We start from the raw sequence: 55966 nt of genomic DNA on the forward strand, positions 1-55966 counted from the left end.
CAGACGCAGAGGCGATTTCACCCATGATGTCCGTCACGCGGGTGACGGCATTCACGATGTCATTCATGGTCTCCCCGGCGCTTTCCACCAGCACGGAGCCGGTATCGACGCGGGAGACGGAATCTTCAATCAGCGATTTGATCTCTTTTGCCGCGTTGGCGCTGCGGCTGGCCAGGTTGCGCACTTCCCCGGCCACCACGGCAAATCCGCGTCCCTGTTCGCCTGCGCGCGCCGCTTCCACGGCGGCGTTCAGCGCCAGAATGTTGGTCTGGAAGGCAATGCCGTCGATGACGCTGATGATGTCGGCGATTTTCTTCGAGCTCTCGGCGATGTCGTGCATGGTTTTCACCACGCCATCCACCACGCGGCCGCCGCGCTGCGCCGTCTCGGAGGCGCTTTCCGCCAGCTGAGACGCCTGGCGGGCGTTATCGGCGTTCTGCTTCACGGTCGCGGTGAGCTGCTCCATGCTGGCCGCCGTCTCTTCCAGGGCGGACGCCTGCTGTTCAGTGCGCGATGAGAGGTCGTTATTGCCCATCGCAATTTCGCTGGTGCCGGTATAGATGGCATCCGTGCCGCTACGCACGTTGGCGACGGTATCGATAAGCGAACACTGCATATGGTCAACGCTGTTTGCCAGCTCGGTGATCTCATTGCGCCCGGACACGGTCAGCGTTTTGGTCAGGTCACCGCCGGCAATGTCACGAATATGGGCGATGACGCGACCGAGAGGGTTCAGCAGGATATGGCGAATGCCGTACCAGACCGCGATCAGCACAATGACCAGCGCCAGCGCCAGCACCGCCATCTGCCATTTCGCAAAGCGGTAGTCATTCTGGCTTTCAGCAAACGCGGAGTGATACAGATCGCCACTGACCTTTGCATATTCCCCCAGCGCCGCGCCGAGGGCGTTTTGCATCCCCTGCGTCGGCTGCGCGAAATAGGCGTCCATGTTGCCGCTCTCCAGGAACTGAATCAGCTCTGCCAGACCGGCATGGTAGGCGTTGTATTTTTCGTCGATATTCTGGCTCACCTGCTCCATCGCAGGCTGCGGGGTGATTTTCTTAAAGGCCTCGTAATGCTTTGCGGCATCCGCAAGTGTCGCCCGGGCATTTTTCAGCAGATCGGTTTTCGCGCTGCTCTGCTGATTGTTGGGATCCATCATCATGCGCGCGGACGAGCGGCTCAGGTTGATACGCGTTTGCAGCATCAGATCCCACGTTGAGGTGAGTTCACTCTGCTGCAGGCGGAGATCGTTCGAGGCCGCAAAGCTGTCCTGGTTCTGTTTTAATGACGAGAAAAAAAGCCCGCCGGAGATAAGCTGAAGTAGTGCGAAAATGACCAGCACCATCATAAGCATTGTGACAACGCGGATACGGTTCAACATACAACACCTTCTCATAGATTTATTAACGGTGTTATCGGCACAGCCAACAGGAACTTTACATTTGAGAAAGGGAAAAGCGCGGGGTTAGAAAGCCACGTCGACAATCAGCGTATCGGTGTAGGTTCCGGCGGGTGGCGTGGCCTGATTAGTCAGCACTTTCGCGGTGTAGTTGTAGGTACGCAGTAAACCGTCGGCACTGACCTGCGACGACGTCGCGCTGGTCCAGCGTTCGCTGCCGCTGCCGCCCCATCGGTTACCCGTGGCTTCTTTATAGATGTCATAACTGAGGTAGTTACTGCCGCTTACCATCCGGCGCACGTTATTCAGCGCGTTAGCACCGTTGTTAATGCCGATGGTATAGGTACTGCCTTTGGTACAGGTGACGGCTATCGCCTGTGAGACGGTGGGGAAACTTTGTACCAGCGGCGCGCTGTTGAAGTTGACGTCCGGCGTGGTCATGGCGCTGCAATCGTTGGTGACGGTCATATCCAACGTGATGCTGGTTCCTTTCGTTCCGGTTTGCAGTCCCGACAAACACGCGTTGAGCACGCCCACCGAGCAGACTCTGTAGGTGATATCGAAGTTTAGCGTCACCTGATAAGGACCCGCGGTCACATTTTGCCCCGGTACCGTGCGGAAATAGAGAGGGATATTGTATTGTTTGCCGCCGATCAGATTTAACAAGGTACTGCTGTCCCAGGTATAGGTTTTACTGGTCTGCACTTCGCTGTTGTTAGCGCAGCCCGACTGCCCGCACAGGCGCGTCGGGATCACATCGGTGATGGCCGCGTTGTCGGTGCGCTTCATGGTCGCACGACCATTGGCCGAAACGGTAGCTGAGACAAAATTCAGCGTGATGGTGTCCCCGGTCAGCAAGTTCACCAGCGCATCACAGGCTACGACCAGTGTTCCGGTGGTTGCCACTTCGCCAGAACCACTCAGCGCGAATGAGGTTACACTCCCAAACGCGGCGTTGACCGTACTGACTCGACAGTCAGCCCAACTGCCGCTGGCCACCAGCAGCAGAAGCATAAACAGCAGGCGCGTCATGGCGCCTCCCGACACACCAGCGGACCGTAGGTTTGCAGCTTGTGCTCCGGGTTGGCTCCCACGGTCAGGGTGACCTTGCAGCGTTTTCCGTCAGGCGCGATCACCTCCAGCGGATTCACATCGCTAAGGTTTTCCAGCCAGGCAATACCGTCATACCCCACCACCGCATTGCTGCGCGAGGCACGCCGGACCTGGCTTCCCACCGGCAGCGCCTGGCCGCGCGCATCGTGGAGGATGACGCTTGCCACTCTCTCCTGCTCCATCGGGAAATCGACCAGATAGCCGCTGTGACGCCGAATCGCAATTCGCCGCTCGGTCTCTTTCAGCCGGGTGTCCGCCGGCAGGTTCAGGGTATCAATGCGGTAGCTTGCCGGGTAATACGCCGACACCCCGCTGACCAGCAGGTAACCGTTGTTATTCGTTTTGCCAACGGGCTGGTTCTCATAGCTGACGGGCACGTCCGGATGGCCGTCGGTACTGATGACCACAAACGCATCGTTGATCTTATTCGCCGCGAACAGCTCGCCGTCCATCAGAACAATCGCGCCCATCGCCTCGCCCCACCAGGTCATCATGTCCCTTTCGCCGTAGCCGCCGCCCTGCAGTTCAATATTGTTATTACGCCAGCCCAGCGTGCCCTGCTGATAGTCACTGGATTTTGACTGGTTGGCCCAGGCCATGTTCCAGCTAAAGCCGCCGTCAGACGGCATGGAATGGTTGTAGTTAATGCGCTGGGTGTTGCCCGCATCCGGGGTGTTTTCGACGGTGAACGCGGCGCTGTCGCGTGCCCCCAGCGGCACCTGCAGCGACAGCGCGACCGTCCAGTCTCCCCGCTGCTGGTCCCGGCTCCCGGCGAGGTAAATACTGCTCGCGCCCCACAAATTACGGCTCCATGAGAGATTAAGCAGCTCGGTTTTTTGACTGTCAAAACTCTCCACGCCAATCCAGGCTGCGCCGATGTTGCCGTACTGTCCCAGGTTGAAGGTCAGAGAATACTGGTCCGTATTGCGGCTGAAGCTGGCGATGGGTTTATCGTTATCGTCATACACCGCAGGCTGGTCGTAGAGGGCCAGATTGCCAAAGCCGCGGTCCCGACGCGTGTGCTGGGTGGCCACGCTGTACTCGCTGGTGCTGTACTGGTAACCCCAGTTGATTTGCCCGCCCGCCTCCCCGCGCATGCGGCTTTGCGAGTAAGAGGTATTCACCACGCCAAACTGGCCGAGTTTAATCACCGTCCCAGCCCCGCCCAGCGCCAGCTCCTGCGCCCCTTCCGCATGCCCTTCCAGGGTCAGCCAGTCCGTCACCCCGTAGCGATACGAACCGCTGCCTGCCGCCGGGCCGTAGTCAAAATTCTTGATACCGTAATTACGCCGCAGGCTGCCCAGCGTCACGGCGCCGTCGCTCAGCCCTTTTTTAAGCAGGTCGCTGGAGACGTAAAACGGCAGCGTGGTGCTGACCTGGCGCCCTAATGCATCCGTCGTGACCAGTACCGCATCCCCGGCGCCGTTGATATAGGGCAGATTGGTCAGGGTGAAGGGGCCCGGCTGAAGCTGGGTTGAGCCGGACCGATAGCCGTTGATAAAGAGATCCACCGAGGTGGGTACCGCCGCTTCCCCCGCGAATTCGGGCAGCGGCCACGTCACCAGGTCAGGGCGCAGGGAGAAATCTCGCCCGACGCTGATCCCTCCCATCCGCACGCTGGAGCTCCAGCTCAGGGCATCGCTGATCACGTCCCCGACGCTCCAGCTCATTGCGTCATCCTCATTCGTGAACAGCAGGGTCGTGTCATAGCGGACATACCCTTCCTGCTGACCGTCGTTACCGGTGAAATTTTCCCGGGCATAGCCGGTGGAGGAAAACGAGCCGTTCTCATTGAAATAGCGGAATTCATGCCAGAGGGACGCCTGTCCGCCGATATGCTCCGTGTGGTTGGTGTAGAGATCGTAATTAAGCAGCGCTCCGCGCCCGAAGTGCGGTTTGGCCTGCGCCGTTTGCGCGCCGAACGGCGTCACGCGGGATGCAACCCAGTCCCGGGGAACGGTCAGCAGCAGACGTTGCCCGGCGCTGTCGTACTCCACCCGAACCTGAGAAAGCGATGAGAGATTCACTTCTCCGGCAGGAACATGTTCCGGGGGCAGTCCCGCGCGCAGCAGGTCAGCGCTGGAGATAAAGAAAGCGCCTTTGCGCTGCGTCACGGGCACGACCAGACCGGTATCGTAGTGGTTGAGCACGAGGGCAAGCTGGAAGACCGCTTCATCATGTATCGCCTGTGCCTAGGGCGGCGGCGGAAGGCTGTCATCGCCGGACTCAGCCCAGGTCGCGGAACTGACGCAAAGCAGTATCATCATCGCCGGCTTCAGTTGACGGGCGTCGACTGCCATTGTGCGTCCCTGGCATTAATCTGCGCGCTCATCCGCTCTGGCTGACGAACGCCTGCGGGTATCGGCCAGCTGCGGGTGCTGCCGGGAAGTACGTAACCCAGCAATCCCTCCGCGACCGTGCGTTTCTGCCCTCCCTGCTCCAGCGCCACCTGGCTCAGCCTGACATGGACATCCCCCCGATTCCGAACCTCCAGTACCGGCTGCCCATCCGCTCGCGTCACCCGCCAGCTCAGGTTCCGGGTCTCCACCAGCGCGTGATGCGCCCCCTCTTTTATTGTCGGGATCCCCTGGCCATACACAAACAGCGGAATGGAGTAACGCATCTGCAACTTGAGGCCGATGGCGGGTTCTGCTTTGGCATCAGGCTGAGGAATTTCATCCACGATAATGCGGTAGGCTTGTTCGACGCCTGCGGGAACGCGGGCCTGCTTAATAAGACGGATAAGCTGCTTGCTGCCTGTGCCAATCGTGACGATGGGCGGGCTGGCGACCACATCCTGCTGCGCGGTGTAGCGTTCGTGTCCGTCCTCCTGCTTCCAGCGCACAATTCGCACCTGCATCGTGGTGGCGCTGTTTCCCTGGTTCTGGATCCACAGCTCCGTGGCGTTGGCGTCTGCCGCAAGCCACGGGTCGATAGGCCAGAGCAGAATGGTGGCTGCCGCCTGCGCCTGACCGGTTGCCACAGCCATTCCCAACGCGCCCGCCAGACAAACAGGTCTGAAAACTGGCTTCATCAACACTCTCCCTTTATTACCATGACAAGGTCACGGTGAGCTGATCGGAATACGTTCCTGCCGGGCTAAATCCGGTCAGTAGCGCCACGCCAAAAAGCGGCAGCGCGATGTTATTGCTGTTGCTATAGGTCACCGGTATCGCCTGGTTGACGCCAATTTCGCTGTTCGCTGCCAGCGAGCTGCTGCTGTAAAGCCGGTATCCCACCACGTCGGCGCCGTTCGAGCGCTTCATGCGGCGAACGGTTGAATAATTCTGTCCGCCATTAATGCTCATGCTCAGCGCCACGCCCGGCGTGCAGGCGATAGACAACGCCCCGTTTGGCACAAAGCTGGTGCTTACCGGTGCGCTCTCGACGCCGTTATGGGTGCCAAAATCCAGCGTCCCGAGAACCCCTCCGCTGCCGGTGGCCACCGCGCATCCCGGAACAATCGTCGCGCTGACCTTAAAGGACTGCGACGTCACCGCCTCCGCCGCGGGCGCCATCAGCAATCCGACGATCAGCGCGAAAAAAGGCTGCACGTGTCCCTCTGCGCATATGCGCAGACCAGTAAGAGTTGCCTTCATGGCGGTGCAGGACTAATAGGTGACGCTGACGTTAATCGTGTCGGTGTAGGTGCCCGGGACGACCGTCACGCTGTTACCGCCGCCGGTAATACGCCCGTAGAGGGTGTAACTGTCCACCCCTCCGGCCGTAGAGGCGATCGGCAGCGCGGTGTTATTGGCAATCACGCTGTTAAACCCGCTGTCGCTGTACAGGCTGTATGCCACGCCCTGTGCCGCGTTGGCGGTGTTAACCAGATAGCGCGCAGGGGTTCCCGGGGTGCCGACAACGGTGCCGGGTGCGGTGGAGTTGGTGTTGCCGGTGATCGCCACCGTATAGCTGGCGGTCGTACATTGAATAGTGAAGGTGTTTCCGCCGCTGGCGCCGGTGAGCTGCGTGGTCAGAGTGGAAAACGTTGCGGGATGGGTGCCGAAATCCAGTGTCCCGAAGTTAATGCCGTTTTGCGTGGGCGATCCGTTTATCAGACAACCGTTCGTGAGCGTCAGCGTCGCGCCGATGGTGCCGCTACTGGTGACGGCCAGCGCCTGATGGACCGTTGTCGCAGTCAGTAAGGTGCCTGCGCAGATCAAAAGGAGTTTTCTTTTCATTTACCACCCTCCAGAAGACGTCTCCGTTCCCTTGCCACGTTTTATTTTTGTCGTTCAAGATGTTAGCCCCGCTTAATGTTCCTCTGAGGGGGGTTATTGAGAATTTAGTTTACGGATATCGCTTCGACCACCTGCCCCATAACGCATAAGCACTTTGTCTTATTGACTTCTTATTTCCTTAAATAACAGAGAGTTAAGTTATTTTTTTCAGCATTTTCATGCTATCAGGAGAGAATATATCCATTAAAGTGTGATGCAGATCACAATATATCGTCAGGGCAATAACAACAAAATTAATAAAACTTAAAAAGGAGTTGTATCCCCCTACGCTTTGCGTCAATTTATGTGCCGAATAATTTCCCGCGTCGTAATAAAAAATTTATATGTATCGGTGCGGGCTACATCTGAAGCGCATAGAGGGTCTTTTTTCGTGGCAAGTGCAAACAAACTCACACTCTTCATCGTGATATTCATGCTGGCGGGTATTCTTTCAGGGGCAGCAATTCATGAATATGCATCTGCGGATGCCATCAAAGCCTGGTCGGATAATATTACCCTTCTGACCGATATTTTCCTGCGACTGATCAAAATGGTCATTGCGCCGCTGGTCTTCAGTACGCTCACCGTCGGCATTATGAAGCTGGGCGAAACCTCCACCATTGGCCGCGTGGGCGGCAAAGCGATGGTATGGTTTATCAGCTCATCCGTGCTCTCAATTCTGGTCGGCCTGTTTATCGTCACGCTGGAGCATCCGGGCAGCGGACTGAACCTGACCGTCCCGACCGAGGCGGTGGATACCGGATTAGCCGTTGGTGGGATGACGCTGAAAGCGTTCCTGTCTCATACCATTCCGACCAGCATCGCGGGGGCGATGTCGAACAATGAGATCCTGCAGATTGTGGTGTTCTCCATGTTCTTCGGCATTGGCGGCGCGTCGCTGGGGCAGAAATTCAACGCCCCGCTGGTGGCCGCGCTGGACGTGGTTTCTCATATTATGCTGAAGGTCACAGGCTACGTAATGTACGTTGCGCCGCTGGCCATTTTCGCGGCAATCTCCTCCGTCATCGCCACGCAGGGCCTGGGCATTCTGTTGAACTATGCCTCCTTTATTGGCGGCTACTATGTTGCCATTCTTCTCACCTGCATGGTGCTGCTGGCCGTGGGTTACATGGTGCTGAAAAAAGAGGTGTTCCGCCTGGTCAGCATGCTGAAAGATCCGGTTCTGGTGGCGTTTACCACCAGCAGTTCTGAAGCGGCCTACCCTAAAACGCTGGAGCAGCTGGAGCGTTTTGGCTGCTCGCGCAACATCGCCTCTTTCGTACTGCCGATTGGCTACTCCTTCAACCTGGTGGGGTCGATGGTGTACTGCTCTTTCGCCTCGATGTTTATCGCGCAGGCGTACAACATTCATCTGAGCTTCTCTGAGGTGACGGTGCTGATGCTGACCCTGATGCTGGCCTCAAAAGGGATTGCGGGCGTACCGCGCTCCTCGCTGGTGGTGCTGGCCGCGACGATCCCAAGCTTTAACATTCCGGTCGCCGGTATTCTGCTGCTGATGGGGATCGACCACTTCCTGGATATGGGCCGTTCCGCAATTAACGTTCTGGGTAATGGTATTGCGACCGCCATGCTGTCGCAGAATGAAGGCGCGCGGGACGCGGAAGCTGAAGCTGAACTGGTAAAGCAGGAAGCGTAATGGCATGAAAAAGCCGGGTGGCGGCTTCGCCTTACCCGGCCTACAAATGGCTCGAACGCGTAGGCCGGGTAAGCGTCAGCGCCACCCGGCTTTGTTTTAGGCTACGTGACTCGCGGCGATATCCAGCAGCGCCATCTCATCGCTGTTCAGCAGCTTCTCAATGTTCACCAGAATCAGCATACGCTCGCCGAGCGCGCCCAGACCGGTCAGGTATTCGGTCGACAGCGTGACCGCAAACTCTGGCGCAGGACGAATCTGATCAGAGGTCAGGGAAAGCACGTCAGACACGCCATCCACCACGATCCCCACCACGCGCTGCCCCAGATTCAGGACGATCACCACGGTGTTGTCGTTGTAGTCAACGTCGCCCTGGCTGAACTTCACGCGCAAATCCACGATGGGCACAATGACGCCACGCAGGTTGGTGACACCTTTAATAAACGCAGGCGTGTTAGCGATGCGGGTAACCTGGTCGTAACCACGGATTTCCTGCACTTTCAGGATATCGATGCCGTACTCTTCATCGCCTAAAGTGAATACCAGAAATTCCTGTCCTGATGGCTCGCCCGCCAGTTTCGTTACATTACTCATACCGGTCATGTTATTACCTTCTACTTAATCAGGCGGCTGTGTACGCCACACGTTGTTCACGATTTAATCCCTGAAGCGCCGACACGTCGACGATCAGCGCCACGCTACCATCACCCAGAATGGTGGCGGCAGAAATACCCGGCACTTTGCGGTAGTTGCTTTCGAGGTTCTTCACCACCACCTGGTGCTGACCAATCAGCTGATCGACCAGCAATGCGTAGCGGCGGCCCGCGCTTTGCAGGATCACCACGATACCCTGCGTGGCCTCGGTCTTCGCCCCGTCCACTTCGAACACTTTCCACAGTTCCACCAGCGGCAGGTACTCACCGCGAACCTCGAGTACGCGCTCGCCGCCCGCCAGCGGATGCAGATCTTCCTCACGCGGCTGGAGGGATTCCATCACGGCGTTCAGCGGGAGGATAAAGACTTCGTCCGCCACTTTGACGGACATGCCGTCGAGGATCGCCAGCGTCAGCGGCAGCAGGATGCGAATGGTCGTGCCGGAACCCTGTTTGGACTGGATCTCAACGTGGCCGCCCATCTCCTGGATGTTACGTTTCACCACGTCCATGCCCACGCCGCGCCCGGAGACGTCGGTCACCTGCTCTGCGGTAGAGAAGCCCGGTGCGAAGATCAGCATGCCCACTTCTTCGTCGGTCATGTTTTCATTGACCGCCATTCCCTGCGAAATCGCTTTTGCCAGGATGCGCTCGCGGTTCAGACCTGCGCCGTCATCGGTCACTTCAATGCAGATGTTTCCGCCCTGATGTTCCGCAGACAGGATCAGATTCCCGACCGGGGATTTCCCTGCGGCAATGCGGTTTTCCGGCAGTTCAATACCGTGGTCGAGGCTGTTACGCACCAGGTGCGTTAACGGGTCAATGATGCGCTCGATCAGGCTTTTATCCAGTTCGGTTGAGCTGCCCATCAGGGTCAGTTCAATCTGTTTATTCAGCTTGCTGGCGAGATCGCGAACCAGACGCGGGAAGCGGCTGAAGACATATTCCATCGGCATCATACGGATGGACATGACCGATTCCTGCAGATCGCGGGCGTTACGCTGCAGCTGGCCCATGCTGGTAATCAAATCCCCGTGGGTGACCGGGTCAAGTTCGTTTGAACGTTGCGCCAGCATCGACTGGGTGATCACCAGTTCGCCCACCAGGTTAATCAGCTGATCAACCTTCTCAACGGCGACACGGATGCTGGTCGACTCGCTGGAGCGCGCGGCAGGTTTTTCACCACGGCCCGGTGCAGCAGCCTCTTTTGGCACCGCCTTGAGCGCCGGAGCCGCAGGCGCCACAGCCGGTGCGGCAGCCTGAGCGACAACAGCCGCCTCTTCCACAGCCGCAGGGGCATCAACCGCGACCGTTTCGGTTTCGAAGGCGATTTGATCGGCTTCAATCACAAAGCACAGCACCGCCACGATATCGTCCTGGCCAATACCGTCATCAAGCGTCGCGGCCAGGCTGTCTTTGCCTTTAACCACATTGCTTAATTTCGCCAGGTTACCCAGCTCTTCTTCCAGCAGGTTAACTTCATTCTCTTTAAGGCGAGACAGCACCACGCGCAGTTTGCCCGCCGGTGCGTCGGCAGGGGCAGACGCCTGTGCGGCAACCGTATCCACAACGCTCAGTTTTGCGGCAGGAACCACGGCTGCGGTAACCTCACCTTTGGCTTCCAGCGCGAGCTGGCGCAGCGCATTGCAGATGTATTCAAAGCTGGCGGCGTCAGGCTCTGCCGAACTTTTATAGGCGTCGAGCTGTTCCTGCATAATATCTTTGGTTTCCAAAAACAGGTTGATAATGTCGGTATTGAGCTGCATCTCACCGCGTCGTGCTTCATCAAGCAGGTTTTCCATTAAATGGGTCGTTTCCTGCAGGATGGTAAATCCAAACGTTCCGGCTCCGCCTTTAATGGAATGCGCCGCACGGAAGATGGCATTGAGCTGCTCGGAATCCGGTGCTTCGGGCACCAAATCGAGCAAGTGTTGCTCCATATCGGCCAACAATTCGTCGGCTTCATCAAAGAATGTCTGGTAAAAATCGCTAATATCCATGCTCACGCTATCACCTCGGATTGGCTGGTGGCGATGTTGGAACGGCAGCCGAAGGAACGGCCCCAGGCTGTTTTAAATCGTCCAGTGACTCATTCTGACTTTCGGCGTTTTCATGCAGGATGGCCTGCTCCGCCTGCTGGTTCAGCACTAAAAGACTGATACGACGGTTGATGGCATCATCCGGCCCGCGGTCGGAAACGCGCATGGTTGCGGCCATGCCGACTACGCGCAGTACCTTGCCATCATCAAGCCCACCTGCCACCAGCTCGCGGCGCGAGGCGTTGGCACGGTCGGCAGAAAGTTCCCAGTTGCTGTATCCCTTCTCCCCACTGGCGTACGGGAAATCATCCGTGTGGCCTGACAGGCTGATTCGGTTAGGAATGCCGTTCAGCACCGGTGCAATGGCACGCAGAATATCGCGCATGTACGGTTCGACTTCCGCACTCCCGGTTTTAAACATCGGGCGGTTCTGGCTGTCGATAATCTGGATACGCAGCCCTTCCTGCACCAGGTCAATCTTCAGATGCGGTCGCAGCGCGCGCAGCTTCGGATCCGCTTCAATCAGCTGATCGAGATCGCCACGCAGTTTTTTCAGCCGCGCCTGTTCCATCTTTCGTTTCAGCTCGTCGATGTTCGGCTCTTTTTTCACCTCACCCTTCTGCTGGGTGTAATCATCGCCGCCGCCCGGGATCGGGCTTTCGCTGTTAGAGATACGCGGCCCGCCGGCCACCGCCGTTGCCAGCGGCGTGCGGAAATATTCGGCAATCTGGATCAGTTCTTTTGGGCTGGAGATGGAGATCAGCCACATCACCAGAAAGAACGCCATCATTGCGGTCATAAAATCGGCGTACGCGATTTTCCACGAGCCGTGCGCGCCATGCCCACCGCCCTTGTGCTTGCGTTTTTTTACGATGACGATCGGATGGGACTGGTTTTTCATGCGTCCTCAGTTGTCGTCTGTTGGTTTGGGTTTTTCACCGCACGCACGTGTTCTTCAAGCTCGATAAACGACGGACGCTCGCTGGAGTAAAGCGTTTTACGGCCAAACTCAACCGCGATCGGTGGCGCATAACCGTTGAGGTTAGAGAGCAGCGTGATCTTCACGCATTGCATCATTTTGGTGGTTTCCGCGCTCTTCTGGCGCAGCACGCTGGCCAGCGGAGAGATAAAGCCGTACGCCAGCAAAATACCGAGGAAGGTACCCACCATCGCATGGGCAATCAGCGCGCCGAGCTCAGCTGCCGGACGGTCTGCCGAGGCCAGGGCGTGAACCACCCCCATGACCGCAGCAACGATACCAAATGCCGGAAGCGAGTCGCCGACCAGCGCCAGGCTGTTAGCCGGCACTTCCGATTCGCTTTCATGGGTTTCAATCTCTTCATCCATCAGCGCTTCGATTTCGAAGGTATTCATGTTGCCGCTGATGATCAGTCGCAGATAGTCGACGATGAAATCCAGCATCATGGCATCAGCGAGAATTCGCGGATAGCTGGCAAAAATTTCGCTCTCTTTCGGGTTTTCAATATCCCGCTCAAGCGAGAACATGCCCTGCTGACGCGACTTCGCCATCAGGCGATAGAGCAGTGCCAGCAGATCCATATACATGCTTTTGGTGTATTTTGAGCGACGGAACAGCAACGGAATTGCCTTCAGCGTGCCCTTGATCGATTTACCGTTGTTGCCAACGATAAAAGCCCCTACCCCTGCGCCGCCGATGATAATAAGTTCAGCCGGTTGATAGAGTGCTCCAAGGTGCCCGCCGGTCATCATGTAACCGCCGAAAACTGTACCGAGAACTACCAGGTAACCTAATAAGATAAGCACGACATCATCCTTCCGCTAGTGACTATGGCAAGGACGTCCAGCTCGCAGCGTTGACCGTTCGCGGGGTAAAAAAAAGCAGCGGTAATCGCTTACCGCTGCTGGAATCTTTCCCACACGTTCGGGTTAAACAGCTTGTTCGATCTGTTCATCCAGCAGTTGTGGAATAATATCGGCAGCATCCCGGGAAAGTTTACGTCTTTTTACTGCACGGGAAGGAGGCTGACATAAACTACAGGCGAAGCTGCCTGCAGGTTGGTGAGCATGGGTAATGAAATTGCCGTTGCAGCAGTTGCAGCGCGACAGCTCAAGCATTCCGCTTTCAACAAAACGCACCAGCGTCCATGCGCGGGTCAGCGCCAGCAGAGGACCTTCTTCCTGCTGTGGGCATTGTTCAAGGTAAAGTTTGTAGGCTTTGATCACGGCGTCAACGCCGCTACACAAACCGGTTTTGAGAAGATACTGCCAGGCATTACAGAACATGGAAGCGTGAATATTCTGCTCCCACGTCATAAACCAGTCGGTAGAAAACGGCAGCATGCCTTTCGGCGGGGGACTACCACGTAACTCTTTGTACAGTTTGATGAGACGACCACGGCTCAACTGCGTCTCGCTTTCCAGCATTTGTAAACGAGCACCCAGCGTAATCAGCTCCATGGCCAACTGTATGTCACGCGCTTCCTGAACAATGCTTTTCTCGCTCATTGCTAGGCCCTTTTCTTACGGGCTACGTCATCAGGCTGGCTGATTTCGTTAAGCAAGCGAGTAGAGAGAAGAATACCGGTATGGATCTGTTGAAGATCGTCTACACGGGACTCCTGCGTCAGACGCGTTATTGTCTGTGAATCATCGAAACGGAACTGGCAAACCAGTTGATTCGTTTCAGCCAGTTTAACCATCTGCGGGAGGGTTAAACCGCCCAGCATGGTTGCCATCTCTTCGTTAATACCCAGACGAAACATCGCGGACGCCTTGTCCTGACTAATCAAACGCTGCGCGAGCAGTAAATACGACAAATTGATGTCATAGATATGTTTTAGCAACTCGGATGTATGCATTGTTCCCATCCCGAATAACCAACTATTATTTTTATGCGGAAAGACCGCACCCCGTGATGTCGCCGGGAAATCACCCGGTATAAAAAAGAAAAGGCTAAATGCATAGTTGAATTTAGGTTTGTATTCATCGAAACGCGTAAGAGAGGAAACGCGAATGCGTCTCTTACATGTTTTATCATTTCTTACAAATAACTAAGATTTTTCCTAATTCGACGCAAACTCTACTCGTCAGTTTTGACACATACAATCCAGCCATCCTCAAATTTAAAAAAAATGTGATCTACGTCACACAATTTAAGTGAATATGACCCATAAATCCATCAGTATGACTTGTAATTTGTTCAATTATTAACCAATCGACACTGTTTTGTATTCTTAATTGACGAATACTCATGCAGAAGGGGGATCAGAACTGGCATGCAACGTGCTTTTCCTCGGGTGGACGTCGCGCGGAAACATTTACATCATTCACCCCTCCGGGAAACATTTTTCTTACTGTGAAAAAACATAGAGTTATGCAGGCAGCCCAAAAAAGATGTTTCAGAGCGTGATCATTCGAAATGATTTTGTAACGCATCAAAACGATTCAACAGTCAAGGCATAAAATTGTGTGATTTACGTTAAGTTGTTAATTTTTTTCATTTAGGCGCATTTTTCAGTTATTCTTCTTATAAGAATAATTAATGAATAATTATGATAAGCTTCACACTAATGTCGTAATCAGCCCTTGCAGAACCCGGAAAATCGCGGTAAAGGTGATCAAACGCTGTCAGTCAGACACCCAAGGAGTGCGCCATGAGTTACTCCCATCTACTTGTTTCTGTTGCCGTTTCCCCAGAAAGCCATCAACTCGTCGCCCGGGCAGTTTCCATTGCCAGACCCCACAATGCCCGCATCAGCCTCATCACGCTTGCGGCCGAACCCGAGATGTATAATCAGCTGGCTGCCCCCATGCTGGAGGATATTCGTGAGGTACTTCAGGAGGAAACGCAGCAATTTCTGCGCGAGCTGGTCGAAAAGGCACGCTATCCTGTCTATGAAACCGTAATTGCGACAGGAGAACTTAATGCCCATATTCTCGACATGTGTCGTAAACAGAATATTGATTTAGTGATATGCGGGAATCATAACCACAGCTTTTTATCTCGCGCGGCCTGCGCGGCGAAATCCATTGTCGCATCAAGTCAGGTTGACGTGTTATTAGTGCCGCTTGGGGGGCGTTAACCCCCCAGGGAAATATCAGGCAAGTTTAGGGAAAGTTGCGATCTTTTTTTGTAAATCGCCTTCATGGCTTTGTGGGGCGATATCGCGGAGATCCTGAATAAAACGCGCCTGCCAGTGGTTAATATCGTTCTTCCGGATCGTCGCCATCATTTCAGCATGGCGGGAAATACGTTCCGTGAGCGGCATGGTCAGCGCGCGGTTCAGGGCATTCGCCACGTCATCGCGATCGTAAGGGTTCACAATCAGCGCCGAGGTAAGCTCATTTGCGGCCCCGGCAAACTGGGATAGCACCAGCACACCCGGATCGGCGGGGTCCTGCGCTGCCACATACTCTTTCGCGACCAGGTTCATCCCGTCGCGCAGCGGCGTCACCAGGCCAACGTCCGCATAGCGGAAGACCTTCATCAGGATCTTGCGGTCGAAGTGCTGATTCAGATAAAACAGCGGCGTCCAGCCCAGTTGACCGTAACGGCCATTAATGCGCCCGGCTTCTGTCTCCAGCTGATGGCGAATATCCTGATAGGCCTGAACCTCACCGCGCGACGTCGGCGCAATCTGGGTATAACGGATTTTACCGTGATGCTCCGGATATTTATCCAGCAGCGTTTCATACGCCAGGAAGCGTTCCGGCAGCCCTTTAGAATAATCAAGACGCTCGACCGAGAAGATATTTTTCACGTGCTTGAGTTCATTCTTAAGCTGCGCCAGCTTCGGCGGCAGCGGGCCGGAGGCCTGCTCCGCGATTTCGTCAGGTTCAATCCCTATTGGATACACTTCGGTGTGGAACGTTTTTCCCCACGCCGTATGGGTTTTCCCGCCTTTGGTCACCAGACGCGCTTTCCCTGACACGGAGTCCAGGAATGCCAGGCGGTCATTTTCCGTCTGGAAGCCCAGCAAATCGTAGTCACACAGCGCCTCCAGCAGCTCTTCATGCGGCGGCAGCGCGGTAAAAATTTCCGGCGTCGGGAACGGGATGTGCAGGAAGAAGCCAATCCGGTTATTCACTCCCCTCTTTCGCAGCTCTCTGGCGAACGGCAGCAGGTGATAATCGTGGATCCATAAAATATCGTCTTCCTCTATCAATGGCAGCAGTTTATCCGCCAGCAGCGCATTCACGCGCGCGTAGCCTTCGAAGGATTCACGCTGGAATTTGACCAGGTCAAGACGATAGTGAAACGCCGGCCACAGCACGGCATTCGAGAACTGCGAGTAATACTCGTCGTAGTCTTTCTCTTTCAGTGCAAACGACGCCCACGTGATGTTACCGCGCGTCACTTTTGTGAGCGGTTTCTCTTCTTCACTGATTTCTCCGCTCCAGCCAAACCACAGCCCGCCAGCGGCTTTCAAGGCACCTAACACCCCTACCGCCAGGCCACCCGCACTGGCTTTTTTATCATCAGGCGGTGCGATTCGGTTAGAGACGACGACTAAGCGACCCATAATGGTTTCCTCCTTTGTTTTGCGCTATTTGTTGTTGTTGCTGGTTAGCGATATCAGATACCCACTGCCAGACGCTGGCGACATCCGCCAGCCGCCATTCGGCGACAGTGTCACCAGGCCCTACCTTAACGGCGATCCCTCCGGCCTGATTAACCACACGGAACCCGGCCTCGTCGGTCAGGTCATCCCCAAAGAAAACAGGCGTCCGGCCCTTAAATGGCGCCTCCGCCATAAAGGCGGCGATGGCTGCGCCTTTATTAATTCCCTTCGGCTTTAATTCCACCACGCATTTGCCCGGCTGCAGCGCCAGCTGTGGATGCGCATCCGCAACCGTCTGAGCAAGCGCGAGCACGGCATCTTCGTGCTGCGGTGCCTGGCGATAATGCAGGGCAAAGGCCATGCCTTTGGCTTCCAGCTCGGTGCCAGGCAGGTCGGCCAGCGCAGCAGAGAGCCGCTTCTGGAGCGTTTGCGTGAGTGCGTCGGGGAGTGAAACGATATGCGTTTGATCATGGATGTCGCGGCGCTCCGCTCCGTGTACACCGGCCAGCGGAAAGTGGTATGGACTGGCGAGCAGATCCAGCTCGGCCATTGAGCGCCCTGATATCAATGCCAGTGCTCCCTCATTCATGAGCGAGAGCTGATGCAAATCCTGTAACACCGCCTCCGGAATAGACACCTGATCGGGGTGCGGTTTTATCCCGGCGAGCGTGCCGTCGAGATCAAAAAAGAAAGCATAATGTCCGGGCAGTACAGGCGGTGCGGTTAACAAGTCAGCCACCCTTTTCCTCCTTACGGTTGACGAGAGGTAAACGCCTTTACCTCTTTCATAGCCATGTAAGTATAGACAGTGTGACGTCGCTCGCCATTTGACAACCGCCCCGTCAGTTTTACTGGCGGGGCGGTGAAGGGGTCAACTATGGTTATAAGTTGAGCAATAAAAGAGGTGCAAAACGGTTACACGGTACGCTTCGCTTTTTGCTTGTAACGGTCGAAAATCACCGCTGCCAGCAGGATCAGACCACGCACCACGTACTGCGAGAACGGCGAAATATTCAGCAGGTTCATGGCGTTCTCTACCGTGCCCAAAATCAGGATACCGGCCACCACATATGAGATTTTTCCGATGCCTCCCTTGAGGGAAACGCCCCCTAACACGCAGGCCGAAATAACGATCAGCTCATAACCGATAGAGGTCATTGGCTGGCCGCTGGTCATACGCGACGCCAGAATAATCCCCGCCGCGGCAGAAACGAGCCCCGAGAGCACAAAGATAATAATCTTGGTGCGCACCACCGGCACCCCGGCCAGACGGGCGGCCTCTTCGTTACCGCCAATCGCCAGCGTATTACGGCCAAAGGTGGTCCGGTTAAGCAGGAAGCCGAACAGGATCAGGCAGGCCACGGTCAGCCAGATAGGCGCAGGCAGACCCAGCCAGTTGGCGTAACCCAGCGTAAAGAAACGCTCGTCTTCAATCCCCACCGCTTTACCGTCGGAGATGATATAGGCCAGCCCGCGGACAATTTGCATTGTCGCAAGCGTCGTGATCAGGGCGTTAATCTTCAGGCGCGCGATAACAAAACCGTTCACCAGGCCGCTGATGACGCCGAGTAACAGACCGGCAAAAACGCCAATCCACAGGCTCTCCGTCATGTTGATCACCACGGCCGTCGTAACGCCTGCACAGGCAATCACCGACGCCACCGACAGATCAAAATCGCCGGAGGCCAGACAGAACAGCATCCCGCAGGCCACCATCCCGGACATGGAGATGGCGAGACCCAGCCCCTTCATATTAATGAAGGTGGCAAAGTTGGGGACAAAGATCGCGCAGGCGACGAACAGTGCGGCAAACACCACCAGCATGCCGTACTGATCCCAGATACGCCCAACGCTCAACGCCGACTTCGACTTCGGCACTCCGGATGTAGTAACAGAGGACATCATTAACTCCTTACTCAGGCGACGGCCTGGCTAACTTTAGGCATGGCGAGGTTCAACGCCTGTTGTTCATTCGCCTGTTCATGAAGTAATTCGCCGGCAATTTCGCCTTCACGCATCACCACAATGCGGTCGGCCACGCCCAGCACCTCCGGCAGATCGCTGGAGGCGAAAAGCACCGCCACGCCGCGTTTTGCCAGCTCGTAGATCACGTTATAAATCTCGTGTTTTGCCCCCACGTCGATACCGCGCGTCGGCTCATCCAGCAAGATGACCTTCATGTCCTCCGACAGCCAGCGGCCCAGAATGGCCTTCTGCTGGTTTCCGCCTGACAGATTCATGATCAGCTGTTCCGGACCCGGCGTTTTGATATTCAGTGAACGAATATGGTGGTCGGCATTACTCGACTCCCAGCTATCGTTTATCAGGCAACCTGCGCGAATAAACTTACGGCGGGCGGAAATATTGATGTTGTCGCGTACCGAGTGCACCGGAATAATGCCCTCTGCTTTCCGGTCTTCCGGACAGAGCATCATTCCCGCCCCGATCGCGTGGGCCGGTTTCTGAATGTCTACCCGCTCGCCGTCAATGGAGACCTGCCCATCGGTAATACGGGTACCGCCGAACAGCCCTTTCATCAATTCGCTACGCCCCGCGCCTACCAGACCAAACAGGCCGACGATTTCACCGCTGCGTACGGATAACGAAATCGGCGTTCTGACGCCCGGCGCTTTTACGCTATCGAGGCGCAGACGCTCAGGGCCGTACTGGCGAGGATGCCAGTGATAGATATCACCCAGATCGCGTCCGACCATCGCCTGAACAAGCTGGTCATGGTTCACCTGCGCCATGTCGGTAAAGGTGCGCACATAGCGTCCATCTTTAAACACGGTGATGGCATCGCTGAGAGCAAATATCTCTTCCATGCGGTGCGAAACGTACAAAATCGTCCGGCCTTCCTGACGCAATTCACGGATCACGCGGAACAGATTTTCGATTTCCCGCTTCGAGAGCGAACTGGTGGGTTCATCGAAGGCAATTATTCTGGCGTTACGCGCCAGCGCCTTGGCAATTTCAACCATCTGCCACTGGCCGATGGAGAGATATTTCAGCGGCGTCTGGGGATCGACGTCCAGCCCCAGGTGTTTTAGCTGCAGCCCCGCTTCATAATTAAGTAGCGAACGATTCACCACGCCGCCTTTGTGCGGGAGCTGTCCTAAATAGATATTTTCCGCCACGGTCATCTCAGGGATGAGGTGCAGCTCCTGATAGATAATGGCCACCCCGGCATTGAGCGCCGCCGTGGTATCGGCAAAAGAGACCTCTTCGCCGCGGATCGCCAGCGTGCCGGTTGTTGGCGAGTAGTTGCCGCTGAGGATTTTCAACAGCGTGGATTTTCCCGCACCGTTTTCCCCCATCAGGGCGTGAACCTGGCCGGCATAGCAGTCGAAGCTGATATCGGTCAGCGCGTTCACACCGGGGAAGGTTTTCCCGATGCCGCGAAAAGAGAGATACGGATCAGACTGTCGCATAACGTCTCCGTGATTCCTGTAGTGTGTACGTCAGGCCCCTCACGCAGGATGAGGGGCACAATCACCGCGTATTACTTCCCGCCCAGTCCTTTTTTCGCCAGCTCCTCTTTGAAGTTGTCGCGGGTGATGAGCACCACGTCGGTCACTTCGGTAAATTTCGGCGGTTCAGCCCCTTTGGTGACCCAGTTGTAAAGCATCTCGCTGGATTTATAGCCGTGAACGTCCGGGCTTGGCAGCAGTGAGCCGTAGAAGCCGGTGGCCTGCGCTTTGGACAGCTCGCTGACGGCGTCAACGCCGTTGATGCCAATCCCGATCACGTCAGGTGCCTTGAAGCCCTGACCTTCCGTCGCGCGCACGCCGCCCAGCACGGTGTTGTCGTTCATGCCGACCACCAGCCAGTGTTTGACCTCCGGATGCTGAACCAGCATGGAGTTGGCGGCGTCGAAAGCGCCCGGGATATCGTTAGATTTGGTGGGGACTTTGTAGATTTGTTTTTCCGGGAAGCCGGCCGCCTTCAGCGCGTCCATTGACCCGGTTGTACGACGACGCGCCGTGTCCAGCTCATCCGCTGTAATAGCCATCACTGCGGTCTCTTTGACGTCCCAGCCGCGTTTTTGCATCTCTTTATAGAGTTCCTGGCCCTGACGTTCGCCGATTTTTGTCGCGGCCATCATGACCAGCGGGACGCTGTCCATCGGCTTGCCTTTGGCGTTCACGAACTGATCGTCAACGGCAATGACCTTCATGTCGTAACCGCGGGCTTTTGCCGCGATGGCCGAGCCCAGCTTTGGATCCGGCGTACAGATAACGAAACCTTTCGCACCGCTGGCCGCCAGGCTGTCGATGGCGTTCAGGGTTTTCTCACCGTCAGGCACGGCGATTTTAATCACTTCAAAACCTAAATCTTTCCCGGCCTTATCGGCGAATTTCCACTCCGTCTGGAACCAGGGCTCTTCGGGCTGTTTTACCAAAAAACCGAGCTTTAAATTCTCAGCAATAGCGGATTGTGACATAACGGCAGCCAGACCGATGGCCGCCAACGCTTTAGTAAATTTGTGCATGGTAAACTCCAGCTTTAGCTTTCTTTTCTGTAGGGAATATGTGCGTGCTTCTTATTTAATCGGAATTAAAACAAGGCATTAGCGCTTACCTCGTTATAAGCGTTATTGCTGGTGATAGTTTTAGCGGGAAATTAATCATCCATAAGAGAGCCCCATCACACCGCAGAATTACAGTAATTGCGTACATAAATTCAGCGAAAAATGACATAAAAAAGGCAGTATTTGTCAGACAAATGAAATGAGGGTAAGCAGGATTATCCATAAGATTAGCTAAGATATCCCTGATGCCCCGGATCGGGCACGAGAACGCCGGACGTCAGAAAAGTGCAGTATGTTTTTCATCAAAAATGCCACACGCACTGAAAATTATTTACTCCACAGAATTTGATTTAGCGCAATTTTATTAATGCACCTGATATACGGAATAATTAATCCGTGATTCATTTTTTTACAGAGCATTATTCCGGTTTAATATTCCCGAAAGAGTAACAGCATATCTCTTCGATAAAAAAATGTTGATTATCAGAGGATTATCTAAACACTGATCTATGGCGAGCTAATTGTATTTCTGTACTATATTAAAGTTTGTAATGTATGGTAAACACAGCCAATTTAAGAGTTTTCTTAGACCAAAGACAAGGGTATGCTTATTTATATCGAACACAGGAAGTGAATTTCGGTCGACTTCGTTTACTGCAGAAAGCGTATTTCTGCTCTTTTTCTTCGTACTTGCCTGGTGCTCAGGTTAAGCAGCGGACATCACGTCCCACCGTCAATAAGGATATGAGTATGGCTACCCAAACGATGATGCAAAAACTTAACGCGCAGATGAACCTTGAGTTCTACGCCTCCAACCTGCACCTTCACTTAAGTGCCTGGTGCGCTGAGAATAGCCTCACGGGCTCTGCCACCTTCTTTCGCTCTCAGGCACAAAGTAACGTCACCCATATGATGCGCGTTTTTAACTTCCTGAAAGCTGCAGGGGCAAACCCTGTTGTTAAAGCCCTTGATGGGATAAACGAGAGCTACTCTTGTCTGGAAGAACTGTTTCAGAAAACGCTTGAAGAGTATGAACAACGCTGCAGCACCCTCAACAAACTGGCCGATGAAGCCAAAGCGCAGCAGGACATTACGACGCTCAGATTCTTACGCGATATGGATAAAGAGCAGCAGCAGGATGGCCTGCTGCTGAAGACGCTGGCGGATGAGCTGCATAACGCGCAGCAGGCAGGTTTATGTCCTGAGCAAACCGACCGTCACCTGCTCGACATTGTGGCGGTGCAGCACCACTGAGTTTTTGGCCTGCTTCCGTCCCGGGGAGCAGGTCCCCTTCCCCTCTCCAACCTTCTGCTTTTGCTGAAATTTAACAAATCAGATCTGGCTCCCAATGATTAACCACACAACGTGTGATGATTTATTTAATTACATAATCATTGACGAGGGAGCATCATGATCACCATTGAGTTTGTTGTCATTCTCCTCTGCCTGCTGACGGGTACGCGTTTCGGCGGTATGGGGCTTGGGTTAATCAGCGGTATTGGTCTTTTTATTTTATGTTTCGTCTTTGGTCTGCAGCCGGGTAAACCGCCGGTTGACGTCATGCTGACCATCCTCGCGGTGATTGGCTGTGCCGCTACCCTGCAAACGGCGGGCGGTCTCAACGTGATGATGCAGTTTGCGGAACGTCTGCTACGCAAACACCCGCAGCACATCACCCTGCTCGCCCCGTTTACCACCTGGATGCTGACCTTTCTGTGCGGCACCGGCCATGTGGTCTACACCATGTTCCCGATTATTGCGGATATCGCCCTGAAAAAAGGGATCCGCCCGGAGCGCCCTATGGCCGTGGCATCGGTCGCGTCGCAGATGGCGATCACGGCCTCCCCCGTTTCCGTTGCCGTCGTGTCGCTGGTGTCCATCCTGGCAGCCCAGCATGGGATCGGCCACGCGTGGGGAATTCTGGAAATTCTCGCCGTGTCGGTTCCCGCTTCACTTTTCGGCGTGGCTATTGCTGCACTGTGGAGTTTACGCCGCGGGAAAGATTTGGCGGACGACATGGAGTTTCAGGAAAAGCTAAAAGATCCTAAGCAGCGCGAGTTTATCTACGGCGGAACAGAGACGTTAATGAATCAGCGTTTCCCAAAACAGGCCTACTGGTCCACGTGGATTTTCTTTGCCGGCATTGCCGTGGTCGTTCTGCTGGGGGCCTTCCCTGAGCTGCGCCCCGCCTTTGAACTGAAAGGCAAAATGACGGCGCTGTCGATGAACCTTGTCATCCAGATGATGATGCTAATTGCGGGTGCCGTGATGCTGATGGCCTGTAAGGTCAATGCCTCCGCGATTTCCAACGGCGCGGTGTTCAAGGCCGGTATGGTTGCGATCTTCTCGGTATTCGGCGTGGCGTGGATGAGCGATACCTTTTTCCAGGCACATCTCGACGAGTTAAAGCTGGCCCTGGAAGGCGTGGTGAAAAGCCACCCGTGGACATATGCGATTGTGCTGTTTCTGGTGTCAAAGCTGGTGAACAGCCAGGCGGCGGCGCTGACGGCGGTTGCGCCGATGGGGTTGATGTTGGGCATCGACCCGAAAATGCTGATCGCCTTTTTCCCGGCGTCCTACGGCTATTTTGTCCTGCCGACCTATCCCAGCGATTTGGCCTGCATCGGCTTTGACCGGTCAGGCACGACCCGCATCGGTAAATTTATCATCAACCACAGCTTTATTTTGCCAGGGCTGATTGGGGTAAGCTGCGCGTGTGCCGCGAGCTACCTGCTGGTCCAGACGTTCTTCTGATAACATCAAAGGGCGACGCATGCCGTCGCCCATTTCCCTGCGTCAGTGGGACTCACCCTGCGGCGTGAATCGCAGCTCGATCAGCGCGATGGCCTTCTGGATCGCACGAAGCGTTACCGGATCAGCGGCAGCAGGATGGCTGGCAAAATCGATGTTTTTCAGCTGGGTAGACATCTTCTCGCGCACTTCAACCGGCGCAATCACGTCCAGAACATCCAGGATTTGTTTGATAACCAGCTGGCAGGCGACAACGTCAGAGACCAGTTCCTGATCGGCGCTCAGGTTTTGTGACATGGGGTTTCTCCTTATTTAAAGGCCGCCATAGTATCAAAACACGCCCCCTGACATCTTCCCTTCAACGTCTGCAGGTATAAAAAAACCTGCCGAAGCAGGTTTTTTTTATCAGAACATGGCGCCCGGCGGCACGTCTTTGAACGTGCGGCAGTAATTGGCCCACATACTTTTCAGGATTTTGCGCAGTTTCACAGTGATGCTCCATCAACGTGTTATACAACTTTATCGTCAATGCGCCTATAATATGACCACTATCACAAAAATCAATGTTTTTGTGATAGAAATCACAATTTAATCAGAGTGGGTCTCATCGCGTTCACCATCAACCCGTTGCGAAGAGTGAGGGCAGATTGTCCGGCTATTCCAGCCATTGCGGCGGGCATCTGCGGGTACGATAACGTATTTCCATCCACTCAGAGCGAACCATGAAAAGAGTCATTGTAGCCGGCACATTCCTCCTGCTCGCGGGGTGCAGCATTAACCGCCAGGCTGAAGTCAGCAGCCTCGATGCGCCGAACGGCATCGTCCGCCTTAACTACGGTCAGGCAGCGCTGCAAAATGCGTATTCCGATGAGTATGTGAATAACGGTACGGCGGCAAAAGCGTGTCAGAGCATGGGGTACGCCACGGCCTCAGCCTATGGTCAGCCCATTAAAACCTGCACCCTCATTAGCGGCTCGTTGTGTCTGAACGAGAGCGTGACTATCCAGTATAAATGTATGGGTTATGCCGTGAACCCTAAGTCAAACAATCCGTGGTATTAATCCAGACTGCCAGCGCAGGCTGGCAGTTTATTTCATTACGAACAAAAACAATTCTCATTAATAAATGATAAAATCGCCAATGCGTTTTATTCCCATTCGTATTTTAAATAAATAAAATAAATATTTTACGTTTTGCAAATAATTAAATAACAAATTATAGTGTCGCTCATTGTGAACCAGAAATAATAACCCGGAGCGCCACCATGCTGAAAACTGAAATGATCGACAAGCTCAACGCACAAATGAATCTTGAGCTGTATTCATCCCTTCTCTACCAGCAGATGAGCGCCTGGTGCAGTTATCACAGCTTCGAAGGCGCTGCCGCGTTTCTGCGTCGTCACGCGCAGGAAGAGATGACGCACATGCAGCGTCTGTTTGATTATCTGACGGATACCGGCAGCCTGCCGCGCATTGAAACCGTGGCATCCCCATTTGCTGAATATAATTCTCTCGATGAACTGTTCCGCGCCACCTACGAGCACGAGCAGCTGATCACCCAGAAAATTAACGAACTGGTTCATGCCGCGATGACCAGCCAGGATTATCCAACCTTCAATTTCCTGCAGTGGTATGTCGCCGAACAGCATGAAGAAGAGAAGCTGTTTAAATCCGTGCTGGATAAATTATCTCTGGTGGGGAAATCAGGCGAAGGTCTTTACTTTATTGATAAAGAACTTTCCACGCTGGATACGCAGAATTAATTTCAGCGCGGTGCGGGTTCCCTGCACCGCGTTAATTTACATACACCCAGCGCAGCTGGTGCAGCGCCAGTCGTGAGGATTCACGGCCTGGTAAAAATAGCGGTAGCTGGCCGTCTCCAGCGCAATACCCATCTCGAAAAACATATCCGTCAACCAGTCGACATTCGCTATGATCCACTCATCTTCCTGTAAGCCTTGTGCAAAGGTCTCATCCTCAGGATCAATAACCGAATAGATTCCCCAGGTGCCCATATCTTTTTCGCGACGGGACTCCGGGAGTATCAGGAGCTGGTTCTGCCAGTGGATTATCCAGTGGCCATGGCACAACAGGTTGCCTCCACGGCTCCATGCCGCGGTAAAAGGATTCTCCTCCGCCATAAAACCCTCACTTTATTTGATAATTTATATTTATTGTTTACGTTACGCCGAAATGTTGCTCAGCAACATTGCCCTCATGTAGTAGGCGGAAGCCTATAAAGGGTCAGAGGAACAATAATGTGTAAAGCATTCATTACACTGCTTGTAACGGTGATTTGACGAGTTACGGCTTTTCCCTTACTCTGCGCCGCAGATTTTGTCGCGGTTAAGAAGCGTTGTAGAGGAAAGCGTGAAAAACAGAACTCTGGGAAGTATTTTTATCGTCGCCGGAACGACGATTGGCGCAGGAATGCTGGCAATGCCTCTGGCAGCCGCGGGCGTGGGATTTGGCATGACCCTGCTGCTGCTGGGGACGCTCTGGGCGCTGATGTGCTACACCGCCCTGCTGTTGCTTGAGGTTTACCAGCATGTGCCCGCCGATACCGGTCTGGGTTCCCTCGCGGCGCGCTACCTGGGACGCTACGGCCAGTGGATAACCGGCTTCAGCATGATGTTCCTGATGTACGCCCTGACCGCCGCCTACATCAGCGGGGCCGGGGAGCTGATCGCCTCAAGCGTTAACGACTGGTTTGGCTCTGACATTACCCCGGCGACGGGCGCCATCTTCTTTGCGCTCATCGGCGGCGGCGTGGTCTGTGTGGGAACATCGCTGGTCGATCTGTTTAACCGTTTCCTGTTCAGCGCCAAAATTCTGTTCCTGATTGTCATGCTGGTCCTGCTGGCACCGCACGTGCACAAGATCAACCTGCTGACGCTACCGCTGGAAAAAGGGCTGGCGCTTTCCGCCATCCCGGTCATTTTCACCTCGTTTGGCTTCCACGGCAGCGTGCCGAGCATCGTCAGCTATATGAACGGCGATATTCGCAAGCTGCGCCGCGTCTTTGTTATCGGCAGCGCGATCCCGCTGATTGCCTACATTTTCTGGCAGCTGGTGACCCTGGGCAGCATCGACTCTTCAACCTTTATTGGCCTGATGGCACAGCACGCAGGCCTGAACGGTTTTCTGCTGGCGCTGCGCGAGGTCGTCACCTCCCCGCACGTGGAGCTGGCGGTACACCTCTTTGCCGACCTGGCGCTGGCAACCTCGTTTCTGGGCGTGGCGCTTGGCCTGTTTGACTATCTGGCCGACCTGTTCCAGCGCAGCAATACCGCCGCAGGACGGTTACAGACCGGGGCCATCACCTTCCTGCCGCCGCTGGCCTTTGCGCTGTTTTATCCACGCGGGTTTGTGATGGCGCTGGGGTATGCGGGGGTGGCGCTCTCGGTCCTTGCCCTGCTCCTCCCTTCCCTGCTGGCGTGGAAGAGCCGCCAGCAGCATCCGCAGCAGAGTTACCGCGTGGCGGGGGGAAAACCGCTGCTGTGCATTGTGTTTGGCTGTGGGGTAGTGATTATTCTGGTGCAAGTGTTGATTGCAGCCGGGATGCTGCCGGAAGTGGGTTAATAAAAAAAGGGGCTGTCATCAGCCCCTTTTTTATCAGTGCAAACAGCAGCTCTTGAACTTCTTCCCGCTGCCGCAAGGACACGGATCGTTACGCCCAACCTTCGTGCCGTTCACCATCGGCTTCTTCACCTCCGGCTGCTGCGGATTGTTCACCCAGTAGTTATACAAGCGCAGCGCCGCAGGCTGAATACGTTCAATGCTGGCGGTATATTCTTCTTCGGTCAATTCATCCAGCTGGTCGCCGATCTCTTCGCTACCGTGCAGCGCAATCACATCCAGATCGGCCTTCAGCTCGTCCGGCAAGGCTGACCAGTCCGTCAGAGCCACGCCGCGCATGTAGCCGTAGCACCACTCTTCCACCACGGTATAGCTCTCACCGTCAATGTCGTTATAGCCAAACATCGGTTCAAACTGGTCCGGATATTCGCTCAGGCGCTCGGCAATATCGTTCATATGCTTAAAGCAAAGATCGATAAAACGGTTCATCTCGCGGTCGTTTTTCCAGCGCGGAATGTATTTCTCGCCACCCCACACCGCCACCAGCCAGGTATCTGGCTCAACGACAACAGGACCGGAAAGCACTGCGGTAAACATGCCGTCCAGTTCAGACACGTCAAGCACGGACGCATCGTCATGACCGTAAGACATTAACGTCTCTTCAAGCCACGCCATTTCGCTTTCATTTAATGGGCCTTCAGTCATCGCTGACACTCCTGATAAAAAGGAAACGATCCTAACACATATCTCACGCCTCTCCGGGCTGAAGTTTAGGTCTTTATTGCTGCAAAAATGTGCAAATCGTGACCTTTGCACAACTTATGGGCTTTATTGTTAACGATATGTGATCTCCGCTGTAATTTCTTCTCCTCCCGCAAGGCGGCATAACGCGGCGCTCTATACTCAAACATGTCACAGGCCCCTCAATGGGTTAACCATCCTGGCAACGTTTTTGCTTAATGTTCTTCGCGCGACGCTGCGCAGGGAAACCTCGCCGTATATGCAGGATGCCGTCTGTATCTTGTTCGTTTAGTGCATTTTGTTCTTGCTCGTGTTTCGGATTGGCTGCGCCGTCGGGCGTTCGGGTTTACGCCGTGGTGCAAAAACCTCTTTGCTAAGGAACATAATAATGTCGCTGAAATTTATCAGAACTCCGCTTTCTCTCGTGTTGGCCGGTTGCCTGGTGACGGCGTTTTCCGCCAGGGCAGATATCGTGATTGGCGTGGCCGGGCCGTTCACGGGTCCTAATGCCACCTATGGCGATCAGTACTGGCACGGCGCAACGCAGGCCGCTGAAGACATTAACGCCGCCGGCGGCATTAACGGCGAGAAGATCAAACTGGTTCAGGGAGATGACGCCTGCGAGCCTAAGCAGGCGGTGGCGGTGGCCAACCGCTTAGTCGACCAGGATAAAGTCAACGCCGTGGTCGGTCATTTCTGCTCCTCTTCCACCATGCCCGCCTCCGAGGTTTACAGCGATGCGGGTATCATCGCTATTACCCCCGGTTCAACCAACCCGCTGATTACCGAACGCGGCATGAGGGACATGTTCCGCATGTGCGGCCGCGATGACCAGCAGGGCCAGGTGGCCAGCGACTTCATCATCGACAAGCTGAAAGCCAAACGGGTGGTGATTATTCACGATAAAGACACCTATGGTCAGGGCCTGGCTGACGCCACCAAAGCGGCGCTGGCGAAACGCGGGGTTCAGGATGTGATGTACGAGGGGTTATCCCGCGGTGAAAAAGACTTTAACGCGCTGGTCACTAAGATCGGCGCGCAAAAACCGGACGTCGTGTTCTTCGGGGGATGTCATCCGGAAGCCGGCCCGCTGGTTCGCCAGATGCGTGAGCAGGGCGTGCAGGCGAAATTCTTCTCCGGGGACTGTATCGTCAACGAAGAGATGGTGACCGCGGCGGGCGGCCCGCAATATACCAATGGCATTTACATGACCTTCGGTAAAGATCCGCGCCTGATCCCGGACGGCAAAGCGGTAATCGAGAAATTCCGCGCCGGTAAATTCGAGCCGGAAGGTTACACCCTCTACTCCTACGCCTCGGTACAGGCGATTGCCGCGGCCTTCAAGGCCACCGGCGGCAAGGACTCTGCCAAAGCCAGCGAGTGGCTGAAGGCCAATTCCGTCGACACGGTGATGGGCAAAAAAGCCTGGGACAGCAAAGGCGATCTGAAAGTCTCTGACTACGTGGTTTACCAGTGGGACGACAAAGGAAAATATAAGGAAGTCGAGTAACGGGACGGAGTCACGCTCAACGTCGATGGGCTCGCCCGTCGGCGCGTAATAAACATCAGGCTGCGCGGATCGCGCAGCCTATAAAACGAGCGCGCTAAAATGAGTACATTCTTCCTGCAACAGTTAATCAATGGCTTAACGCTGGGCTCCGTCTACGGCCTGATCGCCATCGGCTACACCATGGTGTACGGCATTATCGGCATGATTAATTTCGCCCACGGCGAAGTGTATATGATTTCCGCCTATCTCTGCGCCATTGGCCTGGCGCTGCCTCTCATTCTTCGGCCTGCAGTCCTTCCCGCTGCTGATCCTCGGCACGCTGGTGTTCACCATTGTGGTCACCGGGGTGTACGGCTGGACCATCGAGCGTATCGCCTATAAGCCGCTGCGCAACTCCACGCGCCTGGCACCGCTGATCTCCGCCATCGGGATATCGCTTATTCTGCAAAACTACGCGCAGCTGAGCCAGGGCCCGCGCCAGCAAGGGGTACCGACCATGCTGGACGGCGTGATTCGCCTGCATCTGGGCGAAGGGTTCGTGCAGATAACCTACACCAAAGTGTTTATCCTGGTGGCCTCGTTTGCCGGCATGCTGGTGCTCACCTGGATAATCAACCGTACCCGGCTGGGGCGGATGTGCCGTGCGGTGCAGCAGGATCGCAAAATGGCCTCCATTCTGGGGATTAACACCGACCGGATTATTTCGCTGGTCTTCGTCATCGGCGCGGCAATGGCGGGCCTGGCGGGGGTGCTAATCACCATGAACTACGGCACCTTTGATTTCTACGTCGGTTTCGTGATCGGCATTAAAGCCTTCACGGCGGCGGTACTGGGCGGCATCGGTTCCCTCCCCGGCGCCATGCTCGGTGGCCTTATCCTGGGCGTGGCGGAAGCGCAGTTCTCGGGCATGGTGAACTCGGACTATAAAGATGTCTTCTCGTTTGGCCTGCTGGTGATGATCCTGATTTTCCGCCCTCAGGGGCTGCTCGGGCGCCCGATTGTGGCCAAAGTGTGAGGGAGAGAACGATGACATCACACGGTTTTTCACTTAAACGCTGCATTCTGGACGCGATTTTCTCCGGGCTGATTGCGCTGATTATCTTCGGCCCCATTGCAGGGGTGGTGCTGGACGGGTACAGCTTTACCTTCGCCGGGCAGCGCCTGGCCTGGATGGTGAGCATTGTCATGGCGGGGCGTTTTCTGCTGAGCGCCTTTTTAGGTACCGCTGCCGGGGCCCGCTTCCAGGCGCGCTTCGAGGCCGACAGCGCGGGTGTTTATGTCCGGCCACCGGAATATAAAAGCCGCATGCGCTGGATTATTCCTCTGGTGATTACCCTTGCGATTTGCTTTACGTTTGTCGCCACCAAGTATGTTCTGACCGTCGCCATCCTCGGGCTGATCTATGTGCTTCTCGGTCTGGGGCTGAACATCGTCGTGGGCCTGGCCGGTCTGCTGGATCTGGGGTATGTCGCGTTCTATGCGATTGGTGCGTACGGCCTGGCGCTGGGATACCAGTATCTCGGCCTGGGCTTCTGGAGCATGCTGCCGCTCGCGGCAATCATGGCCGCCGCCGCAGGTGCCCTGCTCGGCTTCCCGGTACTGCGCATGCACGGTGACTATCTGGCCATCGTCACCCTCGGCTTCGGGGAGATCATTCGCCTGATACTGAACAACTGGCTGACCTTCACCGGCGGCCCCAACGGCGTGTCTGCCCCTCCCCCCACCTTTTTCGGTCTTGAGTTTGGGCGACGCGCAAAAGAAGGCGGCGTGCCCTTCCACGAGTTTTTCCACCTGACCTACAACCCGAACATGAAGTTTATCTTTATCTACGCGGTGCTGTTTCTGGTGGTGATGCTGGTGCTTTACATCAAGCACCGCCTGACGCGCATGCCGATTGGTCGGGCGTGGGAAGCCCTGCGCGAAGACGAAATTGCCTGCCGCTCAATGGGGTTGAATCATGTTCTGGTTAAGCTGTCGGCCTTTACGCTGGGCGCGTCCACCGCGGGCATTGCCGGGGTGTTCTTCGCCACCTATCAGGGGTTCGTGAATCCGACCTCCTTTACCTTCTTTGAATCGGCATTGATCCTCGCCATTGTGGTGCTGGGCGGGATGGGCTCGACGCTGGGCGTGGTGCTGGCCGCCTTTGTGCTCACGGTCACGCCGGAGCTGCTGCGCAGTTTTGCCGAGTACCGCGTCCTGCTGTTCGGCATGCTCATGGTGGTGATGATGATCTGGCGTCCACGCGGTTTGATCCGCATCAACCGCAGCGGGTTTGCCGTGCGTAAGGGCGTCGCACCATGAACGAAACGATATTACGCGTTGAGCATCTGATGATGCATTTTGGCGGGATTAAGGCGCTAAACGACGTCAACCTGGACGTGCAGCGCGGCTCCATTACCGCCCTGATTGGCCCCAACGGGGCGGGCAAAACAACCGTGTTTAACTGCCTGACGGGCTTCTACAGAGCCTCCGGCGGCAACATTTTGTTTAATACCCGCCATAAAACGACCAACGTGATTCAGGTCCTCGGGCAAAAATTCCAGCCCGGCGACTGGATTAACCCCGCGCAGTTCGGGCAGCGTCTTTTCTACAAAATGTTCGGCGGAACCCACCTGGTCAACCGTGCCGGGCTGGCGCGCACGTTTCAAAATATCCGCCTTTTTCGCGAGATGTCGGTCGTGGAAAACCTGCTGGTCGCGCAGCATATGCGCGTTAACCGTAATCTGCTCGCCGGGATCTTAAATACGCCGGCATACCGGCGGGCGGAAAGCGACGCCCTGGACAGAGCCTTTTACTGGCTGGAAGTGGTGGATCTGGTGGAGTGCGCCAATCGCCTGGCGGGAGAGATGTCATATGGCCAGCAGCGGCGACTGGAAATCGCGCGGGCAATGTGTACCGGGCCGGAAATGATCTGTCTGGATGAACCCGCCGCCGGGCTTAATCCGGTTGAAACGCACAAGCTGAGCGGCATTATTCGCTTTCTGCGGGATCATCACGACATCACGGTATTGCTGATTGAGCATGATATGGGGATGGTGATGGACATTTCGGACGACATTATCGTGCTCGACCACGGCGATGTGATTGCCAGGGGGAAACCCGAGCAGATCCAGCATGATGAAAAGGTCATTGCAGCCTACCTGGGCACGGATGAAAGCGAGGTCTCCCTATGAGCGAACCGCTGCTGGCTTTTCGCGAGGTGGATGTGTTTTACGGCGTCATTCAGGCGCTGAAGCAGGTCTCTCTTGAGGTGAATAAGGGGGAAACCGTGGCGCTGATTGGCGCAAACGGTGCGGGTAAATCGACATTGCTGATGTCCATCTTTGGTCAACCCCGTATCCGCAGCGGGCAAATCCTGTTCTGTGGTGAAGACATCAGCCATCAATCCACCCACTACGTTGCGTCCGGCGGCATTGCGCAGGCACCGGAGGGGCGACGAATCTTCCCCGATATGACCGTGGAAGAGAACCTGCTGATGGGGACCATTCCCATCGGCAATCAGTTTGCGGCTGAAGACATGCAAACCATGTTTGACCTTTTCCCTCGCCTTAAAGAGCGGCGCAAGCAGCGCGCGATGACCATGTCCGGCGGGGAACAGCAGATGCTGGCGATCGCCCGGGCGCTGATGAGCCGTCCAAAGCTGCTGCTGCTGGATGAGCCCAGCCTGGGCTTAGCCCCGATTGTGGTGAAGCAGATCTTCCAGACGCTGCGCGAGCTGGCCCGCAGCGGTATGACCATTTTTCTGGTGGAGCAGAATGCGCACCATGCGTTGAAGCTGTCTGACCGCGGGTATGTGATGGTGAACGGACAGATCCGGCTGAGCGGCAGCGGTGAGGAATTGCTGGGGAATCAGGAGGTGAGGAAGGCGTATTTGGGCGGGGGTGTGATTTGATACCTAAGGAACCATTAGAAATATTTTCATATAAATAACAATGAGATATTCACGAAAAGTATAGCACGCAATGCCTTGAGAAGGCCTGAGTTTGTTGATTTATTAGTCTTTGACAATCACGTCAAACTCACTGAAAAGGAGCGTTCAGAATGGCTATACCCGCATATTTATGGCTCAAAGATGACGGAGGTGCGAATATTACAGGTTCTGTAGATGTTCAGCACCGTGAAGGTAGCATTGAGGTTTTATCGTTTGGCCATGGTTTACACATTCCAACCGATGGCAATACAGGGAAACTAACCGGTACCCGCGTCCACTCCCCACTAACAATCGAAAAAGAGTTTGATTCATCCTCGCCTTACCTTTACCGGGCTGTAGCAACTGGCCAGACCCTAAAGTCAGCTGAAATCAAATGGTACCGTATCAACGATGCAGGGCAGGAAGTTGAGTATTTCAACATGCTTTTAGAAAATGTGAAAATCGTAGGGATAACGCCTGTAATGCATAACGTAAAAAATCCCTCAATGGAAAAACACAATCACCTTGAGGCGATAGAACTGCGTTATGAGAGAATCACATGGAAGCACTGCGACGGGAATATCCAGTTTACTGACGGCTGGAATATTCGGGTTACAGCATGATTATTGCTCGCTATGCATTGAATGGCTTACCGTCATCTATTCTTACCGTTCCGGGTATAGGAAACTTTCCGGCATTCTCAGGCCAGCTCTATGGCAGAAACAATCCGACTATGGCAAGCAAACCAGAAATCGGACCTATCCCGCCAGGACGTTACTTCATCGTGAACCGACAGAGCGGAGGCAGGCTCGGAGGACTAAGTGATTTTGCCCTGAAAAATATTTATGGCACCGATCGCTCAAAATGGTTTGCCTTATACAAAGATGACTGGCAGATAGATGATCAAGTATTTGTTGAAGGTGTCCGGCGTGGCCATTTCCGCCTCCATCCGATAGGACCAAGAGGGTTAAGCGAAGGCTGTATAACCCTTCTTCATCTGAGTGACTTTGATTACTTGTACGAAGCTCTTATGAAAACAACTATGATGCCGGTACCTTGCACGAGCTTTAAAGCTTACGGGACAATAACAGTAACATGAGGACTTTTATAGAAATCACCTTCAGCCTTGCAATCGGTCTTATCAGTTTTCTTTTATATACGCGCTGGCTTTTTATTTTGATACCTGTCGAATGGGCTTATGCCGTGATGGACCATTTCGGGACATACGGGATAGAAGAACTGGAGGATACGTTAGTCGATATCGCCTCTTTGTTTGGATTGCTTCCGGCAATTCTTACAGGTTTGTTAGTAAGAAAAGCAGTAAAAAGAATGTGATTTATGAGCCTTCAGGCTTAGCCTCGAAGGCTTTTTTGACCCGGAAACGCAAAACCCCGAAAGTTGGATACCCAACTTTCAGGGTTAACTTCATTTCGATGGTGACACGATAACGTCGTTAAATAAAACTGTCGTCGTCATTGCTGTAGTCGTCATCTACATCGTCGTTCTGCCAGGCATCGTTATTACTGCCGAACGGATCGTTCTGGTTGAGGAAACGGGTGTCAGAGACGTTATTAACGTCGCCGTATTGATTACCGACAAACGGTTCACCACCGACGGGCATTGTCGGTTCTTCGATGATGTTCACGATCTCTTCCGGCCGCGACTGATGGAACATGCTGGTAAGCATCTCGGCAAGCGCGATGCCACCGGCCACGCCAGCGGCTGTCTGGAGCGCGCCAGCCATAAAACCGCCGCCGCGAGTAGCTGGCGCTGGCGCCCGAGAGTAATCCTGCGCCGGCGGCTGTTGCGGCTGGGCATTCCAGCTGTTGTCAGGCTGCGGGTTACTTTTCCCGCCACCAAACAGGCCGCCGAGGAAACTGCCGCCCGTCGAGGGTTTGCTTTTTTGCGCGGCTAATTCGCTTTCAAGCTCCTGAACCCGGGCCTGCAGACGTTTCAGCGCCGCTTCCTGAATCAAAATCGACTGCGCCATATAGTAGGGGGCCGCAGGCTGCTGTCTGACAAATTCAGCGATCTGACGCTCCGCATCTGCATCCCGTTGGCTGTTTTGTTGTCCGGCCTGTTTAAGACGCTCGAAAAGGCCGTTGATAAGCTGCTGTTCTTCATATTGCATGACAATAACCTTCCGCTCTCCAGGGTGGATACCAACCAGTTTATCAGCGGCGGCAACCTGTGTCTGGCGAGTGAAATGTTTGTTTAAGATTGGTTGCAGGTTAGCTGACAATCGCCCTGCTTTCCGGGCTTGATATTAGAGAGTTAGGCTTAACGTTCTGGTATGGCAGCAAATATCCGGGCACAGCACAATCGTGATGACGATGAGATACGCTCACTTCGCGCTAAACTGGAGGCACAAAAAAACCACCTTTCGGTGGTTTCACGACACTGCTTATTGCTTTGATTATTCTTTGTTTCCCATGGTAGCCGGAGTGGGACTTGAACCCACACAGCGCGAACGCCGAGGGATTTTAAATCCCTTGTGTCTACCGATTCCACCATCCGGCCAGGGAAGAAAGTGGAGGCGCGTTCCGGAGTCGAACCGGACTAGACGGATTTGCAATCCGCTACATAACCGCTTTGCTAACGCGCCGTAAAACTTTTCAAACTGACACCCGCTGTTGCGCATGTCTTGAATCTGGAGCGGGAAACGAGACTCGAACTCGCGACCCCGACCTTGGCAAGGTCGTGCTCTACCAACTGAGCTATTCCCGCATGTCATCAAGTAAATGTCTAACCACTTGATTTCATTATCGTCCGGCTTGCTGTGCCGCCGTTCGATGCGTTGCATTCTACTGATATGACGTTATGAGTCAACGTTATTTTTTGCATCCCCGGATCGTTTGCTGAAAATTACGGCGAAACGATCACTGATCAAGCAAATCCCCGCGCGCAGCGTTCAAATATTGCAGCATTGACCACAGCGTCAGCACTGCCGCCACCCACAGGAGACCAATCCCCGCCCACTCAACCCAGGCGTTCGGACGCCAGAGCATCCAAACCAGCGCCGCCATCTGCGCCGTCGTTTTCACTTTACCAATCCAGGAAACCGCCACGCTGCTGCGTTTCCCCAGTTCCGCCATCCACTCGCGCAGCGCAGAGATAATAATCTCACGGCCGATCATGGTTGCCGCAGGCAGCGTCACCCACCAGGTATGATAGTGCTCAGCCACCAGCACCATCGCAATCGCGACCATCACTTTATCCGCCACCGGATCGAGGAAGGCGCCGAAACGGGTGCTTTGATTCCAGCGGCGCGCCAGGTAACCATCAAACCAGTCTGTTACCGCTGCAATAAGGAAGATCAATGCGCAGGCAAAGGGTGCCCAGACAACCGGCAGGTAAAACGCCAGCACAAAGAACGGGATGAGTACGACACGAAAAAGAGTGAGCAACGTAGGGATGTTATATTGCATAGTGACGGTAACTATTTGTTGTCAGTAAAATTTAGCTCTATGTTGCTACAGAGCCCTCAATGTTTCAACGAGTAGTAGATCTTTTCTGCCAGCCCTTGCGAAATACCCGGCACTTTTGCAATTTCCTCCATGCTGGCGTTGAGTAATCCTTGCAATCCGCCCATATACTTCAGCAGCATCTGGCGACGTTTTGGCCCCACGCCTTCGATCGTCTCGAGTGAGCTGGTGTTTTTCACCTTCGCCCGTTTTTTACGGTGACCGCTGATGGCGTGATCGTGTGATTCATCGCGAATATGCTGTATGACGTGCAGCGCCGGAGAGTCCGGCGGCAGGCTGAAGCCCTCACCTTCCGGCTCGAAGAACAGTGTCTCCAGACCGGCCTTACGATCGGCCCCTTTTGCGACGCCCAGCAGCAGCGGATGGTTTTTATCCCAGCTGACATCAAGCGATTCAAATACCGCTTTCGCCTGGCCGAGCTGCCCTTTCCCGCCGTCAATCAGGATCACATCGGGGATCTTGCTCTCTTCTATGGCTTTACCATAGCGACGTCGCAGCACCTGATTCATCGCCGCATAGTCGTCACCCGGCGTGATCCCGGTGATGTTATAGCGGCGATACTCAGCGCGCAGCGGACCGTTAGCATCAAATACCACGCAGGACGCGACCGTCTGTTCACCCATCGTATGGCTGATGTCGAAACACTCCATCCGTTTCACTTCCGGCAGCTTCAGTAGCGCCGCCAGGGCCGTTAAACGCTGGTGCACCGTCGACTGCTGCGACAGCTTAGTGGTGAGTGCCGTCGCCGCGTTGGTTCGCGCCAGCTTCAGATAGCGTGCGCGATCGCCGCGCGGTTTGGTTTGAACATTGACCCGGCGCCCCGCCAGTTCAGAGAGCGAATCGGCCAGCAGGGTTTTATCGTCAAGATTAAAATCGAGCAGGATTTCAGAAGGCAGCGTGCGCATCTGGCTCCCCTGCAGATAGAACTGGCCGACAAAGGTTTCCACCACTTCACCCAGTTCGGTACCGCCAGGCACTTTCGGGAAATAGCTGCGGCTGCCGAGCACTTTGCCCTGGCGAATAAACAGCACGTGCACGCAGGCCATCCCGGCGTCAAAGGCCACGCCGATCACATCGAGATCGTCACCGGAATTCGAGACAAATTGTTTCTCCGTGACTCTGCGCACCGCCTGGATTTGATCGCGAATACGCGCGGCCTCTTCGAACTCGAGTGCGGCGCTGGCTTTTTCCATCCGCGCAATCAGCTGGGTTAAGACCTGATCGTCCTTGCCGGCTAAGAACAGGCGCACATACTCCACCTGCTGGGCATACTCTTCTTCACTCACCAGCCCGGCCACGCACGGCCCCAGGCAGCGGCCAATCTGGTACTGCAGGCATGGCCGCGAACGGTTACGGTAAACGCTGTTTTCACACTGGCGGATCGGGAAGATTTTTTGCAGCAGCGCCAGCGTTTCTCGCACGGCATAGCCGTTGGGGAACGGCCCGAAATATTCACCCTTCGCATGTTTTGCACCACGGTGCATGGCGAGGCGCGGATGGGTGTCGCCGCTCAGAAAGATGAACGGATAGGATTTATCATCACGCAACAGGACGTTATAGCGCGGCTGGTAGAGCTTAATATAGTTGTGCTCAAGCAGCAGCGCTTCTGTCTCCGTGTGCGTGACGGTGACATCAATATTCTGGATGAGTGAGACCAGCGCTTCGGTCTTACGAGAGGCCAGATTGCTGCGAAAATAGCTGGAGAGACGTTTTTTAAGATCTTTAGCCTTCCCCACATAGATAACCGTACCGCCAGCGTCATACATGCGATAGACGCCAGGCTGGCTGGTTACGGTTTTCAGAAATGCTTTTGAATCGAACACATCACTCACTGACTTAACAACGTCTCCGCATTACACAAACCATGTCGGATGGCCAGATGCGTCAGTTCGACGTCACCATGAATGTTCAGTTTACTGAACATCCGATAACGATAGCTGTTTACCGTTTTCGGGCTGAGATTCAGCTGTTCCGAGATCTCATTCACCTTCTGACCTTTGGTGATCATCAGCATAATCTGCAATTCACGCTCGGACAAACTGGCAAAGGGTGATTCGGTTTTCTCGGGCTCGATCTGACTCAGCGCCATCTGCTGAGCGATGTCGGACGCAATATAACGCTGTCCGGCATACACAGAACGGATAGCATTGACAACCTCCTGCGGTGCAGCACCTTTACTCAGGTAACCCGCCGCGCCCGCCTGCATCACTTTCGCGGGCAGTGGATTTTCGGTATGCACCGTCAGCATGATGACTTTAGTGTCTACAAAGGTACGCGCGATTTTGCGTGTTGCTTCAAGACCACCAATACCGGGCATGTTCATATCCATCAGCACCACATCGGCGGAGTGGGTACGGCACCATTTTACCGCATCTTCGCCACAGCATGCCTCACCGGCAACTTTAATACCTTTAATATCTTCAAGAATGCGTCGTATCCCTGCGCGCACCAGTTCGTGGTCATCAACAAGAAGGACGTTGATCAAAGGAAATGTCTCCAGAATAGGGATAACGCTACTGTGTGATAATTTGGTTTATATTAACGGTTTTCCTGACAAGATTAAAACGTTAAAAAACCGGCTATTCGATTTTGCTCTCGTTTTTGGAAATTAGGCTGTACAGGCGGTGGAAAGAGAGCCCGTGCATTCAGGGCTCTTGCAGCTTTTTTTAACCATCTGTATTCAAAAAGTTACAAAAAACGGGCTGGCTTAACCTGCGCAAAAACAGGGTACAACTTTTTGTAACAATAATTAACGGCAAGCGAACCCGACCTAAACAATTAATAATCATTAAGCGGGTTGAGTTTACCGGTACGATCTGTTTACGCAATTAAACATCAGCGTAAAAGTACGAAAAACAACCGCTGCATTTTTTGCTTCAGCTTGTGGTATACTCCGCCGCCTTGACTTTCGTCGTCGCGCTTTAGCGCCGTTTAATAATGAGGAAAATAAATGAGCACACCTGAATTTGCCACTGCGGAGAATAACCAGGAACTGGCACAGGAAGTAAACTGCCTGAAAGCGCTGCTAACGCTGATGCTGCAGGCGATGGGCCAGGCTGATGCCGGTCGTGTGATCATTAAAATGGAAAAACAAATCGCGGAGATGGAAGACCAGGCTGAATCAGCGGTATTTGCTAACACCGTTAAGCAAATCAAGCAAGCGTACCGTCAGTAACAAAAAACGGCTGGATGCAGTGCATTCAGCCGTTCGCTCGTCTGTCACGCAGAACGTTTTACTGCGTCAAATCAGTCCCGTTGCCGCCGCATAGCACGCGATCTGCGTCTTGTTGGGCGCGTTGAATTTCTTCTGCATATTCTTCTGATGGAAGTTAACGGTATTCTCTGAGATCGAGAGAATGATCGCTATTTCCGCTGACGTCTTCCCTTCCGCAGTCCATTTCAGAATTTCACGCTCGCGCTTGCTGAATTTCATTTCCGGCGGCATGACCATCTCATCGTCAAAACGCATCAGCGAGGTTAAGGCCATTTGCACCAGCATTTGCAACCGCAGCTCTATTTCTTCATGGGCTAATGGCCCTTCCTGTACACGCGTACGAGACACTGACAGGAAACCAAGCGCATGATTTGGCAGCATCAGGCACTGCGTTATTCCCGAGCGTAAACCGTGATCCTGGGCGCTGTGCCATAATTCCTGCGCCTCGGCGAATAATGCATCTGTCCAGGGGAGATGGCCCTGAATGAAATTCTCCGGTTTTAAAACCGGATCAATCGCGAAATAGTTCGCAGATTGATATTGCGCCATCCACAACTTTGGGTAAGTGGTTTGCAGGGAGAGTTTAGGGCGGGTAAATGGCACGGGATGGCGCACGCAGAGCGCGTAATAATCGAATTCCAGCGCCTGAGTTTGTCGCTCCAGCTCCTGATATACCTCGGCGGCACAGGTCAATTCCTGAAACCGGAGGGAGCAATCCCGTCGCCAGGTGAAAAAGTCTAAATCCTTCATACTTACTAAATGAAGCCTCTGAACAGATAATCATTATTATGGTGAATATAAGCTAACACATAAAACTTTTTTCTAGCCACAAAATATCGGCAATAGCACAATTAACTTTACTATCGATAAGCTTTATCCGATCTGGATGGAATAAAAAAACAGAAGCCCTCGCGCAGAGGGAGAATAATTTGCTCCAGAGTCATTTTCTGGAGCAAATGCGTGCAAAAATGCTACTGCATAAGGAATTTTTCAAGGAATTGACGGGTTCGCGGCTGTTGAGGGTTAGCGAACAGGCTTTTCGCTGGCCCCTGCTCCACAATCCGTCCCTGATCCATAAAGATGGCTCTGTCAGCGACATCGCGCGCAAAGCTCATTTCATGGGTCACGATCACCATCGTACGTTTCTCCTGTGCCAGCTGGCGAATGGTGTTCAGCACCTCGCCCACCAGTTCCGGATCGAGCGCAGAGGTCGGTTCATCAAACAGGATCACGTCCGGGCGCATCGCCAGCGCGCGCGCAATCGCCACGCGCTGCTGCTGCCCGCCCGACAGGCGACGCGGATAGCTGGTCTCTTTCCCCGCCAGCCCGACTTTGGCGAGCAGTTCGCGAGCCCGCGCGGTCGCTTCCTCTTTAGGCTCACCTTTGACGATCACCGGCCCTTCGATGATGTTCTCCAGCACCGTACGATGCGGGAAAAGGTTGAAGTTCTGGAAAACAAAGCCGACATGCTGGCGCAGGCGGCGAATCAACCCTTTCTGTTGGCTGATGGATTTCCCGGTATCAATCGTGATCTCCCCGACGCGGATGGTACCGCCTTCCGGCTGTTCAAGCAGGTTAATGCTGCGCAGCAGCGTCGTCTTTCCCGAACCGCTCGGTCCAATAATCGCCACCACTTCGCCCTGCTCGACCTCCAGATCGATCCCGTGGAGCACCGTTTGACCGTGGAATTTCTTCACCAGGTTTTTGACGTCAATTGCACTCATTTTGGATCACGCTCCTGGCGGTTAAGCTGGTTTTCGAAGTAGTTTTGCAGAGCAGACAGCACCGTCGCCATCACCCAGTAAATCAGCGAGGCGGCCAGATACATGGTAAAGACCTCAAGCGTACGGGAGGTAATGAGCTGTGCCTGACGGAAAAGCTCCGGAACCTGAATCGTTGCCGCCAGGGAGGTATCTTTCACCAGGCTGATAAAGCTGTTGCTGAGCGGCGGAAGCGCCACGCGTGCCGCCTGCGGCAGGATGGCCCGGCGCAGCGTCTGCCAGGGCGTCATCCCGATACTGGCCGCCGCTTCCCACTGCCCTTTGTCAATGGAGGAGATGGCCGCACGCAGGGTTTCGGAGGTGTACGCCGCGGTATTGAGCGACAGGCCAATCATCGCCGCCGGGATCGGATCCAGCTCGATTCCGAACTGCGGTAAGCCGTAGTAGATCATAAAGAGCTGGGCGATAAGCGGCGTACCGCGAAACACGGAGATATAAAAGCGCGCCAGCCAGCGCACCGGCAGGACAGGCGACAAGCGCATTAAGGCCAGTATAAATCCCAGTACCAGCCCAAAGAACATCCCGCCGATACTGAGCTGCAACGTAAATACCGCACCTTTCAGCAGGTACGGCAGAGAATCAATAACCAGTTGAATACTTTCTTGCATTATTATTTTTCGACCTGATTTTTAAACGTGAGGATGGTAGGCAAACAGCGCAGGCGCTCCGCCGGTATGGACAAATAAAATCGGCCCTTCATCCTTAAAGCGTTTTTGCGCAATGCCGTCGATCAGTCCGGCCATCGCTTTGCCGGTATAGACCGGATCGAGCAGTATGCCCTCGAGGCGCGCCAGCAGTTTCACCGCTTCCATTCCCTCTTCGTTCGGCGTGCCGTAACCCGGCGCAAAATAGTCATCCCAGAGGAGAATATCGGCCGTGGAATTCAGCTCCAGCTGCTCTGCGACCGCCTGCTGTAGCGTAACCACTTTCGGCTTCTGATCCGCCACGCTGCGGGACACCGTCACGCCAATCAGTTCGACCTCGGGAAGCAGTTGCTCCAGCCCCACCGCCAGCCCGGCATGGGTGCCCGCACTGCCGGACGCGACCACGACGGAGGAGAGACTCACCGCCCCCTCGCACTGCTGCGCGATTTCCAGCGCGCTTTCCACGTACCCCAGCGCGCCCAGCGCATTCGAACCGCCGACGGGAATAACGTAGGGGCGAAAACCCTGCGCTTCCAGACGCGTCGCCAGCTCATCGAGCTGGGCGGTCGGGTCGGTCAGCGCGTCAACCATCTCAACCTGCACGTTAAACAGGTCTAACAGCAGGCGGTTACCGTTGGTGAGATAGTTTTCAGCCCGCGTGCCAATCGGGTTTTCCAGCAATGCCACGCAGTGAAGCCCAAGTTTTGCCGCCACGGCCGCCGTCTGGCGAACGTGGTTGGACTGGATGGCCCCGGCAGTGATGAGCGTATCCGCGCCTTCGCGCAGGGCGTCCGCCGCCAGAAACTCCAGCTTGCGCAGCTTGTTGCCCCCCATCGCCATGGGCGTCACGTCATCACGCTTAATAAAAATATCGCGCCCTAAATAATCAGAAAATCGCGGGAGATACTCCAGCGGCGTCGGCGCGCCGATGAACTCCAGGCGGGGAAAGCGCGTTAAATTCTGTAGTGACATGGATGCTCCGGTAACTCAGACAAAATGTGATATTTTTCATTATGCACGCAGACGCGTAAGAAATAAAAAAGGCGCTTTTAAAAGCGCCTTTTTTTACGTCAGAAACTTATTTCGTGACGTCTGCCCCGAACCACTTCTCGGAAAGCGCCTTCAGGCTACCGTCTTTTTGCATGTCAGCAATCGCGGAATCAATCGCTTTCACCAGGTCTTCGTTACCTTTACGAACGGCCACGCCGGATTCCTGACGAGAGAACGCATCACCCGCTACCGCCAGGGTGTTGTTGGTTTTCTTCACCAGATCCAGTGCTGCCAGGCGATCAACCAGAATGGCGTCGGTACGGCCCACGCGCAGATCCTGGTATTTCGTCGGGTCATCATCATAGGTGCGGATATCCACGCCCTGAACGTTCTGGCGCAGCCACTCTTCGTAGTTGGTTCCCAGACCGACACCGACTTTCTTCCCTTTCAGGTCCGCAGCCGTTTTGATGGTGCCTTCGTTGCCTTTCTTCACCAGCGCCTGAATACCGGACACGGTATACGGGGTGGAGAAGTCATATTTCTTCTTACGCTCGTCAGAGATGGTGACCTGGTTGATGACCACGTCAATGCGTTTCGAATCCAGCGACGCCAGCATACCGTCCCATTTGGTCGGTTTCAGGGACGCTTTCACGCCGAGGTGTTTCGCCAGCTCTTCAGCAAACTCCACTTCAAAACCGGTCAGCTTGCCGTCATCGCCTTGGAAGCTGAACGGAGGATAGGTACCTTCCAGCCCGACCAGCAGCGTACCGCGCTCTTTTACTTTATTCAGCAGTTTTTCTGCGGCGAACGTTTTCACGCTCATGCCCGCAACCAGCGCAACGGCCATAACACCCATCAGCGCCTGACGACCCAGAAGTGCAAATTTCATAAATACCCCGATATAGTGGAATTTTTACGTAGTGTAGAGAAATCGCCTGCAACGTCAAAGGCGACTGCGCTACATCTTATTCTTTTTTAATATATATCAGAAGTTGTTCCGGCGTGGCCTTTCTGCTTTATGGCACCCGGCATTTGTACCTTATATTGTGCGTACTTGCGCAGCGCAATCCGGTAGTTGTTGGTGCTGGTCGCAGGCAACCACGGCTCCAGGTTCTCGTCGAGATAACCGGTTTTGAGCAGATCGCGGGAAATGTTGTTCACGGTCAGATGCTGCCCGAGGCGGCGCAGGCGAACCACGTATTCGCGAACGGTGCCGTGGCTCATCTCCGTTTGTTCAAACAGGAACTGCTTGAAGCCGATAATGTCGAAGAAGTCGCTTTGCTCTTTGCAATGGAGATCGCCACAGAAACGGCAAAGCGCCACCCACTCTTTTTGCTCTTCGAGCCATGCTGCTTCGTCCATCAACGTGTCGAGGCGAGAAATCGCGATCTTATTGACGATTTCGCCGCGGCGAACCAGCGTGATACGATCGAGTAGCTTGTTACAGTGGGCGCAATGCGTCTGGCTGTGTTTAAAGTCTTTCAGGTAGCGGCTTAAAGGCCGTCTTTTAGATTGCTGCACCGTCATGATAACTCCTGGTTGTCAATACGTTGTGCGGCATTTTTAAGGTGAATCAATCACCTATAACTTACCCAGCTTGGTTCGTAAGCGTTTAATGGCCTGGCTGTGCAGCTGGCTCACCCGCGACTCTCCCACCTCCAGAACAGCGCCAATCTCTTTGAGGTTAAGCTCTTCCTGGTAATAAAGGGTCAATACCAGCTGTTCGCGTTCAGGCAGAGCTTCAATAGCTTCCATGACGCGCTGGCGTAAATTCCCTTCCATTAAATGGTGTAACGGGTTTTCTTGCTGGTGCTCATCCGTCACCAGCTCGATGCTATCGCCATGCTCTTCTCGCCACTCGTCATAAGAGAAGAGTTGGCTATTATTGGTATCGAGCAACATCTGACGATACTCTTCAACAGCAATGCCAAGACGATCCGCCACTTCGGTTTCCGTTGCGTTGCGTCCCAGTTCCTGTTCCAGCTGCCCCATCGCATGCGCCACTTCGCGTGCGTTGCGGCGAACACTGCGTGGCACCCAGTCACGGCTGCGCAGCTCGTCCAGCATCGCACCACGAATACGCTGAACTGCGTAAGTCGTAAATGCCGTTCCTTGCAGAGCGTCGTATCGGTCAACTGCATTCAATAACCCGATACCGCCCGCCTGTAGCAGATCGTCGAGTTCCACGCTCGCCGGCAAGCGCACCTGGAGGCGCAATGCTTCGTGACGCACCAGCGGGACATAACGCTGCCACAGCGAGTGTTTATCCATTACACCTTCAGCGGTATAGAGTGAATTCACGATAAACAGCCCTGCGTTAGTTGAGTTATCGGCATGATTATCCAATTCTGGAGGGGTTTTAATCGGGAGAATAGTGGGTGAAATGGGGGGTTATTTGCACCAATGAACAATGTACAGTTTCTGATCTGACGCAGTATTATGACAATAATCAACACTATGTTTGTATACAGCCCGGCAGAAACCAGGCGCTCATCGTGGCTCATAGCAATTATGATTCAAAATCTATATCCAGTGTTCATTAGGCAACTTTTTGCGAACCTTTCGTTTCATTATTCGCCTGCACGCTCAAACGACGTACGGCTGCAATAATTTTATCCTGTTCCGCTTCTGTCAAATCAGGGAAAATCGGTAGACACAGTATTTTTTGCGCAATACTACTCGCTACAACTAATTCTTCAGGCGCTGCGGAATCAAGATGTCGGTACATAGGAAATGTACTAATAAGTGGATAGAAATAACGTCTCACATATATGTCATCCAGCTTTAGCATTTCGTAGAGCTCATCTCGACTAAGAGCAAAATCCGCTTCAACAAGCACCGGGAAATAGGCGTAATTCCATTCATAATCCCCCTTAAATTGATAAAATGAAATCCCTTTAATATCAGCAAGATAGCACATGTAACGGTTATAGATATCTTTACGCGCTCCTAGTGCCCGATCGATATGTTTAAGCTGCAGCAGGCCAAATGCAGCAGACACTTCACTCATTTTGGCATTGATTCCTGGCGCAACTACTTTGGTTTCACCTGCAAACCCGAAATTTTTCAGATAATCTATTCGCTGTTTGGTTTTAAGATCATGAGAAATAATCGCCCCCCCTTCAAATGTATTGAAGACTTTCGTCGCATGAAAACTGAGAACAGATAAATCACCATGAGTAAGCACGCTTACACCATTTTTCTTTACACCAAACGCATGCGCCGCATCATATATAACACGCAGACCGTATATATCCGCAATTTTTTGTATTTTTTCAACTTGACATGGAATACCATAGCAATGAACAGGCATAATAGCGGTTGTGTGCGGCGTGATCAGTTCTTCAATTTTATCGGGATCGATGTTAAAGGTTTCAGGGTTAATATCGGCAAATACAGGCGTCAAACCGTTCCACAATAACGTGTGAGATGTTGCAACAAAGGAATAGGGAGTAGTTATTACCTCACCAGAGATACGTAGCGCTTGTAGCGCAGTAAGCAACGCAAGTGTACCATTAGAAAACAAGCTGACATACTTCACGCCAAGGTAATCAGCGAGAGTAGCCTCAAGTTCTTGATGAAACCCCCCCCCCATTCGTGAGGACTTTACTGGCCCACATTTTCTCCAGATAGGGGATGAACTCCTCCAAAGGTGGAAGTAAAGGGCTCGTCACAAAAATTTTATTGTTCATTACCTATTGCGCCGCAGTTTAGTCGTTTACTGTCCATCTTATTCCCTAAATCCAGGAGATAATCGGTCGAAAAGGCGCAGGTTTTACGTCTATATTTGCTCTCATTTGATACAGACCATAAGGTCAATAGCAAAAGCAAGCTCATAAACTGAGTGTTGTTTGACCTATGAATCTGAAGCACCTCCATTACAATTTTCATTCTGAGCCTACACGTGACTCCGGCGTGGTTTCCTACCTGATGAGATTCAGAATGACTGATAATTCCAACCAACGGCAAAACATGCACCTCATGGTTATTTCCGATAATCCTGAGTTATCCGAATATCTTATACAGCTCTTGAACAGGTTACCGGGGCGGGACGATATTGTATTTCAACTATTTTACTCCGCTAAAAATCAGCATCCGGGTGTAATGAAAAAACTCGGAGCAACGCCTATCAATCTGAAAGATCCTGTCAGCCTTGAAAACATTATACTGAAAGCCAATCTTGTGATTAGCTTGCACTGCAAGCAAATTTTTCCCGAACGGCTGGTTAATGCTGTGACCTGTATCAATATTCACCCAGGGCTAAATCCGTTCAATCGGGGCTGGTTTCCACAAATATTCTCAATTATTAATAAAAAACCTGCAGGTGTGACAGTCCATCTTATGGACAGCGATGTTGATCATGGTCCAGTTCTGTTTCAGGCTCCGGTCGACATTCTGCAATCAGATACGTCCCTGGATGTCTACCGACGAATAATCACGATGGAAAAAACATTATTAGAGCAACATCTGGCTGATATTATTGCAGGAAATTACTCCACAGTACGGCTTTCCAGTGAGGGGAACTACAACAGCATTCGTGACTTTGAAACTCTTTGTGAGCTTGATCTAAATGCAACGGGTACTCTGCAGGAACACCTTGATCTTTTGCGTGCCCTGACACACGGCGAATTGAGGAATGCCTTTTTTCGCGATGAACAGGGTCGAAAATACTACGTCAGACTCAATTTTGAAGCAGATAACGCTTCGTCAGAATATAACAACGACTAACACCGGAAATACTATGTCTCAGCAAGATCTAGTCAGTATTTTAATTCCTGCCTACAAATCAGATTTCTTCGAACAAGCATTGCTTAGCGCAATGGCACAGGACTGGCAGAATACCGAAATTATCGTTTGTGATGACAGTGAAAACGATTCAATTCGAATAATTTGTGAACGTCTCAGCCAAGCTCAGAAAAAGCCTGTGCGCTGGTTCCGAAACCGCGAACGCCTACTGGAAACCGGCAATGTATTACATTGTCTCAGCCACGCAAAAGGAAAATATGTTAAGTTCCTTTATGATGATGATGTTTTAACTGAAAATTGTGTCTCCAGATTGGTTGGTATTCTTGCGCATAACCCCAACTGTGTCATCGCCTCTTCCCGAAGAACACGGATAGACGAAAATGGCAATACGTTACCTGATGTTATCGCTACAGCGTTTCCCTTCACACAGGATACCCTGCTAAACGGCAACGATCTCATCTCTTTCTTGTGTGATTACCAAGTCAATTTCATCGGTGAACCAAGCGTTTTTCTCTGTTACAGAGATGATTTGCTCGCGTTTGGTGATCAGATTTTCAATATCGATCGTCAGGAAATGCCCTACTTTGCTGACGTAGCATTGATGATGAAGTTGTTTAACAAAGGCGATCTTGCTTTTATATTCGAACCCCTCTCATCTTTCCGTATATCTGATGCCCAGATCAGTCAGATGGCAAAACACCAACGTGACCAGGTTGCCCGAACCTACTCACTCATGCCGCAGCTTATAAAGAAACTCGGATGGTATAAGGGAAATAAAGATCAGAATCAGTTCGTAACAATTGCATCGGCTTCATCCCCCCAGGATACTCATACCGTTAACCTCCTTCATGCATTACATCACTCTCTGCACCGTTCGATACAGGCGTATCAAAGTTCTCAGATTAAAAATTGGGTGGCAGAAAAATCTCTTCCTCCCCAACACTACGATCTGGCACTGTCTTGGCATCGTGAGCGGAATGTTAATCAAACGCTCTGCATTCTAATCCGCTACCACGGCGATAACATAGCAGTTGAAACTACGCTTGCCAGTATTCAGTCTTGGCAAGGGTTTGGTCTGAGCCTTCACTGTGTTGTCTTTGGCGACTCCTATGCAGCATTTTCTTATCAGGTTGACCGACTCGAAACCAACCGTGTTAATAGCGTATCCCAAATTAATGGTTACCTCACTGATTCACAATATGAGTGGGTCATGGTGATTGACGCCGGAGAAACGCTACTTAGTGGCGGGTTATTGTCGCTCGATTTGCTACTTGAGAGCGCAAACAGTTGCGATGCCGTCTATTTTGATGAAGTCTGTAATGAAGGGGGTCAGTTCACGGGAACAATCCTGCGCCCCGACTTTAACCTTGATCTGTTGTTAAGTAATCCTACTGAATTGGCTCGTCATTGGATTTTTAAACGTTCGACTTTGGTGTCTCTTGGCGGATTCAACAGAATGTACCGACAGGCATGGGAATTTGAATATATTGTACGGCTTATTGAGCAAAAAGGGCTCCATGTCGCAGGCCATCTGCCTGAACCGCTCGTCGCTGCTCATAGTCAGGTGCAGATTGCTAAGGATGAAGAGAAGGCTATCCTGCGTAACCATCTCCGCCAGCGCGGTTATCCCCAGGGGGAGGTGGAAACCCCTCTACCGGGCATTTATGCCCTGCGCTATAACCACGCTGATACCCCCTTGGTTTCCATCATCATTCCAACAAAAGATCAGCTGGCGGTCCTAATCCCTTGTGTTACCACCCTGCTGGAAAAGACGCGCTATAAAAATTATGAAGTGCTTATTGTGGATAACAACAGCGAAACGCGGGAAGCGCTTGAGTGGCTGAAGGGGATTGCTACCATCGATCCACAACGCATCCGCGTACTGCGATATCCGCATCCGTTTAACTACTCCGCCATCAACAATATGGCCGCCCGCGAGGCGCACGGCGAGTATCTGGTACTGCTGAATAATGATACAGCCATTATTGATGGCTACTGGCTCGATCATCTGCTCAACCATGGGCTGCGACCAGAAGTCGGCATTGTCGGTGCCAAATTGCTTTACCCTGGCGGCAATGTCCAGCACGCTGGGGTGGTGATGGGACTGCGTGGTCCTGCCGATCACCCTTTTATCGACAGTACACCGGATAAAACAGGCTATATGCATCGCCTTCAGACCGATCAAAACTACAGCGTGGTCACAGCGGCCTGTATGTTAATTCGTAAAGCCGTTTATGAACAGGTGGGTGGACTAGATGAGGAGCAGTTCCGCGTCTCTTATAACGATGTCGATCTCTGCCTTAAAGTTCGTGAAGCGGGCTATCTTACCGTCTGGACACCGTATGCTGTCGTGATGCATGAGGGCAGCGTCAGTCAAAATACGGTGGATAAAGCAACCCAGGAGAAAAAACGCCAGCGTTTTATGGGTGAACAGGATGCGATGTATCAAAAATGGCTGCCGGTTATTGCTAACGATCCTGCCTACAATCCGAACCTGTCCCGCAACAACGCTGGCTTTCAGCTTCAGCTTGACGCACCTGGAACATGGGATCCTTTACACTGGCGGCCCCTCCCCATCCTTCTGACGCTGCCTGTTGATCGTTCCCGTTCCAGCGCTCACCACCTGATCGCTCAAATGGAAATGCTGGATAATCATGCGCTGGCAAGAACCTTACTCCCTTTAGCTCCTCCTTCGATTGGAGAAATGGCGAGAATTGCCCCGACAAGCCTGATCCTTCAGCAAACGATCACCCCTGCGGCGCAGGAGTGGCTGGAGCGTCTGCGTAAAGCCACCGGGCAATTTACCGTTTTTGTGTTGGACGATTTTTTACCTGCAGACCATCACACCGATCTCCAGGCGACACTACGCCATGTCGATCGCGTTGTGGTCTCCTCTAATGCGCTAGCAGAAAGCTGCGCCGCCTGGCATAAGGAAATTCAGGTTGTTTCTCCCGGTCTCTCACCACTTATGTGGGGTAAACTCAACGTTCAGCGTAACTCTGGTGTAAAACCGCGCATCGGCTGGGTCGGTGACCGTTCCACCGCATCCGATCTGGATATTATCCACTCTGTCGTCAGACAACTCGCTGACCATGTCGACTGGGTGGTAATGGGTTATTGCCCACCTTCCCTGCGCCAGTACGTCGCGGAATACCATGCTGGGACGAGCTTCGCGCACTACCCGCAAGCACTGGCATCCCTTAAACTGGATGTGGTGGTTGAGCCGTTGGCTGACACCGCCCGCAACCGCCATCGCAGTTCGATAAGACTGCTGGAATTTGGTGCCTGCGGGTATCCGGTTATCTGCAGCGATATCCCAGGTATGCAAACCCCGGAGCCGGTAACACGGGTGAAAAACAGCGCCAAAAGCTGGACAGAAGCCATCACCAAGCATCTGGACACAGTACTGGCATCGCGGCAGGCAGATAACCTGCATTCCTGGGTTCATAACGAGGGGCTCCTTACTGAGGCATCCCTGCGTAAGCGTCTTGATATCTGGGTTCGAAGGTAAGAGCTGATGCACAAAAAAGGCGCGTTAACCGCGCCTTTTTTATTACTTCCCAGTTGCTAGCCAGGCCCTCTGCCACTCATCCAGCCCGCTCTTACGCAGATACCAGTCCCGGTGAACTGCTTCACGTAATGCATCGCCCTGACGGGCCAGCAACGTGGTGTCATTGATATGGGCTCGAATTGTGTTTACCCAGTCTTTAAAGCGGTTTTCAACCAGCGTTACTGGCAGTCCACAGCGGTACGGCGCAATGTCGGTCGCAATGATCGGAACGCCACAGGTACCAATTTCCAGCAGACGTAGGTTACTCTTACATTCGTTAAAATGGTTCATTTCCAACGGTACCAGAGCAAGATCAAGGTTTAGGCTTGCCAGTTTCTCTGGATACATATCAAAGGGAACCCCCGGATGGAACTCGCAGCGAACATTACGGGGTTTCATTCCCATAAAGACCCAATCCACCTCGTTCTCAAGCTCTTTGATTACCGGAAGCAGGATCTCAAGGTCACCTGCATGCGAGCTGCCACCGGCCCATCCGACACGTAACTTTTTCCCCGTCAGTCGCTGTCCCTGAAGATGTCCCCATTGATCCGGTGCCAGACGGTTTTGCGCAATGCGGATATCGCCGTGGAAACGGCTGTAAGCCTCGGCGAGTGGTTCAGTAGACACCACTACCCAGTCTGCACTATCCATAATTTTGCGCAGACTTTTCACCATATTTGGCGGGAACTTGCTGTTATTACCGTTTTTCATCGGCAGGTTTAACAGATAGTCATCGTACTCGACGATGATTTTCGCACCTGTGGCCTCCCGCATCTGCTGCATTACTTCCGGGAAGCGCCCACCAGTTGGCAGTTCAAGCAACACCACATCAGGTTCAAGTTGCGCGACTTCCATTACGCCCGGAATTGCACCTATTATCCCCCCTTCCATCATGTGATGGCGCTCCAACGCGTTGAAGGGTTGCAACACGCGATGGTGACCATTTCCCTGCCAGTTAATGTGATGTGCAAGCACAACAGGTAGTGGACGCCCCGGCAACGGTTGATGGAAACGAGCGGTATTTTCACTGAGGGTAAATGCAGTCCCAGTTTTTTGCATCAGCGGATGGTACGAGGGATCCGCCAGAAGTTTCTTACCCCAGGTCTTACGCAGCGCGGCATAATCTGCGGCTACAGGCCGCTCCTGAACTTGGAATTTATGGTGCAGAAGACGCGTCGCCCCTCCCATATGCTTCACTCTGGCGAAAGGAGTCCAGAGATTTAAATAACCTAGTTGCTGCGCTCGTAACCCGAGATCAATATCGGCAAAATAGAGAGGGAATGTTTCTTCAGTGAACCCATTCAGTGCGAAGAAGACCTCTTTTCTGACCATCAGACAGGCGGCACTGACTCCCGTGAGATTATGTGGTGCATTAAGGTAGTGCTGATAGCCGCTGCTCCCTCCCTCGGCACCGTCAAAGACCGTTCCCACCCCCTGCATAATTCCTGTCAGATAACCGCCGTGCTGAATGCGGCCATCGGCATATTCAAGACGAGCCCCCACCAGCGCGATTTCCGGCCGCAATGCCTGTTCAACCAGGGCATGCAGCCAGTCACCTTCAATAATTTCGCAGTCGTTGTTGAGAAACAGCAGGAGATCGCCTCTGGCATGTTGTGCAGCCAGGTTATTGATTTGAGCAAAATTGAACGGATGGTGATGGCGAAGTACCCGAACCTGGTCGATTCCCAACTGTTCGAGCTGATGGAGAAAATCACAGGCATCCGGATCCGTTGACTGATTATCCACAATCAGCAGTTCGTATTGAGCATACTCGGTTTTTTCCATCAGACTTTCAATACAGCGGCGCAGGAGCGAAACATGATCCCGGCTGGGAATAATGATGGAGACGAGAGGTGTGGCTCTCCAGTGATAGCGAACCCGTGAAACAGGGGTATCATCCCCCCGCTCCACCGTCACCGATATACCAAGGCGTGCCATATGCGCTGCGACTATCCGTTCGTGTTCCGCCTGAACATCCTCATCCCGGATCCACACGGTAGCGAGCCGACTGGCACTGACCAGAACTTCCGGAACACGTCCGATGGCGCAAGGGCCAACCGCTTCAACAAAACGCCATAAGAGATCAATAATCGCCATCTCTGGATACTGCTCATTAAGGCCACCGAGCTGTTGCGCGGCCTCCCGGTTAATCAGTAACGTCTGCCCAACGTAGGGGAAGCTTCTCAGCAAGTCGATATTCACCCCTGGACGCAGTGTGATGTTCGGTTCTTCGTTGGCCTGCTGCATCATCTCATCACAATAGACCACAAGAGAGTCAGGTGAGGTCACTCTGAAAAGCGCAAAATGGAGTAATGCGTCGTTATTCAGGCTAAATCCGGCCGGGAGCACCAGCAGCATTCCGGCTCGTCGTTGCGGTAGCAGACTATTGACACATGCTACCCAGCCCGAGGTCGCTACTTGAACAGGCTCCCCCACCTCTGCTAGCGGTTTTTCAGCAATTACATCAACACTCAGTGCCGCCAGCGTCTGTTGGCTCAGGGAAGAGAGTGTACGTCGGCAAGCGTCGGCATCTCCGTCGCGGGAGACCACCACCACGCCTATATCAGATGCGCCAGGTGTCTTCAAAACGATCTCGCTCATCGCCTGACGTCGTGCAGGGCTAATCTGACGATCCGCCAGCCAGCGGGTTAGGGAGTATTTTAAAGACTGGTGTGCCAACAGCGCCTTGCGATGGAGAGTGAACGCGTAACAGGCCTGACTATCCAGCACGGGGCATTTCACCGCCAGCGTTCTGGATAAAAGCCTGTCCATTACACCAGATATGCCATATTTCTGCTCCCAGTAGAGGCGATTATGTAGCGCCCATTCTGCGGCCTGAGGATAGCCGCTTTGCAACAACGAGAGCCACTCATCGCTGTCAGGACAGTTACGCAGAGAGATTCCGCTGAAGTGATCAAACGCATGACGTTCAAGATTATCAGCCCCCAGATACCCCTCAACATAGTTATTAACCGCAAGAAACAGTGGGATCCCCAACGCCAGCGCCTTTGGCACGACGTACTCGTTGCCAATTATCACGTCATACTGAGAAAGCCATTCCGGTTCGAGCAAATGCAATTGGTTTTTGTCGTCAAGCCAGTGGAGTGAAATCCCTTTGACTGCTGCTTTTTGCTGAAGCTCGTACATCTCCGCTGTCATCTCAGATCCAATAAAAAGGATCTGTCTTAACGTCTTTACCTGTGGTTTTGGTTCATAATTCGTAAATGATGGCGGTACCAGCCAGGGCATTAGCATCAGTTGCTGTTCATCAATACCGGTGATCTTTAATTGCTCGCAGGTCAGCTCTGACAACCCCAGCGTCAATGACGCCATCGCATTTTCGCGCTGTGGCCCGTAGGGAATATAGAGATCGTCATAGTCGCTGAAATGGCGGAAAACCAGGGCGCAGTGCAGGCGCTGCTCGGCCAGAGTGGACAGTAGCTTTTGGCTCAGAAAACCTTTCCAGATAAAAATCATCTCATATTGGGACGCCAACTCCCCCGTCTCCTCTGTGACGAGCCGGCAACGCCCCGTTGCCTGCAGCATACTGATTTTATCCTTGAGCCCCCTGCCTGCAGATTCCGTACAAATATCAACCTCTAACCCAGAAGCCAGCCAGAATGCTATCAGGTCAAGAATTTCGAGAGTGCACGGGGTATAGGCTTCAAATTTATCAACACTGACCAGATAGCGTGGCATGTAGGATCCTTTTTGTGGCAGAACGCTAGCGCGTACGTAAGACGCGATAAACTATCGGATTATTTTGCATGATGGCTAACAAAGCATGGCGCAAAGAAACTGGCAGAAACCTCTCTATATCTGGCGATTGGCCAAAAAAAAAGGCATCCGAAGATGCCTTTTTAACGCCACTCCAATTAACGCAGCAGGGACAGCATGGTCTGCGGAAC

The 55966-nt window shown here is 53.5% G+C and carries 49 protein-coding genes, 3 tRNA genes and 3 pseudogenes; 18 read left to right on the forward strand and 37 right to left on the reverse strand.

Annotated features, from left to right (window positions below):
• The 6 genes and pseudogenes from tar to HMPREF3143_RS12460 all read right to left on the reverse strand — a co-directional run.
• A partial coding sequence (gene tar, locus HMPREF3143_RS12435) for a methyl-accepting chemotaxis protein II (RefSeq protein ID WP_254668431.1) occupies positions 1-1384 on the reverse strand: 1384 nt, incomplete at its 3' end.
• A gap of 84 nt (positions 1385-1468) precedes the next feature.
• Positions 1469-2434, reverse strand: coding sequence for a Csu type fimbrial protein (locus HMPREF3143_RS12440; RefSeq protein ID WP_023293967.1), 966 nt, complete (start codon positions 2432-2434; stop codon positions 1469-1471).
• Positions 2431-4815 (reverse strand): annotated as a pseudogene (locus HMPREF3143_RS12445) (fimbria/pilus outer membrane usher protein). Before HMPREF3143_RS12445 ends, HMPREF3143_RS12440 begins: the two are co-directional and overlap by 4 nt.
• Positions 4791-5549 (reverse strand): fimbrial biogenesis chaperone, encoded by a 759-nt coding sequence (locus HMPREF3143_RS12450; protein ID WP_045352284.1) that lies wholly within the window; start codon positions 5547-5549, stop codon positions 4791-4793. Before HMPREF3143_RS12450 ends, HMPREF3143_RS12445 begins: the two are co-directional and overlap by 25 nt.
• 16 nt (positions 5550-5565) lie before the next feature.
• Positions 5566-6114: a Csu type fimbrial protein gene (locus HMPREF3143_RS12455; RefSeq protein WP_032635222.1), complete on the reverse strand. Its 549-nt coding sequence runs from the start codon at positions 6112-6114 to the stop codon at positions 5566-5568.
• A 12-nt stretch (positions 6115-6126) separates the two neighbouring features.
• Complete coding sequence (locus HMPREF3143_RS12460) at positions 6127-6699, reverse strand: Csu type fimbrial protein (protein WP_008500422.1); 573 nt, start codon at positions 6697-6699, stop codon at positions 6127-6129.
• Positions 6700-7129: 430 nt separating this feature from the next.
• Between HMPREF3143_RS12460 and HMPREF3143_RS12465 the strand changes: the two genes are divergently transcribed.
• Positions 7130-8395 (forward strand): dicarboxylate/amino acid:cation symporter, encoded by a 1266-nt coding sequence (locus HMPREF3143_RS12465; protein WP_008500421.1) that lies wholly within the window; start codon positions 7130-7132, stop codon positions 8393-8395.
• A gap of 96 nt (positions 8396-8491) precedes the next feature.
• On the opposite strand, the gene cheW is transcribed toward HMPREF3143_RS12465, so the two are convergent.
• From cheW to flhD, 6 genes are all read right to left on the reverse strand, one after another.
• Complete coding sequence (cheW, locus tag HMPREF3143_RS12470; RefSeq protein WP_008500420.1) at positions 8492-8995, reverse strand: chemotaxis protein CheW; 504 nt, start codon at positions 8993-8995, stop codon at positions 8492-8494.
• A 19-nt stretch (positions 8996-9014) separates the two neighbouring features.
• Positions 9015-11051, reverse strand: a complete 2037-nt coding sequence (cheA, locus tag HMPREF3143_RS12475; protein ID WP_070533238.1) for a chemotaxis protein CheA — start codon at positions 11049-11051, stop codon at positions 9015-9017.
• Positions 11052-11055: 4 nt separating this feature from the next.
• Positions 11056-11985 (reverse strand): flagellar motor protein MotB, encoded by a 930-nt coding sequence (gene motB / locus HMPREF3143_RS12480; protein ID WP_008500418.1) that lies wholly within the window; start codon positions 11983-11985, stop codon positions 11056-11058.
• On the reverse strand, positions 11982-12869 hold the full coding sequence (gene motA / locus HMPREF3143_RS12485) for a flagellar motor stator protein MotA (protein ID WP_008500417.1): 888 nt from the start codon (positions 12867-12869) through the stop codon (positions 11982-11984). Before motA ends, motB begins: the two co-directional genes overlap by 4 nt.
• 123 nt (positions 12870-12992) lie before the next feature.
• Positions 12993-13571, reverse strand: a complete 579-nt coding sequence (gene flhC, locus HMPREF3143_RS12490) for a flagellar transcriptional regulator FlhC (protein WP_008500416.1) — start codon at positions 13569-13571, stop codon at positions 12993-12995.
• Positions 13572-13573: 2 nt separating this feature from the next.
• The gene (gene flhD, locus HMPREF3143_RS12495; RefSeq protein WP_008500415.1) at positions 13574-13924 is read right to left on the reverse strand and encodes a flagellar transcriptional regulator FlhD; all 351 of its coding nucleotides are present in this window, start codon (positions 13922-13924) and stop codon (positions 13574-13576) included.
• Positions 13925-14719: 795 nt separating this feature from the next.
• Between flhD and uspC the strand changes: the two genes are divergently transcribed.
• On the forward strand, positions 14720-15148 hold the full coding sequence (uspC, locus tag HMPREF3143_RS12500) for a universal stress protein UspC (protein WP_070533240.1): 429 nt from the start codon (positions 14720-14722) through the stop codon (positions 15146-15148).
• Positions 15149-15163: 15 nt separating this feature from the next.
• Here uspC and otsA read toward each other — a convergent pair whose 3' ends face one another.
• The 5 genes from otsA to araF all read right to left on the reverse strand — a co-directional run bounded on the left by otsA (position 15164) and on the right by araF (position 21119).
• Entirely contained in the window at positions 15164-16588 is a 1425-nt protein-coding gene (otsA, locus tag HMPREF3143_RS12505; protein ID WP_047747351.1) for an alpha,alpha-trehalose-phosphate synthase, read from the reverse strand.
• Positions 16563-17366, reverse strand: coding sequence for a trehalose-phosphatase (otsB, locus tag HMPREF3143_RS12510; RefSeq protein ID WP_070533242.1), 804 nt, complete (start codon positions 17364-17366; stop codon positions 16563-16565). The genes otsA and otsB overlap by 26 nt, the downstream gene beginning before the upstream one ends.
• A gap of 176 nt (positions 17367-17542) precedes the next feature.
• Positions 17543-18532 carry an L-arabinose ABC transporter permease AraH gene (gene araH / locus HMPREF3143_RS12515; RefSeq protein ID WP_171843394.1) on the reverse strand — a complete coding sequence of 330 codons (990 nt, stop codon included), beginning with the start codon at positions 18530-18532 and terminating at the stop codon, positions 17543-17545.
• 11 nt (positions 18533-18543) lie between these two features.
• Entirely contained in the window at positions 18544-20058 is a 1515-nt protein-coding gene (araG, locus tag HMPREF3143_RS12520) for an L-arabinose ABC transporter ATP-binding protein AraG (protein ID WP_045354294.1), read from the reverse strand.
• Between the two features lie 71 nt (positions 20059-20129).
• Complete coding sequence (araF, locus tag HMPREF3143_RS12525) at positions 20130-21119, reverse strand: arabinose ABC transporter substrate-binding protein AraF (protein ID WP_008500409.1); 990 nt, start codon at positions 21117-21119, stop codon at positions 20130-20132.
• Between the two features lie 789 nt (positions 21120-21908).
• On the opposite strand from araF, the gene HMPREF3143_RS12530 reads away from it, so the two are divergent.
• Positions 21909-22412 (forward strand): non-heme ferritin-like protein, encoded by a 504-nt coding sequence (locus tag HMPREF3143_RS12530; protein WP_008500408.1) that lies wholly within the window; start codon positions 21909-21911, stop codon positions 22410-22412.
• 156 nt (positions 22413-22568) lie between these two features.
• Positions 22569-23912 carry an anaerobic C4-dicarboxylate transporter gene (locus HMPREF3143_RS12535; protein WP_008500406.1) on the forward strand — a complete coding sequence of 448 codons (1344 nt, stop codon included), beginning with the start codon at positions 22569-22571 and terminating at the stop codon, positions 23910-23912.
• A gap of 42 nt (positions 23913-23954) precedes the next feature.
• On the opposite strand, the gene HMPREF3143_RS12540 is transcribed toward HMPREF3143_RS12535, so the two are convergent.
• Together HMPREF3143_RS12540 and azuC are read right to left on the reverse strand one after the other, a co-directional pair.
• Positions 23955-24206, reverse strand: a complete 252-nt coding sequence (locus HMPREF3143_RS12540) for a DUF2766 family protein (protein ID WP_008500405.1) — start codon at positions 24204-24206, stop codon at positions 23955-23957.
• Between the two features lie 108 nt (positions 24207-24314).
• Positions 24315-24398 carry a stress response protein AzuC gene (gene azuC, locus HMPREF3143_RS25655; protein ID WP_014884364.1) on the reverse strand — a complete coding sequence of 28 codons (84 nt, stop codon included), beginning with the start codon at positions 24396-24398 and terminating at the stop codon, positions 24315-24317.
• Positions 24399-24631: 233 nt separating this feature from the next.
• Here azuC and yecR point away from each other — a divergent pair, with 233 nt between their 5' ends.
• On the forward strand, positions 24632-24970 hold the full coding sequence (yecR, locus tag HMPREF3143_RS12545) for a YecR family lipoprotein (protein ID WP_045418904.1): 339 nt from the start codon (positions 24632-24634) through the stop codon (positions 24968-24970).
• Between the two features lie 203 nt (positions 24971-25173).
• Positions 25174-25671, forward strand: coding sequence for a non-heme ferritin (gene ftnA, locus HMPREF3143_RS12550; protein WP_008500403.1), 498 nt, complete (start codon positions 25174-25176; stop codon positions 25669-25671).
• A gap of 36 nt (positions 25672-25707) precedes the next feature.
• Here ftnA and HMPREF3143_RS12555 read toward each other — a convergent pair whose 3' ends face one another.
• Complete coding sequence (locus HMPREF3143_RS12555) at positions 25708-26049, reverse strand: hypothetical protein (RefSeq protein WP_063417228.1); 342 nt, start codon at positions 26047-26049, stop codon at positions 25708-25710.
• 229 nt (positions 26050-26278) lie between these two features.
• On the opposite strand from HMPREF3143_RS12555, the gene tyrP reads away from it, so the two are divergent.
• The gene (tyrP, locus tag HMPREF3143_RS12560; RefSeq protein WP_070533244.1) at positions 26279-27490 is read left to right on the forward strand and encodes a tyrosine transporter TyrP; all 1212 of its coding nucleotides are present in this window, start codon (positions 26279-26281) and stop codon (positions 27488-27490) included.
• 33 nt (positions 27491-27523) lie between these two features.
• Here the strand turns inward: tyrP and HMPREF3143_RS12565 are convergent, their stop codons facing one another.
• Positions 27524-28192 carry a YecA/YgfB family protein gene (locus HMPREF3143_RS12565; protein WP_023293977.1) on the reverse strand — a complete coding sequence of 223 codons (669 nt, stop codon included), beginning with the start codon at positions 28190-28192 and terminating at the stop codon, positions 27524-27526.
• A gap of 424 nt (positions 28193-28616) precedes the next feature.
• On the opposite strand from HMPREF3143_RS12565, the gene HMPREF3143_RS12570 reads away from it, so the two are divergent.
• From HMPREF3143_RS12570 to HMPREF3143_RS12605, 8 genes and pseudogenes are all read left to right on the forward strand, one after another.
• Positions 28617-29738 (forward strand): branched-chain amino acid ABC transporter substrate-binding protein, encoded by a 1122-nt coding sequence (locus HMPREF3143_RS12570; RefSeq protein ID WP_070533246.1) that lies wholly within the window; start codon positions 28617-28619, stop codon positions 29736-29738.
• A gap of 99 nt (positions 29739-29837) precedes the next feature.
• A pseudogene (locus HMPREF3143_RS12575) lies at positions 29838-30753 on the forward strand (branched-chain amino acid ABC transporter permease).
• A gap of 11 nt (positions 30754-30764) precedes the next feature.
• Positions 30765-32039 carry a high-affinity branched-chain amino acid ABC transporter permease LivM gene (gene livM, locus HMPREF3143_RS12580; protein WP_070533248.1) on the forward strand — a complete coding sequence of 425 codons (1275 nt, stop codon included), beginning with the start codon at positions 30765-30767 and terminating at the stop codon, positions 32037-32039.
• Positions 32036-32911, forward strand: coding sequence for an ATP-binding cassette domain-containing protein (locus tag HMPREF3143_RS12585; RefSeq protein ID WP_021240464.1), 876 nt, complete (start codon positions 32036-32038; stop codon positions 32909-32911). Before livM ends, HMPREF3143_RS12585 begins: the two co-directional genes overlap by 4 nt.
• Complete coding sequence (locus HMPREF3143_RS12590) at positions 32908-33630, forward strand: ABC transporter ATP-binding protein (RefSeq protein ID WP_045335074.1); 723 nt, start codon at positions 32908-32910, stop codon at positions 33628-33630. Before HMPREF3143_RS12585 ends, HMPREF3143_RS12590 begins: the two co-directional genes overlap by 4 nt.
• Before the next feature lie 149 nt (positions 33631-33779).
• On the forward strand, positions 33780-34271 hold the full coding sequence (locus HMPREF3143_RS12595) for an Hcp family type VI secretion system effector (RefSeq protein WP_008500392.1): 492 nt from the start codon (positions 33780-33782) through the stop codon (positions 34269-34271).
• Positions 34268-34747 (forward strand): DUF2778 domain-containing protein, encoded by a 480-nt coding sequence (locus tag HMPREF3143_RS12600; RefSeq protein WP_047074080.1) that lies wholly within the window; start codon positions 34268-34270, stop codon positions 34745-34747. The genes HMPREF3143_RS12595 and HMPREF3143_RS12600 overlap by 4 nt, the downstream gene beginning before the upstream one ends.
• Positions 34744-34983: a hypothetical protein gene (locus HMPREF3143_RS12605; protein WP_023325544.1), complete on the forward strand. Its 240-nt coding sequence runs from the start codon at positions 34744-34746 to the stop codon at positions 34981-34983. Before HMPREF3143_RS12600 ends, HMPREF3143_RS12605 begins: the two co-directional genes overlap by 4 nt.
• A 118-nt stretch (positions 34984-35101) precedes the next feature.
• On the opposite strand, the gene HMPREF3143_RS12610 is transcribed toward HMPREF3143_RS12605, so the two are convergent.
• From HMPREF3143_RS12610 to uvrY, 7 genes are all read right to left on the reverse strand, one after another.
• Positions 35102-35779 (reverse strand): DUF2076 domain-containing protein, encoded by a 678-nt coding sequence (locus HMPREF3143_RS12610; protein WP_045335076.1) that lies wholly within the window; start codon positions 35777-35779, stop codon positions 35102-35104.
• Between the two features lie 302 nt (positions 35780-36081).
• Positions 36082-36168, reverse strand: a tRNA-Leu gene (locus HMPREF3143_RS12615).
• A gap of 11 nt (positions 36169-36179) precedes the next feature.
• A tRNA-Cys gene (locus tag HMPREF3143_RS12620) sits at positions 36180-36253 on the reverse strand.
• Positions 36254-36299: 46 nt separating this feature from the next.
• Positions 36300-36375, reverse strand: a tRNA-Gly gene (locus HMPREF3143_RS12625).
• Between the two features lie 152 nt (positions 36376-36527).
• Entirely contained in the window at positions 36528-37076 is a 549-nt protein-coding gene (pgsA, locus tag HMPREF3143_RS12630; protein ID WP_008500348.1) for a CDP-diacylglycerol--glycerol-3-phosphate 3-phosphatidyltransferase, read from the reverse strand.
• A 56-nt stretch (positions 37077-37132) separates the two neighbouring features.
• The gene (gene uvrC, locus HMPREF3143_RS12635; protein ID WP_070533250.1) at positions 37133-38965 is read right to left on the reverse strand and encodes an excinuclease ABC subunit UvrC; all 1833 of its coding nucleotides are present in this window, start codon (positions 38963-38965) and stop codon (positions 37133-37135) included.
• Positions 38962-39618 carry a UvrY/SirA/GacA family response regulator transcription factor gene (gene uvrY / locus HMPREF3143_RS12640; protein WP_023293888.1) on the reverse strand — a complete coding sequence of 219 codons (657 nt, stop codon included), beginning with the start codon at positions 39616-39618 and terminating at the stop codon, positions 38962-38964. Before uvrY ends, uvrC begins: the two co-directional genes overlap by 4 nt.
• A gap of 465 nt (positions 39619-40083) precedes the next feature.
• On the opposite strand from uvrY, the gene HMPREF3143_RS12645 reads away from it, so the two are divergent.
• A complete protein-coding gene (locus HMPREF3143_RS12645; RefSeq protein ID WP_008500345.1) occupies positions 40084-40308 on the forward strand; it encodes a DUF2594 family protein in 225 nt (74 codons plus the stop codon).
• 66 nt (positions 40309-40374) lie between these two features.
• Here the strand turns inward: HMPREF3143_RS12645 and sdiA are convergent, their stop codons facing one another.
• From sdiA to HMPREF3143_RS12685, 8 genes and pseudogenes are all read right to left on the reverse strand, one after another.
• Entirely contained in the window at positions 40375-41097 is a 723-nt protein-coding gene (gene sdiA, locus HMPREF3143_RS12650; protein ID WP_070533253.1) for a quorum-sensing transcriptional regulator SdiA, read from the reverse strand.
• Positions 41098-41318: 221 nt separating this feature from the next.
• Positions 41319-42071 (reverse strand): L-cystine ABC transporter ATP-binding protein TcyN, encoded by a 753-nt coding sequence (tcyN, locus tag HMPREF3143_RS12655; RefSeq protein ID WP_008500343.1) that lies wholly within the window; start codon positions 42069-42071, stop codon positions 41319-41321.
• Entirely contained in the window at positions 42068-42736 is a 669-nt protein-coding gene (gene tcyL, locus HMPREF3143_RS12660; RefSeq protein WP_008500342.1) for a cystine ABC transporter permease, read from the reverse strand. Before tcyL ends, tcyN begins: the two co-directional genes overlap by 4 nt.
• A gap of 21 nt (positions 42737-42757) precedes the next feature.
• Positions 42758-43744: a D-cysteine desulfhydrase gene (gene dcyD / locus HMPREF3143_RS12665; protein WP_032675118.1), complete on the reverse strand. Its 987-nt coding sequence runs from the start codon at positions 43742-43744 to the stop codon at positions 42758-42760.
• A gap of 106 nt (positions 43745-43850) precedes the next feature.
• Positions 43851-44651: a cystine ABC transporter substrate-binding protein gene (gene tcyJ, locus HMPREF3143_RS12670; protein WP_070533255.1), complete on the reverse strand. Its 801-nt coding sequence runs from the start codon at positions 44649-44651 to the stop codon at positions 43851-43853.
• Between the two features lie 86 nt (positions 44652-44737).
• Positions 44738-45289 (reverse strand): flagella biosynthesis regulatory protein FliZ, encoded by a 552-nt coding sequence (gene fliZ, locus HMPREF3143_RS12675; RefSeq protein WP_070533256.1) that lies wholly within the window; start codon positions 45287-45289, stop codon positions 44738-44740.
• Between the two features lie 54 nt (positions 45290-45343).
• Positions 45344-46063 carry an RNA polymerase sigma factor FliA gene (locus HMPREF3143_RS12680; protein ID WP_008500338.1) on the reverse strand — a complete coding sequence of 240 codons (720 nt, stop codon included), beginning with the start codon at positions 46061-46063 and terminating at the stop codon, positions 45344-45346.
• Positions 46064-46301: 238 nt separating this feature from the next.
• Positions 46302-47454, reverse strand: a pseudogene (locus tag HMPREF3143_RS12685) (DegT/DnrJ/EryC1/StrS family aminotransferase).
• Positions 47455-47704: 250 nt separating this feature from the next.
• Here HMPREF3143_RS12685 and HMPREF3143_RS12690 point away from each other — a divergent pair.
• Entirely contained in the window at positions 47705-48490 is a 786-nt protein-coding gene (locus HMPREF3143_RS12690; protein WP_232830955.1) for a dTDP-4-amino-4,6-dideoxyglucose formyltransferase, read from the forward strand.
• A 13-nt stretch (positions 48491-48503) separates the two neighbouring features.
• Positions 48504-52019, forward strand: a complete 3516-nt coding sequence (locus tag HMPREF3143_RS12695; RefSeq protein ID WP_070533259.1) for a glycosyltransferase — start codon at positions 48504-48506, stop codon at positions 52017-52019.
• 42 nt (positions 52020-52061) lie between these two features.
• On the opposite strand, the gene HMPREF3143_RS12700 is transcribed toward HMPREF3143_RS12695, so the two are convergent.
• On the reverse strand, positions 52062-55757 hold the full coding sequence (locus HMPREF3143_RS12700) for a glycosyltransferase (RefSeq protein WP_045335087.1): 3696 nt from the start codon (positions 55755-55757) through the stop codon (positions 52062-52064).
• Positions 55758-55966 lie beyond the last annotated feature (209 nt).

Origin of the sequence: Enterobacter sp. HMSC16D10 (genome assembly GCF_001807145.1) — a bacterium.
Lineage (GTDB): Bacteria > Pseudomonadota > Gammaproteobacteria > Enterobacterales > Enterobacteriaceae > Enterobacter > Enterobacter roggenkampii.

What these genes read in the sequence shown, in the direction of transcription:
- HMPREF3143_RS12440 (WP_023293967.1), bottom strand. Translation starts at nt 2,434, where the DNA reads ATGACGCGCCTGCTGTTTATGCTTCTGCTGCTGGTGGCCAGCGGCAGT.
- HMPREF3143_RS12450 (WP_045352284.1), bottom strand. Translation starts at nt 5,549, where the DNA reads ATGAAGCCAGTTTTCAGACCTGTTTGTCTGGCGGGCGCGTTGGGAATG.
- HMPREF3143_RS12455 (WP_032635222.1), bottom strand. Translation starts at nt 6,114, where the DNA reads ATGAAGGCAACTCTTACTGGTCTGCGCATATGCGCAGAGGGACACGTG.
- HMPREF3143_RS12460 (WP_008500422.1), bottom strand. Translation starts at nt 6,699, where the DNA reads ATGAAAAGAAAACTCCTTTTGATCTGCGCAGGCACCTTACTGACTGCG.
- cheW (WP_008500420.1), bottom strand. Translation starts at nt 8,995, where the DNA reads ATGACCGGTATGAGTAATGTAACGAAACTGGCGGGCGAGCCATCAGGA.
- motB (WP_008500418.1), bottom strand. Translation starts at nt 11,985, where the DNA reads ATGAAAAACCAGTCCCATCCGATCGTCATCGTAAAAAAACGCAAGCAC.
- flhC (WP_008500416.1), bottom strand. Translation starts at nt 13,571, where the DNA reads ATGAGCGAGAAAAGCATTGTTCAGGAAGCGCGTGACATACAGTTGGCC.
- flhD (WP_008500415.1), bottom strand. Translation starts at nt 13,924, where the DNA reads ATGCATACATCCGAGTTGCTAAAACATATCTATGACATCAATTTGTCG.
- uspC (WP_070533240.1), top strand. Translation starts at nt 14,720, where the DNA reads ATGAGTTACTCCCATCTACTTGTTTCTGTTGCCGTTTCCCCAGAAAGC.
- otsA (WP_047747351.1), bottom strand. Translation starts at nt 16,588, where the DNA reads ATGGGTCGCTTAGTCGTCGTCTCTAACCGAATCGCACCGCCTGATGAT.
- araH (WP_171843394.1), bottom strand. Translation starts at nt 18,532, where the DNA reads ATGATGTCCTCTGTTACTACATCCGGAGTGCCGAAGTCGAAGTCGGCG.
- araG (WP_045354294.1), bottom strand. Translation starts at nt 20,058, where the DNA reads ATGCGACAGTCTGATCCGTATCTCTCTTTTCGCGGCATCGGGAAAACC.
- araF (WP_008500409.1), bottom strand. Translation starts at nt 21,119, where the DNA reads ATGCACAAATTTACTAAAGCGTTGGCGGCCATCGGTCTGGCTGCCGTT.
- HMPREF3143_RS12530 (WP_008500408.1), top strand. Translation starts at nt 21,909, where the DNA reads ATGGCTACCCAAACGATGATGCAAAAACTTAACGCGCAGATGAACCTT.
- HMPREF3143_RS12535 (WP_008500406.1), top strand. Translation starts at nt 22,569, where the DNA reads ATGATCACCATTGAGTTTGTTGTCATTCTCCTCTGCCTGCTGACGGGT.
- HMPREF3143_RS12540 (WP_008500405.1), bottom strand. Translation starts at nt 24,206, where the DNA reads ATGTCACAAAACCTGAGCGCCGATCAGGAACTGGTCTCTGACGTTGTC.
- yecR (WP_045418904.1), top strand. Translation starts at nt 24,632, where the DNA reads ATGAAAAGAGTCATTGTAGCCGGCACATTCCTCCTGCTCGCGGGGTGC.
- ftnA (WP_008500403.1), top strand. Translation starts at nt 25,174, where the DNA reads ATGCTGAAAACTGAAATGATCGACAAGCTCAACGCACAAATGAATCTT.
- HMPREF3143_RS12555 (WP_063417228.1), bottom strand. Translation starts at nt 26,049, where the DNA reads ATGGCGGAGGAGAATCCTTTTACCGCGGCATGGAGCCGTGGAGGCAAC.
- HMPREF3143_RS12565 (WP_023293977.1), bottom strand. Translation starts at nt 28,192, where the DNA reads ATGACTGAAGGCCCATTAAATGAAAGCGAAATGGCGTGGCTTGAAGAG.
- HMPREF3143_RS12570 (WP_070533246.1), top strand. Translation starts at nt 28,617, where the DNA reads ATGTCGCTGAAATTTATCAGAACTCCGCTTTCTCTCGTGTTGGCCGGT.
- livM (WP_070533248.1), top strand. Translation starts at nt 30,765, where the DNA reads ATGACATCACACGGTTTTTCACTTAAACGCTGCATTCTGGACGCGATT.
- HMPREF3143_RS12585 (WP_021240464.1), top strand. Translation starts at nt 32,036, where the DNA reads ATGAACGAAACGATATTACGCGTTGAGCATCTGATGATGCATTTTGGC.
- HMPREF3143_RS12590 (WP_045335074.1), top strand. Translation starts at nt 32,908, where the DNA reads ATGAGCGAACCGCTGCTGGCTTTTCGCGAGGTGGATGTGTTTTACGGC.
- HMPREF3143_RS12595 (WP_008500392.1), top strand. Translation starts at nt 33,780, where the DNA reads ATGGCTATACCCGCATATTTATGGCTCAAAGATGACGGAGGTGCGAAT.
- HMPREF3143_RS12600 (WP_047074080.1), top strand. Translation starts at nt 34,268, where the DNA reads ATGATTATTGCTCGCTATGCATTGAATGGCTTACCGTCATCTATTCTT.
- HMPREF3143_RS12605 (WP_023325544.1), top strand. Translation starts at nt 34,744, where the DNA reads ATGAGGACTTTTATAGAAATCACCTTCAGCCTTGCAATCGGTCTTATC.
- HMPREF3143_RS12610 (WP_045335076.1), bottom strand. Translation starts at nt 35,779, where the DNA reads ATGCAATATGAAGAACAGCAGCTTATCAACGGCCTTTTCGAGCGTCTT.
- pgsA (WP_008500348.1), bottom strand. Translation starts at nt 37,076, where the DNA reads ATGCAATATAACATCCCTACGTTGCTCACTCTTTTTCGTGTCGTACTC.
- HMPREF3143_RS12645 (WP_008500345.1), top strand. Translation starts at nt 40,084, where the DNA reads ATGAGCACACCTGAATTTGCCACTGCGGAGAATAACCAGGAACTGGCA.
- sdiA (WP_070533253.1), bottom strand. Translation starts at nt 41,097, where the DNA reads ATGAAGGATTTAGACTTTTTCACCTGGCGACGGGATTGCTCCCTCCGG.
- tcyN (WP_008500343.1), bottom strand. Translation starts at nt 42,071, where the DNA reads ATGAGTGCAATTGACGTCAAAAACCTGGTGAAGAAATTCCACGGTCAA.
- tcyL (WP_008500342.1), bottom strand. Translation starts at nt 42,736, where the DNA reads ATGCAAGAAAGTATTCAACTGGTTATTGATTCTCTGCCGTACCTGCTG.
- dcyD (WP_032675118.1), bottom strand. Translation starts at nt 43,744, where the DNA reads ATGTCACTACAGAATTTAACGCGCTTTCCCCGCCTGGAGTTCATCGGC.
- tcyJ (WP_070533255.1), bottom strand. Translation starts at nt 44,651, where the DNA reads ATGAAATTTGCACTTCTGGGTCGTCAGGCGCTGATGGGTGTTATGGCC.
- fliZ (WP_070533256.1), bottom strand. Translation starts at nt 45,289, where the DNA reads ATGACGGTGCAGCAATCTAAAAGACGGCCTTTAAGCCGCTACCTGAAA.
- HMPREF3143_RS12690 (WP_232830955.1), top strand. Translation starts at nt 47,705, where the DNA reads ATGACTGATAATTCCAACCAACGGCAAAACATGCACCTCATGGTTATT.
- HMPREF3143_RS12695 (WP_070533259.1), top strand. Translation starts at nt 48,504, where the DNA reads ATGTCTCAGCAAGATCTAGTCAGTATTTTAATTCCTGCCTACAAATCA.
- HMPREF3143_RS12700 (WP_045335087.1), bottom strand. Translation starts at nt 55,757, where the DNA reads ATGCCACGCTATCTGGTCAGTGTTGATAAATTTGAAGCCTATACCCCG.